Here is a 55,124-nt window from a genome sequence, read left to right on the forward strand (position 1 = left end):
AGCAGCGTCGGGCGATAGAACCAGCCTGCCGTCTCTTCGACGCGTCCGCCGGCCACCACTTCGGCACCTTCTTGCACGCCTGCAGCGACGATTTGGCTCACGCGATCGCGCTGGCGTGGCGAAATCAGGGGGCCGATCTGCGTTGCCGGATCGAAGGGGGACCCCAGTCGCAGGGCTTCGGCGATGCCCGCCACTCCGTCCATGACCCGATCATAGACCGCATCCTCGACCAGCAGGCGCGAACCGGCCGTGCAGATCTGGCCCGAGTTGGAGAAGATTGCCGCGGCCGCGCCGGGAATGGCGCGATCCAGATCCGCATCGGCGAGGATGATCGTGGGCGATTTCCCGCCAAGTTCCAGGGTCACCCGCTTCATGGTCGCAGCCGAGGCCGCCAGGATGCGTTGGCCGGTCGCCGTCGATCCGGTGAAGGCAATCTTGCGCACGCGCGGATGATCGACAAGGGCCGCGCCCGCCTCGGCGCCGTAGCCGGTGACGATGTTGACGGCGCCGGCAGGGAAGCCGGCTTCGACGATCAGTTCGCCCAGCCGCAACGTGGTGAGCGAGCTTTCCTCCGACGGCTTGAGCACTACGGTGCACCCGAAGGCGATCGCAGGCGCAATCTTCTGGATCGCCTGTCCGATCGGGAAGTTCCACGGCGTGATGCCGCCGACCACGCCGATGGGGCGGCGCTGCGTATAGGCGCGATAGACGGCGTCCTCAGGCACCAGCGGGTTGTGGGTCACATACTCGCCGTTGATCTTGGACGCCCACCCGGCGAAATAGCGCAATCCGTCGATGGTGAACTGCAGATCGATCGCATTGGTCACGGCAAGCAGCTTGCCGCTGTCGAGCGATTCCAGCGCCGCCAGTTCCTCGCGATGGCGTTCGACCAGCAGCGCGAGGTTCTCCAGCAACCGACCGCGGTCCAGCGGGCGCATCGCCTGCCATGCGCGGCTTTCGAAGCAGGCGTGCGCGGCATTCACCGCCCGGTCGACATCCTCGGCAGAGCAGGCCGCGAATGACATGATCGTCGCGCCGGTTGCCGGATCTATCGCATCGATCGTCCGTTCGGCACCGCGCGGCTGGACCAACTCGCCGTTCAGGAGGATACGCCCTGATGGGAGCCTGATTTCGGGGCGTTCGAAATGGGCAGTGTTCTGAGAGGACATTGTCGTTTCCATAGGGTTAGGCAGCGAGGCAGCGGTTCGTTGCAGGCTGCAGGATTTGAAGGGCGGACTTTTCGCCGTCGAGGTTGAGGGCGATGCGGGGGCCGAATGCTCCGGCACTGCGAACATGCGTAACCGATCGCTGGCCGCAGATGGCGAACAGCACCATCACGACACAGGCGAACGATTGGATCTCGGGTGGATATGCACCAGGAACGTAGGCCGACATCAGGGGGATAATTCCGGCCACGACGCTCATCGCCGCAGCGTAGGTCAGGATCGCGAGAACTGTCGTCAAGGCACGGGTGGTCCTGCGACAAGGCGCTCCGAAATTGGCCGCGTTGGCCGCGAGTGCTCCTGTTTTCTGCGTCATTCCGCCCCCGTGGCACGGCTGGTTATTCTATCGCGCAATGAATGACGATCCACCCGAAAGGCGGTATTGCGCAGGTGCCATCTTAGTTTGCATGTTCGGCCACGCCCTGCCGGGACAGGTGTCCGTCCCGTATCGAGTGCCGATTTTTTCGATACAATCTCGGCGTGCTGTCTCGCTTGCCAGTGGGGCAGCCTATCCGTTGAGCTCGATCAGGTTTGCCAGCATCCGGTTTAGCACGTCGCGGCACACCTGGCGTTCCGCCTCCGCTATACCCTCGCTCAATGTCGTGAAGTATTCATCCATTGTCGGCCAGTTCTCGAAAAGCTGATCGCGGCCCTTGTCGGTGAGGATGACTTCTCGGCGGCGTTGGTCATGTTGCGGAACTCGACGTTCGACCAGGCCCTGGATAACCATGGCGTCGACTGCACGACTGATAGAGGATTGCTCCGTGAAGGTGCGGGCGGAAATCTCGTTGATTGTCAGTCCGTCCTCGATCTGCAGGATCGACATCGTCCGCAGGGTTACCAGATTGAGGTTGTTCTTCTGCAGCATGCGCCTCTGCGTGGCCTGGCCGAGCATGGCCAGCCGATTGACGAGGTAGGGCAGGGAGCGTTCCAGCTCTTCATAGGTGCAAGGAGGGGTGGATTTGCTCATGCAGGGTCTCCAGTGCCTGCCCGGACGGGAGCTTGCCATGCCAGTTGCGGATCGTCCTCTCGCTGGCCCGTCCGGTCATGGCCGATGGAGCCCGGGGCACGCGCGAACTGGTTATCGGGAAGTCCCCATGTGCACAGATGCACAGCGTCGCCCTGTCCGGGGAACTGTGCGACGAAGGCATTGCGCCCGTCATTGCAGCTGTGGATCTGTCTGGTCGGCGCCATGATCTCCCCTTCGCCAAAGCCGGTAATACGCAGCCGCGCCTTTGCTGCGTAATGCGGACTGTCCGGCGAGGGAGCAAGTGCATTTCAATCGATGAAGTTGATCGGCTCCAGCGCGCGCTCCCGGACGCATCGCTGCGGCGAATGGCCCGCGTGGCGGCCAGCGCGTCCATGGATTGGGAGATCGGTATGCCTCGAACGGCTCTGGTGGATGGGGTGGAACGGTCAGTCGGTTCGAATATCGAAGCGTTGCGCGTTCATGGCAAAGCCCGGCAGGTAGCGGCGCAGGATAGCTGCCTCGATCGTTGTCCGTTCACTGGCGTCGCGCGCCTTGCTCATTTCCGCGTCCACAAGTTCTTCGTCGCGCCCGAACTCCCGGATTCCGGCGAGATCGGGCCAAACCAGCCAGAAGGATTTGCCATCGGCGGAGATCCAGCCCGGCGCGATCTGCGGCGAATAGGCGCGTGCCTTCGGGTCACCACCCGGCGTCCAAGCGGTGTCTTCGTGGATCTGGCGCCACGGGCCCCAGGGATTGTCCGATACCCACAGGCCCAGATAGCTGGGCTTGCCGAATTCGGTTCCATCGGGTGCGCAACCGATCCCGGCGCTGGACATCATGTAGAGCCCCAGCGGTTCATTCCAGACCACGCTGGGCAGCCAGGATTCGACCACGAGATCGCCCGGGAACAGGTTGGTGTAGTTGACCCAGCCGCGCGGGAAGGTGTGTACTGGCCGGCGGTCGGTGATGTCGGCCGACCAGCGTGCCCTGCCGCTGCCCGCGCGGCCGGCGAAAAAGCGATAGGCGGAGCGATCGAGCAGCCGTTCCTTGGGGACGCGGAACAGCATCAACTGGTTCATCAATCCGTCGACGCTGCCGTTGAGGCCATAGACATAGACGTAGCCGTCGCGGTTTGCGCCATAGGCCCGGCCTTGCTGGAGGAAGGCGAGCAGGGAAAAGCAGCCGTCGGGTTCGTTGAAGAAAGGAAACCGCGTTCGCGATTGCTCGTTCCAGTCCTCCCAAACGACCGGGCGGGAACCGTCAAGGTTCTGCCACGTGGCCCCGCCATCGGAAGAATGGATCAACTTGGCGCCGGTCCAGCGCCGTGGCCGGTCTTCGGCCGCATCGAGCGTGGCGAGGAACTGATAGAGGTTCTGGCCAATCGCGATGACGCCATTGCCATAATAGTGCGGGGCGTTTTCGGGATGGGCCGCGCGATCGACGAAAGGATAACCGTCGAGTTGTGCGAAGCGCACTTCGCTCGGCGGCCCTTCTGCAGTCCACAACCGGGTGCTGAAGAAGGTGGCGGGGGGAGGGGCCCAGCCGGGGCCGTCGTTGACGACAACGATCTGCCGGCCATCCGCAGCCACGGTCATCTTGTAGCCATCGCCCTGACCGCCGAGGCGGGTTACCGTGCCGTCAACCGGCACAGCCCCGTTCACGGCCGCTGCGCCGCGTCGCGGGGCAGCGGCAGAAAGCGGGGAAACGAGAGGACCACCAATGCTGGTGGCGAGGCCCAGCGCCAGTGAATGGCGCAAGAAATCGCGTCTGGGGTTCATCGATGGTCTCCCGTGGTGGGCCGTCCCAATCAGGCGACGGCCCTTGTGGCATTTACTGGATTTCGTCGGCGGTTTTCATTTCGATCGTGCCGTCGTCGCCGACCTTGAACAGCGGATCTTCACGCTCGCAGAAGTATTCCTCGATCACGTATTCCGGATTGCGCTTGTATCCGTAAGTGAAAGTGTAAGGTTCCACGAGCCTCGGGTCTTTGATCGTGATGACGTCCTCGAGCAGATCCGGTCCGGTCAGGCGGATGCGCTCCGTGATCTCCATTTCCGAGCTGAACGGAATCTCGAAGAATACGGGGCGTTCCTTGATGCCCTTGGTGGTAATGACCAGGGTGTCCCCTTCCCAGTGGCCGGTCGAGAAGCCGTAGAAGTTGGGGTTGAGCTCATCGGCAGCGGGCATCGGACGATCGAGATAGATGCGGCGGGTCTGGGTCAGGAACTCTGCGAGCACCGTCACCTGGCCCGGCGTCTGGAGGATCTCCAGCGGGAAGATCGCGCCCATGATCGCCGGCATGCCTTCAGGCAGGCACTGGGTGCTGGCATCGACGCGCGGAGTGCCGGCCTTGAGCAGTTCCTCACGTTCTGTGCGCAGCTTCTTCCATTGGGATGCCCAGGGCTCTTTCAGTTTCGGACCGTCGCCCGGTACCGGTAGCTCCAGAAAAGACAGCTCGGATCCGGCGAAGGGATCGGGGTACATTTCCCAGACGCCCGAGATATCCGTCCCCTGGATCTTTACGTCGCGGACCGTTGCGGCCTGGCCTGTTTCGGCGCGGACCGTCTCTGCGTGGCTACTGACCGATGCCAGTGCGACCGTAAGAACAAGTGCGAGTTTCGATTTGAACATTTGATTTCCCCCTCCTGGCCGAACTCGGCCAGGCGTCATTTTTTCTCGAGTTCGGGACGATGGCTTACCAGCTGGAGAGGGTACGTCCGTCGGGAACCTTGATGCTGTTGAGCATCCCGCCCGGCTTGCCGTTGCGGAGCGGATAGTAGGTGATGTCCACCTTGTCGCCCGGCTTGATCGTGTTGAACTTCCAGCCACTCTTGCGCAGCATGTTCACGCTGCTGCATTCGAGGACATAGCGGGTGACCTTCGATCCCTCGGTGACGTTAACGACGACGAACGAGTGAGGATTGGTGAACCTGAATTCTGCAACAGTGACCTGAGCCTTGGCGAGCTTGGTCGTCTGGTCAAACATCGCGAACGAATGGTGAGCCAGAGCCGGAGTGGCGACAGCGGCGCCCAGCGCGCCGACGCCGGCTGCAATGACTGCGATCTTTCCGAATAACTTCATGAGACTTCTCCATCTGAGGCTGACCGGGGGGAAGATGCAGTTGGCAACGAGGGTTGGATGCCCCGAAATTTGCGGACCGACGTTGTCTTTCACGTCGCCCCGTTCATTGGGCCTGAACCTGAGTTGCACTGGCTTTGCTGCGCTTCACCTCTGTCGTCGCACCGTGGTTGCTTGTGGGTTCTACTTGGGGCCATCGCGTCGGCCGGCGAAGGCGATTACAGTTGTGAAACCGTTACATCTTAAATCCAAATCTATGTTATATAAGTGTTTTATTTGTAACCTTGCAAGTCACGATGGGTGTCGAAAATGGGCGCATAAACCGTGTCTGGCATCGAGTGGCATGGGTAGAACAAGATTATGTGTCGTTCAGAAACCGGAAGCTTACAGTGAACGAGCCGGTGATTGGGGGCCGGGCCGATGAAATATGCTACCTGCCATTCTATTGTCGGCGTGACGGCGGATCCTCCGCCTGCGATGAACTGTTGCTATTTGTGCATTGAATGGTGCAATATCGATTCATTGTTGCGCCACGTAAACTATGGACTGGAGCGGTGATCCTGTGAGTTCGGCCCGTTTGAATCAGGACGACGCCCGCTTGCTCGCTGCAGCCGACACGGTGCGCGGGGCTCTCGAAGGAAGCCGTTCTGACCGCCTGCTTCGTCTGTTCGACTATTTGCTGACGAAAACGATGGCTGGCGAAACCCCGTCGGAACAGACAATTGCCTCGGAAGCCTTCGCCGACGAAAATTTCCTGGACACCGGACAGGATGCCAACGTTCGGGTCTATGTGCATCGTTTGAGAAAGGCGCTCGACAGTGCCTTTGCGGAAATTTCCGGACCGAGGCTCTACATTCCCGTGGGGGAGTATCGCATCTGTCTGAGCGATGAGGGCGACGGCGAAGTTACCGGGCAACCTCAGCCGGAATCGGGGGTAACGGTACGCGGCGGGCCTCGCTACAGGCGCGTGGCGGCTATGGTCGCTGCGGCACTTGTCTGCGTGATCGCGGGATGGTGGTGGCTGAATCGGTCGACGCCGCCGCTGGCGCAGACCCAGGTATGGCAGGCCTTCGATCAGAGCGAGCGCCCCCTCGTCGTCGTGGTGGGCGATTACTACCTTTTCGCGCAACTCGACTCTCCGGGCGGGACACCGGATGCCGGGCCGCAGCTGGTGTGGGACAAGGAGGTCCCCACCCGTGAAGACCTGACGATTCTGCAGATGCTCGATCCCGCCCATGCGCACAGCATTGTCGATTACAACCAGCAGTTCGTAAGCGGTGGATCGATTCAGGCGCTTTCGGCAGTTCGCGCCGATATCAATCAGCTGCCTTCGCTCCGGAGGCGGTCGACCAGGCTCGTGGCGGCCTCGCAGCTGACCCCGGAAATGCTCAAGGCTTCAGACATCATTTATGTCGGGCAGTTCAATGGCATGCCGCCACTGCTCAAGGATCCCCTGGGGCAGGCATCCGGTTTTCGGATTGAATCGGGCTTCGAGGGCCTGACCGATGCGGCAAGCTCGAAGCGTTATCAGTCGGACGGAATGGTACTGACCGACGAACGGATCGCGCGCAGGGACTATGCCTATCTTGCGAGCGTACCTGGCCCGGCAGACAATCGCCTTCTGGTGATCGCGGGGGTAGGGGACGCCGGTCTCAAGGAAGCCGCGCAACTGGTCGGGAACCTCGACCAGCTGGAACGTCTGGTGGCCAATCCGGCCAAGTTGCGCAGCGGTTTCGAAGCGCTGTACCGGGTGCGGACGATCGAACACGTCAATGTGGGGGCCACTCCGGTGCTCGACAGGCCGCTGAAATCGGGCGAGATCTGGGACAGTTCCGGCAATGTCGCGCCCTATCGCCCCTTCGACACGAAAGCCGATTCCCCGGCGCCAGAATAAAGCCAATGTTGCAGGGGAATGCAGGCTGGCCGGGACCAGAAACAATCCGGCCGCTTTAGCAATTTCGATGAGCCCGCGTGAAAGGCAAATTTCGCTTATGAATATCGGTAACTCCATGCGCTTCGGTCTTCTTCTTTCCGCGCTTCTTTCCACTGCGGCTCATGCTGACCCGGTCGATGATCTGGTCGCGGCGGAGATGGAGCGCAGCAAGACGCCCGGCGTCGCCATCGCGGTTGTCGACGAAGGTCGTCTGGCGCGGGTGCAGTCCTTCGGACAGGCCGATATAGAGCATGGCGTGCCGGTTCATCCCGATACGATGTTCAAGATCGGCGCCACCGGCATGCAGTTGACCGCGGCAGCCGTCATGCTGTTGGTGGAAGACGGCAAGATCGAACTGGACGCGCCGGTGAAGCGCTACCTGTCGGGAGTGCCCGCCAAGTGGGCCAAGGTAACCGTGCGCCAGTTGCTCGATCACACTTCGGGCCTGCCAGCCACGCCGAATGGCGATTTTCGGGCAGAATATACCAATGCAGAGCTGCTCGACATCATCGGCTCGCAGGACATCAATTCTCCGGCCGGAGCCCGCTGGCGGTTCAGCTATGCCGGATACATCGTGCTTGGCTTCATGATCGAAGAAGTTACCGGCGAACACTGGACGAAGTTCATGGATCGCCGGATCTTCAAACCGCTCGGCATGCAATCGGCGCGGGGCATCGACGAAATGGCGATCATCCCCAACCGGTCGACGGGATACGAACTGCGCGAAAAGGGTTTGCGCAATGCGGAATGGATCTCCCAGACTGCGAATTCCACGGCCGACGGTTCGCTCTACCTCTCGGTACTCGATTATGCGGCGTGGGCGAATGCCGTTTCACAGCGACGCCTGCTGAGCGCGAAATCTTGGGACATTCTGGCGAAGAAGGCGAGCCTTGGCGACGGACAGAGCTGCGCATACGTGCCGGGATGGTCGACCGACCGGCAAGGCAAGCAGGTGACATGGAGCCAGGCAGGCAGCTGGCAGGGTTTCCAGACCTATACCCTGCGGTATCCGGGGCGGGATCTTACCGTTGTGGTCTATGCCAACGGCGAGAAGGCCGACGCCCGCTACCTCGCGCGGAGTATTGCGGGTTTGACCGATCCTGCGCTTGCAGGCGCGCCGGCCAGCCCGCGCAGCGATGCGGACGCAAATGTCACGGCCAAGGCCCGCGCACTGATCGAGGCGATTGTTGCCGGTCGCACGACGCAATCCGATTTCGTCGATTTCACCGAGCTCGATTATAACGAACTCACGGCGCTTTACGCCGGAATGCTGGGTGAGCTTGGGCCGCTTTCCGATTTTGCGCTGTTCGACCGACCGGCGCAATGCGGTGAAACCCTGTATCGCTACCGTGCGCGCTTCGCCAAGGGCGTCGTCGAGATACGCATGGGACTGGCCTCGAACGGTAAGGTCGCCACTCTCGACATCGTTCCGTTGAAGGATTGGAACGAGCCGCTTTAGGCTTTTCCCCCAGGACGCAGGTCCGCTCCGTTCCCTGTGGACGGGGCGGGTGAGCTGGAGATGGTCGGTGCATTCGATGTGCCGACCGGCTTTCGTGAATACGCGTGGATCTGTATTCGGTTTCGGCCGGCGTTACCCTGTAAATATCCTGCGCAGCGAGAGCTTGTTCGTCTTGCGCCTTTAGGGTTCAGACGATCGGCAAGAGGTATTGCGTCATCCGCTTGCGTATATCTTCAGGCCAGGGTTCGGATTTCCGAGTCTCAAGGTTCATGCAGACAAGAGTTCCCGTGGCCCGGAGCCGAACCAGACCCCTTGCGGTGAATACGGCGTCGTAGCAACAACTGCTGCGACCGATCCTGCCGGGCGTGAGCAGTATCGTCAGTTCCTCGCCAAGGGTGCTGGGTGCCTCCAACTCTGCAGATAGCTGTACGGTAGGAACCCCGATGCCGCGATCCAGGTGCATGGAATTGAAGCTTGCCCCGAGGCCCCGGGCGAACCAGTCCTCGACCGCAGCATTGAGCATTTCGAAATAGCGGGGATAGAAGACGATCCCGGTGTCATCGATATGGGCGGAACGGATTTGCCCGGTTGTCCTGAACGTCATAACCCGCGTTCCCTCAATCCAAAGACAGGTTCTGCGGTCGAGATCAGTTCAGGGCGTGAACTGAAACGAGGCGCTTTTGGGACGGGGCACCGCTGCTCCCGGTGACCTCGAACAGAGCCTCGAAGTTGCGCGCACCGCCGATCTTGCGTTTCAACGCAGAAATGACATGTGGTGTCTTCATGAGGTCGACAATGGCATTGGTTCCACTGTCGCCGATGCCGGCCAGCACGATCATGCGACGCCCGGAGGAACCGGTTCGGACGGCAAGATAGCCGTAGTCCTTTGCGGATGCCGAACCTTCGCCTCGATAGACCTGGCCCTGGAATTTCCTGCGCTTCGCGACATCGACCAGACCGTCGTAGCCTTCCGGACGGAAGCGGGACTGGGCAAAGACCCGCGATTCCAGAATTCCAAGCTGTGACAGCCGGCCTACGTAAATGATGTCATGGCTCTCGAGCAGATCGGCACTCAGTGCGGAGACGGGAACGAGTTGGCCGGTTTCGCCAGTGGCCCCGCCGGTCAGGCCAAGCCTGTCCTGAACTGTCCAGGCAGCTTCGACCGAACCGATGGGCGCAAAGTTCAGATCGAAATCGAACAGTTCGTAGAAGGACTCCGGATGGGCTTTCAGATACTCGCTGAAATCGTCGCGCGTCTGGACCTCGGGATTGAGGATCATCCGCCGGATACTGCGCTGGTCGGGAGTTTCGGCCAGCAAGCGGCTGTCGCCTACAGCGATCAGCGGCTTGGACAACTTGGCCGCGTCTCCGAGCAGGGCCTGGCGGCTGCCGCTCTTGCTTGCCGTCGAAATCGAAACCGTCGACCAGAGGCTCCAACCGATGAATGCCACGCAGGCGCAGGCGATGAGGACCAATCCGATGGAGAGGGCCGGGGGCAGCCCGATCAACCGTCTCAGCCATGCCGGCAGATCGGCGTCGCTGTCCGTAGCCTCGCCGTCTTGCAGAACGATCCGGTATACCCCCTTCGGAATGACGAGGCGCGGACCTTCTTTGCCGTGATAATAATCGTCGATTCGCTTGCGCAGGCGATGGACATAGACCCGCACGCCCGATCCTGCGGTGGAATCCAGCATGGCGTCGTTGCCGAAAAGGGCGATGGCAAGCTCGACTTCCTTGGGCGAGCGGTGGTCGCGAGAACGCTCAACCAGGAGATCGAACAGAGCGAGCTGATTGGATGACCGCCCCTTCGCCAGAACTTCGCGAAATCGTGCGGTTTCAATTTCGTAGGCCGTTTGAGTCTCGTCAGCAGCTTCTGGCTTCATTGATCTGTTGGCCTCGATCCCCAATAGTGCCCCACTACCTGCGGGAGAACCCTTGTAACGTCCCGCAGCCGGTCATGCTGTTACCCCCGTATGGCATAACCGCAACGCCTATGTTGCACTGACGCACAGCCTGAGGCCATCGCGTGTGGAGAGTTTAGGCGCAGATCGACATATTTCAATCTTGAAATATGTCGGCGGGGCAGTTGCTTTCGGCGCGAGGCAAGCCGGGATTCCGCGTCGCAACCTGAAGCCGGGTGGCAAACCAAACGCTGCGCCGGTATTCGACCCAAGATGCCAAGAAATTGACCGACCCTGCAATCAGTCCGCATTCCTCTGAGATACTAGACTGACGCTTTGGGGTCTCGGTGATCGGGCACTGACAGGAGTGGGTGAATGAACGGGTTTGGCGGCTTGGCGAAGCGGATGCTCAGCGTAGGGAGGCGTTCCGGCTGGCTGGTTCTGTCAGCGGTCGCATCGACACCAGCCATGGCGTCCGGTGTGCCCGAAGTCGGTTTTCCGGTCGAAGCGCCGGGCCCCGGGCCCTTCACCTTCCCCAGCGCTGAACAGACGTCGGTGAAAGTGGAGATTGTTGCCCGAGGTCTTGTGAATGTCTTCAGTCTCGCTTTCCTGCCCAATGGGGATGCATTGATCGTGGAGCGCGGTCAGCGGCTGCGCCTGCTGCGGCATGCCACGGGTCCCAATCCGGAGTTGGTGCCACAGCCTGTTGCCAACGCACCGGAGTATTCCAAAGCCGAGCATCTGAATCCGCTGGACATGATGGGCATTCAGGATGTGAAGCCCGACCCGGATTTTGCGAAGAACCGGCTGGTGTATTTCACTTACAACCGACCGGACGGCTACGATCCCGTCGAAAAGAGGATCAAGGGCGTCACGGTGCTTGCTCGGGCCAGGCTCGATGACCTGCGGCTGACCGACATCAAGGATCTCATGGTCGGCGAATCGCTGATTGGGCCCGGCAGCTCGCGGATCATGATCGGTAACGATCGGCATATCTACATGTCCGTGGGAGCGCTGAGCGAACGAGATATCGAGAGTTCTCAACGCACCGATAATATTTACGGCAAGGTGCTGCGGGTCGGGTTCGACGGCAGCATCCCGGCGGATAATCCGTTCGTCGGGGTCAAGGGCGCGCGGCCCGAAATCTGGACTTACGGGCACCGCGATGCCCTTGGCTTGGCGATCGATCCGCAAACCGGCCGTATTGTTGCTTCCGAGCATGGACCGCAGGGCGGCGATGAGCTGAACGTTCTGATCCCGGGCAAGAACTATGGTTGGCCGAACTACACTTACGGGACGCAATACGGCGGTTCGCCCTTGCCATCGGCGCCGGTCGGTGCCGGAACGCAAGGCCCCTTCCTGATCTGGGCACCGGGCATCGCCCCCAATGGAATTACCTTCTACACCGGGGCGGCGATGCCCGGCTGGAGCAACAATCTGTTCGTCGCCAGCGCCCGGCGCGGTCAGATCAATGGAACAGGTGCGATTATTCGCGTCGTTTTCAACGATCGGCTGGAGGAGATGCGCCAGGAAGTCCTTCTCGATGGCTTGCACCAGCGCTTCAAGGATGTGCGCCAGGGACCGGATGGCCTGCTCTATGCCGTGACGGACGAAGAAAATGCCATTGTTGTACGTATCGGACCGGGCGCCGACGCGTCGCAGGGTACCGCGGCTGCGCGAGACGCAGTCCATCAGTGACCGGGCTAACCCGGTCGTGAACGACGATACGGGCCAGCCAGCGAGCGTTGCGGCGTTCAACCCGGACGGCGGGTTGTAAAGGCGCCGCACCGCCTTTCGCTGCTGGCCTAAGTCCCGGTCACGCGGCCTGCAGGGCCTGCGTCAGCGCTTGTGCCGTGGCGGCCGAGGAGGCGGGGTTCTGGCCCGTGATCAGCAGGCCGTCGCGCACGACGTGGGGGTGCCAGTCGGGTCCGCTGGAGAACTGACCGCCCTTGGCCTTCAGTTCGTCCTCGACAAGGAAGGGAACGACGTCGGTCAGTTCGACGGCGGCTTCTTCGGAGTTGGTGAATCCGGTCACCTTCCTGCCTTCGACCAGCGGCTGGCCGTCGGGCTTGCGTGCGTGGCGCAGGACGCCGGGGGCATGGCAGACGAGTGCGACAGGCTTTTGCGCGGCGAGGAAGTCTTCGATCAGGGCGATCGAATGGCTGTCCTCGGCCAGGTCCCAGAGCGGGCCGTGGCCGCCGGGGTAGAATACCGCGTCGAAGTCTTCGGCCTTCACATCGGCCAGCCGGACGGTTTGCGCCAGCGCGCCCATTGCTTCGGGGTCCGCTTCGAAGCGGCGAGTCTCGTCGGTCTGGAAGTCGGGCTCGTTGCTCTTGGGGTCGAGCGGGGGGCGGCCGCCCTTGGGCGAGGCCAGGGTGATCTGCGCGCCGGCCTGCTTGAGCGCATAATAGGGCGCGGCGAGTTCCTCGAGCCAGAAGCCGGTCTTGTGGCCGGTATCGCCGAGTCGATCGTGCGAGGTGAGGACGATCAGGACTTTCATGGACAACTCCTTGCTATGCGCGCGGCAGTCGGGCGAGGGCTTCGATAAGGGCGTCCACGTCGCTTTCATCGTGGTATAGCCCAAGGCCGATGCGCAGGACTTCGCCTCGCACATCGACGATCACATCCTCGTGACCGAGCGTTTCCTTCCATAGCTGGGCACTGGGATGCGAGAACGCAAGGAAGCGCGCTTGCGGTCCGGTGCCGGGCGCGTTGAGCAGGGTAGCTGCGGCCAGTGGCGTTTCCCCGATGCGTGCGAGCAGCAGGCGCTTGAGGCTTTCGGTCTTCGCACTGATCGCCGCGGTATCGAGGCCCTCCTGCGCCAGCATCGCGCGTACCGCGTTGAAGCGGTAGATCCCGGAGGGATCGAAAGTCGCGCCGAGAAAACGCCGTGCGTCGCTGGCATATTCGACGCGTCCGGACGGGTCGGACAGGTCGGCGATCTCGGCGTACCATCCGGTGACCTGCGGCCTCTCGCCGAAGCCGGGCGGGGCGTGCATGATCGCCACGCCTTCGCCGGACATGGCATACTTGTATCCCCCTGCGAGGTAGAACAGCCGGTCGGCAACGCGCGACAGGTCGGTCTGCGCCGCCATGAAGCCGTGATAGCCGTCGATCACGACCCACGGCCCTTCGGGCCGGGCGAGCTCGGCAAGCCGCTCGAGCCCCGAGAAGACCTGTCCGGTACCGAACATGACATGGCTGACCCAGACCAGATCGTGCTCGCCTTTTTGCGCGCGGGCGAGGAAACGGTCCTCGAAGTCCGCCCCGGCGAGGGGGACCGTTTCCAGTTCGATCACGCCTGCCTCCAGCCAGCGCGCGGCCTGTCGGCGAAAGCTATGAAACTCGCCATCGCTGGCCAGGACCCGCAAGGGACGGCGCGGGTGGGCCGAGACGATGCGCACGAAGAAATCGTGCGTGTTCTGCGCAAAGACGACGGTGGACGGGGCGGGCAGGTTCAGTTCGGCGGCGACATGACGCTGCGCTTCGGGCCAGACTTGGCCCATGACCAGCTCCCACTTGCGGTCGGCGAGGGAGGCCGCATCCTGCCAGCAGGCAAGGTGGCCGGCATGCGAGGCATCCGGCCACAAGTGGTGCGAATGGGCGGCGAAGTGCAGCCTGCCGGGCGCCGCCCCGAGGGCGCGGCTGAACAGGTGCTTGTGCGAGGTTCCCATGATTACAGGCTGGTCCTGAGCGACCAGAGTTCCGGGAAGGCGCGCTTGGTCACGGTAGAGGCGAGATAGGGCACGCCCGATGTCCCGCCGGTGCCGGGCTTGCCGCCGATGATGCGGCTGACCGTAAGCACGTGCTTGTGGCGCCAGGTGGACAGGGCATCGTCGATGTCGACCAGCTTTTCGGCGAGCTGGTAGAGGTCCCAGTGGCGGTGCGGATCGCGGTAGACTTCCAGCCACGCCGCCTCGACCCGGGGCGAGGGTTCGTAAGTCGCGCTGAAATCGCGCTCCAGCGCTTCGGGCGGCAGCGCGAAGCCGGCGCGGGCGAGCGCGCGGTTGGCCTCGTCCCACAGGCTGGGCTGCCGGAGCGCCTTCTCCATTGCCGCCCGCGCATGGGGGCGGTCGGCCTGGAATTCGAGATGCCCCGCCTGCTTGAGGCCGAGCAGGAACTCCATCGTGCGGAATTGGTCGGACTGGAAGCCCGAACTGCTCCCCAGCACCGGTCGGAAGGTCGAGTAGTCGCTTGGCGTCATTGTCGCGAGGACTTCCCAGGCCAGCGTCATGACCGACTGGATGCGGCTCACCCGGGCAAGGCTCTTGTAGGCTTCGATCAGAGCGTCACGCTGCACCAGGTCGATGGCGAGGTGCAGTTCGGACAGGATCTGCTTGAGCCACAGTTCCTTGGTCTGGTGGATGATGATGAACAACAGCTCGTCGTGCTCATCCGAGACGGGGTGCTGGGCGGCGAGAAGGTCGTCGAGCGCAAGATAGCGCGCGTAAGTCATGTCAGTCATGCTCAGGGTTTGGACCAAGCCCAACCGGTCCGCAAGCGCAGGGGCTATACCTCGTTTCGCTTGCATTGGCCCGGCACTGGGAGGATCCTCGCGACTCCGGCGCACCGCCACAAGAGCGGGCAGGATTTCAGGAGATGCAAGCGCGAGGAGAGCGACATGAAGGCAACCAGCAACGGCGCGAAAGTCATTGCGCTCGTCGGACCGACGGGCGCAGGCAAGACGAGTCTGGCAGAAGCGATGCTGTTCGCGGCAGGGGCGATCACCAGACTGGGCGCAGTCAAGGACGGCAACAGCGTGGGCGATGCCAGTCCGGAAGCGCGATCCCGAGGCGGGTCGACCGAGATGAACCTCATGCGCTTTGGCTGGATGGACGAACCCTTCGTGCTGCTCGACGTGCCCGGCGCGCCCGGCTTTTCCGCCGATGCGGAGCAGGCGCTTGCGGTTGCCGACCTGGCGCTGGTGGTGATCGACCCAGATCCGGTGCGCGCCCCGCAGGCGGAACCGGTCCTGCGCCAGCTCGAGGCGATGGAGATTCCGCGGGCCATCTTCGTCAACAGGATCGATCAGGCGCGCGGCAGCATCGAGGAGCTGCTGGAGACCCTGCAGCCTCTCAGTGCCTCTGCATTGGTGGCGCGGCAGATCCCCATTCGCGATGGCGAGCACATTGACGGCTTCGTCGATCTGGCGCTGGAGCGGGCCTATCACTACCGGCCCGGAAAGCCTTCCGAACAGATCCCGATGCCCGCCGATCTTGAGTCGGTGGAAACGGCGGCGCGCTTTCACATGCTGGAGCAACTGGCCGATCACGACGACGTCCTGCTCGAGCAACTGCTGCTCGACGAAGTTCCCAAGCTCGACGTCATCTTCGGTGACCTGACCCGGGAAACGGCGCAAGGGCAGGCGGTGCCGGTCCTGTTCGGTTCGGCCATCAACGGGTTCGGTGTGCGGCGACTGCTCAAGATGCTGCGTCATGACACACCGCCGATGGAGCAGGCGATGGAACGCCTCGGCCTCGGCAAGAATACCGCACAGGTCTTCAAGATCATGAACGGCAGTTCTGTCGGGCGCCTTGCGCTCATGCGCCTGTTCGGCGGTCAGGTTCGCGAAGGGGCCGACTGGGTGGACGAAAGTGGCGAGGCGGTGCGCGCCGGGGCGATCTTCGCCCTGCAGGGCAGTGCGGCGAACAAGCTGCAGCAGACCGATCCGGGCGATGTCGTCGGGATCGCCAAGCTCGACGATGTCGGTGCCGGGCAGCGGCTCGGCATGGCGGGAAACAGGCCGGAACCGGCAGAGCGGGCGGCCATGGCGCCGAACAATTGCGCGCTGGCGATCGAGGTCAAGGACCACAAGGACGAAGTGCGCCTGTCCGCCGCCATCGGCAAGCTGGTGGAAGAAGATGCCGGGCTCGCATGGGCGCCCGACGAGATGACCCGCGAAATGCTGATCCGCGGCCGTACCGACGAACAGCTCGCCGTCGCGCTCGAACGGCTCAAGCGCCGCTATGGCGTGGACGTATCCGCCAGCGCACCGAAGGTCCCCTATCGCGAGACCATCCGCAAGGCGGTGACGCAGCGCGGACGGCACAAGAAGCAGTCGGGCGGGCATGGCCAGTTCGGCGACGTGGTGATCGAGGTGCGTCCGCTCCAGCGCGGCGAGGGCTTCCGCTTCGACGAGCGCATTACCGGCGGCGCGGTGCCCAAGCAGTGGATACCCTCGGTCGAACATGGCGTGCGCGACGCGATGGAGAGCGGGCCGCTCGGTTTTGAGGTGGTGGACGTTGCCGTGACCCTGGTCGACGGCTCCTTTCATACCGTCGACAGCTCCGAACTGGCGTTCCGGCTGGCCGGGCGTCTGGCGATGGGCGAGGCGCTCGCGGCGGCCGGACCCTACCTGCTGGAACCTTTCGCTCATGTCGCGATCCGCGTCCCCGGTACGGCGACCTCGCGCGTGACTTCGCATCTGGCGAGCCGGCGCGGGCAAATGCTGGGCATCACTCCGCTGGAGGGCTGGTCACGCTGGGACGTCATCGAGATGCTGTTGCCCGGTGCCGAACTGGCAGGGCTCGATGGCGAACTGCGTTCGCTAAGCCAGGGGATGGCGCAGTTCGAGGCGCGCTTCGATCACTTCGCCGAAGTCAACGGCAAGCTGGCCAGCGCGATCATTCAGGGTCGTCTCGAACCGGCCTGACGCCGACGCGGACCATGCGCGAGGGGCGCCGTCATCCCTGTCGGTGCCATGGCGGCAGCCCCAAGCGAAAGTCCGCGCCGATCTCTCTTAATGAATAGTTGTACTGCCGGGGATGCAAAGCATTGTAGTGCCCATGAGCAATGCGCCCTATGACCCGCTCGCCGCCTGGCAGAAGTTCGTTCAGGACTGGGAGCTCGAAATCAACGCCTGGTCCGGCAAGTTCACCGAGAGCGAGCAGTTCAGCGCGATCATGGGGCAGGCGACCAAGATGATGCTGGTCGCGCAGAGGACCGTGACCGACCAGCTGGAGAATGTCCTGCAGTCGCTCAACCTGCCGACCAAGGCCCAGGTGGAAGGTCTGTCCGATCGCCTCGATGCCATCGAGGACTCGATCGCCCAACTGCGGATCGCGCTCGACAAGCTGGCGCAGGACGGCCCCGTTCCTGCAGGCAAGCCGGAGCCTAGCCGAACCCGCAAGCCGGCAGGCAAGGCCGACTGACTTTGGCGGCAGAGCCATCACCGCTCGACAGCGACGCCATCGCCCAGCGCGTCGAACTGGAAATAGAGCGGGCGCTCAAGCGCAACATCAAGGGGCTCGACCTCCTCATCGCCGACCGCGAGCCGGTCGGGACGATGCCCAAGACGGTGATCCACCGCGAAGGCACGGCTGTCCTCTATCGCTACGAACCGGTACTCGACGAGATCTACCGCGTGCCGCTGCTGATCGTCTCGCCGCCGTCGAACAAGGGCTACATCTTCGATCTCGCGGCCGGGCAGAGCTTCGTCGAGTTCATGCTGAACCGCGGTTACGACGTTTACAATCTCGACTGGAACCCGCCCCGGCGCGGGGAAGCCGGGCTTGGCCTTGCCGACTATGTCGACCGCTTCCTGCCCGATAGCTTTGCCGCCATCCAGGAGATTACGCAGGAAACCGAGGTCTCGCTGGCCGGATATTGCATGGGCGGCACGCTGGCGACGATCTACACGGCGCTGCATCCTGCCGCGGTCAGGAACCTGATCGCCTTCGCCACGCCGATCGACTTCACCCATATGAAGCTGTTCCAGGCATGGGCGGACAAGCGCTACTTCGATGTCGACCTGCTGGTACGCGAACTTGGCGTCATCCCCGCCGACGTGATGCTCGGTGCCTTCGACCTCTCGCGCCCGGCCAATCGCACCGCGGGGCGCATGACGCTGTGGAACAACATGTGGAACGACGACTACGTGAAGTCCTACCGCATGTTCGACCGCTGGGCGGCAGAGACCCTCCCGGTTCCCGGTGAATACTTCCGCGAGATCATCACCCGGCTCATGTGGGACAATGCCCTCGCGAAGAACGCGCTCGAAGTGGGCGGTCGCATGGTCGACCTGTCGGGTATCGCATGTCCGCTGCTCAACATCGTGGCGCAGCACGATCACATCGTCAGTCACGAAGCGACGCAGCCGCTCATGCACCTGACGGGATCGAAGGACAGACACGAAATCGTTTCAAAAGGCGGCCACGTCAGCCTCGTCGCGGGACCCGCTGCAGTCCGGCGCCTATGGCCCCATATAGACGAGTGGCTTGGAGTACGATCGACATGACGATCAGCAAGGATATTGCCCCCACCCGGCTGGAGCTGGGCGACACCAGCGTGGACCTGCGCCCGATTGAGCGCGGCGACCGCGACGCGATCCTGGCCTTCGCGCAATCGCTGCCGGTCCACGACCTGCTGTTCCTGCAGCGCGACATCCGCCAGGAGAAAGTCGTTTCCGCCTGGATCGACCAGACCGAGGAGGGCGGCTCGATCGGCAGCCTGCTGGCGGTCGACGCCGAAGGGTGGATCCACGGCTGCACCGCGCTTGTTCGCGACCGCCTCAGCTGGTCCAGCCATGTCGCCGACATTCGCATCCTCGTGGGCGTGAACAGCCGCAGCATGGGACTGGGGCGACTGTTGGCGATGCACTGCGTCGATCAGGCCATGGCCGAGGACGTCGAGAAGCTGACGGTGCAGATGACGCCCGACCAGGAGGGCGCGCTGCGGATGTTCGAGGAGCTGGGCTTTCGCCCTGAAGCGCTGCTGCGCGATCAGGTTCGCGATGCCGCGGGCGCGACCAGCGATATTGTCATCATGGCGCTCAATCTTGAGCGCTATGCGTCCACGCGAACGGTATACAGCCTCTAGAAGCCCCTTGGCGCTGTCGTTCCCCCCGACCGCACATGGCGATGACCCCGCGCGGACAGCTACAGGAGTTCTCATGATCCGTTTCCCTACCCCCGTGCACGCTGGCAGGGCCTGAACGCGCATGGAACACAAGACCGCCGCCATTCGTCCACCATTCCTCGGCCTTGCCCTGCTCGAGCCGGCGCGTTGCATGATGGAAGCCGGTGCGCTCGTCGCGCTCAGCCCGCTGCTGTCGCTGTCTCCGCGCGGGGATGGCCATCCGGTGGTGGTCCTGCCTGGCTTTGCCACCAACGATACGATGACCGTGCTCCTGCGAAGTTTCCTCAAGCAGCTGTCCTATGACGTCTATCCGATGGATCTGGGCTGGAACTTCGATCAGCACACCGTCGGCGAAAACGGTGAACACATCGCCGAGCGCATTCGGGCGATCCGCAGCGATACCGGGCGCAAGGTCAGCCTTGTCGGCTGGAGTCTGGGCGGCGTCATCGCCCGCGAAGCGGCGCGGCGCGATCCGGACGATCTGCGGCAGGTGATCTCGCTGGGCAGTCCGTTCTCCGGCAATCCGCGCGCGACGAACCTGCAGACGGTCTACCAGTTCGCGACCGGCAACGACTTCAACTCGGCCAAGATGGTGGAGCGCTATCGCATCGGTGCCGATGCCCTGCCGATTCCCTCGACCGCCGTATTCAGCAGGACCGACGGCGTCACCGCCTGGGAGAATTGTCTGGGCGACACCGACGAGATCAACGAAAACGTCGAAGTGGTGTCGAGCCATTTCGGCTTCATGACCAATCCGGCGGTCTTTCACGTCATCGCGGACCGCCTCGGGCAGGCCGAAGGGCAATGGCAACCCTTCCAGCCCAGCGTGCCTTTCGCCAGCTTTTACGCCTGATCTTCGGCGCCAGAAACGGTACCCTTCGCCAGCGGCCAAAGCGACCGCGCAGGCAGGCACGACGGCAGCTCCCGCCGGTGCCCCCGGAGGGGATAGTCTAACCGATTTTCAGTGAGTTAATGGCGGAGAGGGTGGGATTCGAACCCACGGTACGGTTGCCCGTACACCGCATTTCGAGTGCGGCGCATTCGACCTCTCTGCCACCTCTCCGCTAGAGATCGCGATGGAGCGGGAAAGTCCCGCCGGGTCGAGCGAAGCGCGCCGTTAGCCCACTTGTTTGAGCTTGCCAACCCCCTGATTGGGAAATTGTGGGTATTCTTGGGGCATCGCTTGTTTCGCACCCGCACAAAACCTATATTTGCGGTCATGAACAGAGCGTCCTTCTTTTCGCCACAGGCCGGACGCGTCATCGACGCGCCGTTCCAGACGCGGGCGCGATTCGCGATTGGCGACGTCGTTCGCCATAAGCAACACGACTTCCGCGGCGTCATTTTCGACATCGATCCGGTCTTCGCCAACAGCGAGGAATGGTACCAGTCGATCCCGCTCGAACTGCGGCCAAGCCGCGAGCAGCCGTACTATCACCTCCTCGCGGAAAACGAGGATTCCAGTTACGTCGCCTACGTCAGCCAGCAGAACCTGCTCGACGATGCCGAAGGTGGGCCGGTGGATCACCCTTCCGTCAGCGAGATCTTCGAGGAATTCCGTAACGGCCGCTACCAGTTGCGCCGCGGTCTGGCTCACTGATCCATCGTTGAAGGTGGCCGCCTCGGCGGCGATCACGCGACGCGTTCGTTCCTGATGCCGCCTGCGTCCAGGATGTCGGCGATCCGGCCTGCGCCGTACTGGCCTTGCAGCAGCTCGGTCACGTCTTTGGCGGCAACCGGCTGGGCCATGTAGTAGCCCTGCACCTCATGACATCCCACGCTGCGCAGGAAGGTGAGCTGCTCGAGCGTCTCCACTCCTTCGGCCGTGAGGTGCAGGCCATTCGCGCTGGCCAGGCTGACGATGGCTTCCACCAGCGCTGCACCGGGCACCGTACCGACGGCATGGACGAAGGACCGGTCGATCTTGATCCGGTCGACGGCGATGTCGCGAATGTGGCTGAGCGAAGAGTAGCCGGTGCCGAAGTCGTCGAGCGCGCAGGCCACGCCGAGGCTTCGCAGGCTACGCAGCGATTCGGCTACATCGGATGATGCCGACATCAGCGCCGTTTCGGTGAGTTCGAGTTCGAGCCGGGTCGGTTCGATCCCGGTTTCCGCAAGAATGCGCTTTACCGTGTGACGGAAAACGCGGCTGCGCACCTGAATCGGCGAGACGTTGACCGAGATTCGCAAGCCCGGCCAGGCCCGTGCGTCGTGCATCGCCTTGCGCAGCACCCAGTCGCCCAGAACCTCGATGTGGCCGGTCTCTTCGGCGGTTCGGATGAAGGCATCGGGGGTTACCAGACCGTTCTGCGGATGCTCCCAGCGCAGCAGCGCTTCGACGGCGACGATCCGACCGCTCTCCAGCGAATAGATCGGCTGGTAATGGAGCCTGAGTTGGCTGTCGCAATCTGCAAGTGCGCTGCGCAGCTCGCGGTTGATCGTCTCGCGCTGGCGCACGTCCTCGTCCATGCTCGGTGCGAAGAAAACATAGCGGCCGCGACCGTCCAGCTTCGCCTGGTACAGCGCGATGTCGGCCTTGCGGGTGAGCTCGGTGCGATCGAGGGTGTCGTGCGGGGCAAGGGCAACGCCGATGCTGCCGCCGATGAAGGCCTGCGTAGAGGTGAGTTCGAAGGGGCGTTCCAGCTCGGCGATGATGCGTGCGCAGGCGCGCTCGATCGCAGCCCGGTTCTCGGGTTCGTCGAGGAGAATGGCGAATTCGTCGCCGCCCAGTCGCGCGACCGTGTCGTAGCTGCGGATCTGCTCGCTCAGGCGGTGGGCGACCTGCCGGATCAGCATGTCGCCTGCGGGGTGGCCCAGGCTGTCGTTGACCTGCTTGAACTGATCGAGGTCTATGTAGAGCAGGGCGAGCAGCGAGTTGTGCCGCCTGCAGCGCGCCAGCGCGGATTCGAGCCGAGCTTCGAACATGGCGCGATTGGCCAGTCCGGTGAGGGCATCGTGCATGGCCTGATGCTGGGCAAGGCTGCGGCTCTGTTCGAGGTCTTGGGTGCGACGGGCGAGCCGGCTGGCGAGCAGGTAGATCGCCGCTCCCGCAAGGATCAGCACCGCAAGCAGGACGGGGCCGACAGAACTGGTGACGTCGTAGCCGGGCTTGAACGGGTGCCACACCATGTAGCCCACGACATTTCCCGTTCGCGACTGCAGTGGAATCGACGTCTCATTCGGGCCGTGTCCGGGCACGATCACGTAGCGCGCTTCGTTGAGGCCATAGTTGGAGCCGATGCGGTTGAAGTAGTCCTTGTCGAGATAGACGATCCCGACATGGATCGCTTCGGTTCCGCTTTTCTGGACGATCTTTCCGCTGTCGCCGATGATCGGCTTGACGCTGACGATGGCCGGCCGCCCGCGCAGGACCGCAAGGTCGCTCACGCCCGGTGAAAGCATCGCGAGGTAGTTGTCGTTCTCGCGGCGGGTCTTATCGTTCTTGCGCAGCTCGGCGACCATCGGCGCCACGATGTCTTCTACTGCGATGAAGTTCTCCGGGATGATCCGCTTGCCGTCACGCATCGCATAGATCGGCCGATCACTGGGCGAGAGAATGTATACCTCGTTCATCCCGGCATACTCGTGGAACCAGGTGCCTAGGTTGATGTCGATCCAGTCCAGGTCGAGTGGGCGCTTGCGGACCTGCTCTACGGCATCGTCCCAGATCGTCGAGGATTCCTGGACGTGACCGAGCCTGTCGATGCTTTCTTCCAGCACCATCTGGGCGAGCGCACGGTCGCGGTCGCTGGCCACGCGATCGACCTCGTGCCCTGACCAGACCAGCAGTCCGACGATCAGGATGACGACCGCGAGGAAGGCAAAGACGATCGACGGCCCAAGGACATGAACCGGACGCTTGGCGGCTAATGGAGTGGAGACCTGACCCGACACAGGAGTCGGCTATCACCGGAGAACTGATTATTGGTTAAGTACGACCAGTGGTACTTCGTGGTGGCCCGACAAGATTCCGGAAATAATTCGCTCTCTGCGTCAGCCTTTCAGCTTCCAGCCCGAACGCAGCACGCGATAGACCACGAACGCCAGTACGGCGTTGACGATGCCGATGCCGATGGCGCTGTGCAGCACGGCCATGTTGGTGTCGCCGATGTCGCTCTGGCCGAGGAACCCGAAGCGGAAGCCCGAGATGACGTAGAAGAAGGGATTGACGCGGCTCACCGCCTGGAAGGCCGGCGCGAGATTGTCGATCACGTAAAAGGTGCCGGAAAGCAGTGAGAGCGGGGCGATGACGAAGTTGGTCACCGCCGCGTTGTGATCGAACTTTTCCGCCCAGATCGAGGACATGAAGCCCAGCAGGGCAAGAAAGACCGAACCCATCAGTCCGAACCAGGCCACGGCCCAGGGGTGGGCTACCGAGAGGTCCACTCCGGGCCACAGCATCATCGCCCCGCACAGCGCCAGGCCGACGAGGAAGGCGCGGGTGACGGCAGCGGCGACCATCGCCAGCATCAGTTCGCCTTCGCTGAGCGGGGGCATCAGGAAATCAATGATCGTGCCCTGGATCTTGCCAGAGAGGAACGAGAAGCTCGCATTGGCAAAGGCGTTCTGCATCATGCCCATGACGATCAGGCCCGGCGCGACGAAGGTCGCGAAGTTCACGCCCAGGATTTCGCGCCCGCCACGCCCCAATGCGACCGTGAAAATCACGAGGAAGAGAAAGGTGGTGATCGCCGGTGCCCAGATGGTCTGGGTCTGCACCTTGAAGAAGCGGCGGACCTCCTTCATATATAGGGTCTTGAGCCCCACCCAGTTCACCTGGTGGATCACTGGCTCGCCCTTCGTCGGAAACTGGCGTGGCTGCGGGATACCGGCAGGAGTCAGCATCTCGGTCGAATTCGTTTGATCGGCCATGAAGCGGCGACTATCGGCTGCGGTCTTCCGAGGCAAGCGGCATGGAACTTTTTCGGGCGATTCTCGGATCGCCCCGCGCGAAAGATGGAATTGGAATGAGCTGGACTGACGAGCGGATCGAAAAGCTGACCAAGATGTGGGAGGGCGGTGCCACTGCCAGTCAGATCGCGGACGAGCTCGGTGGCGTCAGCCGCAATGCCGTGATCGGCAAGGCGCATCGCCTCGGTCTCAAGGCCCGCCCGTCTCCGGTGAAGGCCAATGAAAAGCCCGCCCGTCCGGCGGCTCCCAAGAAGGCGAAGCCAGCCTCCGAAGCGCCTGCCGCACCGGCTCCCAAGGCCGAAGCGCCGGTAGTCAAGCCGGCCCCGCAGGCTCCTGCGGCTCCGGCCCCGCGCGCTGCCGCGCCTGCCGCTGCACCGGCGCCTGCCGCCGACAAGCCCGCTTCGGATCAGCCGCGCATCGTTTCGGTCGGCCCCGGCGGCTTCCTGCGTCAGGGTCCCGGCGACCAGCAGCAGCCGATCCCGCCGGCGCCGCCTCGCCGCCTGGTCCCGGCCAAGCCGAGCCCGGAGATCGCCGACAAGACCAGCCTGCTCGACCTCAACGATCGCATCTGCCGCTGGCCGATGGGCCACCCGGGCGAGCCGGACTTCCACTTCTGCGGAGAAAAGGTGAACCCCGGGTTCCCTTATTGCGTCGATCACTGCGGCCGCGCCTACCAGGCACAGCTGCCGCGCGGCGCGCGCCGTCCTCCTCCGCCGCTGCCGTTCGGTGGGCCGCGGGTTCGCTGATCCGATGAAGGCGAGGGTGCGACCGGGCAAGGTTCTTGCCATCATGGCCGCACCTTTCGCGCTGGCCGCGCTCGGATCGCCTGTCGGTGCGCAGCAGGCCCAGGCGCCGGTCGATGTCGCTGCGCCGCAAGCGCCCGCTGCTCCTGAAAGGGTCGAGCATGTCTATGTCGAGCTGACGACGCCTGCCGGTGCGATCACGCTCGACCTCGACAAGACCCATGCGCCGCTGACCACGGCGAACTTCCTCAAGTACGTCGATGCCAAGCGCCTCGATGGTGCGGTCTTCTATCGCGCCATGCACCTCGGCTACAGCGACGAGCCGGCGGGATTGCTGCAGGGCGGAGTGCGCGACGGCGCCAAGCTGTTCCCGCCCGTGGCCCATGAGCCGACCAACCGGACCGGCATCCTGCACAAGGCCGGCACCGTCTCGATGGCGCGCTTCGCGCCCGGAACGGCCACGGCCGATTTCATGATCCTCATTTCCGACATGCCCGCGCTCGATGCGGAGCAGGGCAACAATGGCGAAGATCCCGGCGCCGGGTTCGCCGCCTTCGGTCATGTCGTCTCCGGCATGGATGTCGTGCGCAGGATCTGGGACATGCCGCGCTCGGCCACGAAGGGCGAGGGCGTGATGAAGGGCGACATCCTCGAGGATGAAGTCAGGATCACGGCGGCACGCCGGGTTGCCGCGCCACCAGCCGCCCCTGCGGAAGGGCCAATGGCTGCCGCGCCGACGGAGCCGGTTGCCGCGGACGGGGGCAACGCGGGCGACGATTGATCGTTACGGTTCGTTTACTTGTGGCTTCCGTGATTCGACTTGGTCGGGCGAACTAAAAGCGCTCACGTCTGGCAGGTTTCGTGCTGCCATTTGCGCGCGGAGAATGCACGACTTGTGCTTTCTGGCCGATTCCAATGCTTGCCAGAAAGTTTTTATCCAGATCCCGGCGATTACTACTTAAATTAACCACGGTTTTGTCGTTAACCGAGCGCATGACGGAACATGACGACAGTCACGCCCGGGGGGGCTTGATGCGCTGGTTCGGCCTTGGCGGGTCACGGCGCGAGGACAGTGATGCGGGAGAGCAGGCCTCTCCGGCAGGCGAATCAAGGCCCCAGGCGACGGATGCGCGCGAGCGCATGCGGCAGAAGACGCTGGAGGAGATCACCAGCTTCCTGCTGACGCATCGCCTGCCGGTCTCGGTGGCGACGCTGGAGATCGCCCATGACATCGTGACCGGGGCCAACCCGATGGTCGGGCGTCTGGTGGCTGAACGCATCAGCAGCCGGGAGCCCATCACGCTGGCCTGGCTCGAAGATGTCGTCATCGCCCAGAGCCGCGACAATTCGGGTGAGCAACTGCACCACCTGGTGATGCGCCTTGAATCCTCGATTGCCGAATTCGCCGCCACCACGACGGCGGCACGCACGGCGACGAACGACTACAACTCGGCGCTCGAGGCACATGTCGGCGACCTGGGGACAGTCGGCAGTGCGAACGAGGTGATTGTCCAGCTGGCCTCGCTGGCCCGCGACATGATTTCACGCACCCGCGACATCGAACGCGAACTGAGCCGTTCGGAGCGCGAAACCCGCGCTCTCCAGAAGAACCTGGCCGACGCGCGGCGCGAAGCGGAGATGGATCACCTGACGGGCCTGCCCAACCGCCGAGCCTTCGAGGCTGTTCTCAAGCAGGAATTCGGAGAATCGCGCGAGGTCGGGGACACCCTGGCCGTCGCCTTCTGCGACATCGACAATTTCAAGCGGATCAACGACGTTCACGGCCACGAGGCGGGCGATCGCATCCTGCGCACGGTAGCGCAGTCGCTGGCCAAGATCTCGAACGACAAGTGTCACGTCGCGCGCCACGGCGGCGAAGAGTTCGTCGTCCTCCTGCGCGGCAAGACCGCGCTAGAGGCGATGGATATTCTCGATAATGCGCGCGAAAAGCTGGCAACCCGCAAGTTCGTCAACCGCGCAACGGACCTCCCGTTCGGGCGTATCAGTTTTTCTGCAGGCGTTGCCGATGCCCATGCCTACGAAACCTCGGGCGAGGCGTTGCGGGCGGCGGACGAGGCACTGTTCCGGGCCAAGAGTGCAGGGCGCAACTGCGTTCACGTGGCCGGTCCCGCCGATGCTGCCGGACAGGCTTTCGAGGGTGACGACGATACCGGCGAGCATGAGTACAGCTAGGCCGGTCCTCGGGCCTGTCTGCGCTGCAACGGACTGATTTTCGTGATCGCTGCAGGGCCGGTTGTGCCGCCCCGCGCCTTCCTCTACCTCTCGCCCCGATAGTTCCAGGGAGAGAGCCGTGTCCGTTTCGCTTGATGATGCCTATGTGAAGACCTGCCTGCAGATCCTGCGGGCGCTGGCCGGACAGCTCGAAAAGGCCGAAGCGCACTGCGAGGCGAGCGGCATCCCGGCCGAGACGCTGACCGAGGCGCGGCTCGCACCCGACATGTGGCCTTTCGCCAAGCAGGTCTTCGAGGCCGGGCACCATTCGGCGCGCGCGATCGAGGGCGTGCGTGAGGGGCTCTTCGGTCCCGAACTCGATCCGGTGCCGAGCGACTTTGCGACATTGCGCGAAGAGGTCGCCCGGTCGATCGCGACGCTCGAAGGCGTGGAGCCGGGCGAACTCGATGCCATCGCGGAGCGCGACATGCGCTTCGAGTTCAAGAGCTACCGGATGGACTTCACCGTCGCCGACTTCCTGCTGAGTTTCTCGCTGCCCAACTTCTTCTTCCATGCCACGACCGCCTATGACCTCCTGCGCAGCCAGGGCGTGGCCATCGGCAAGGGCGACTTCTTAGGCAAGACCCGCAGGAAGGCTTGAGCGAGCCCCCCGTTTGCCTTGACCCGAACGGCGATCTCGCCTAAGGGCGCGCATCCTTTGCGGCTTCGGGTCGCAAGGGGAGATATAGAGCTGAACATTGTCGCTCGCGAGTTTTCGGTGCTTTTCCGGCGGTTTTTCTGCCGGATCGGTCCCATTGCGGATGGTCTTGCCCCGAGTCGGGCAAGGCCGCTTTCGGAAACCCGGCGGCAAAGTAATCCGGTGGTTCGTGCCGGGTGGAGTGTTTTTCGGCTCACGATTGCGGCCAGGGTCCTGGTTCGTCGGCATTCCCATTGCGCGGATGCGGTAACGGCGATCAGAACCGGTCCTTCGTGACTTCCGATCATGCTTCGTCTTTCGAACCCGCCGGGCCTGATGACCCGGGGTGCGACGGGTCCGTCCCGTGGCTTGCGGTTTGCGCCCACGGTACGGGCCGGATCCATCGCACTCCCATTTTGAAAGAAGAGTATAGATGCCGACGATCAACCAGCTGGTCCGCAAGGGCCGCGAACCGCAGAAGGCCAAGTCGAAGGTCCCTGCGATGGAGCAGAACCCGCAGAAGCGTGGCGTCTGCACCCGCGTCTACACCACGACCCCGAAGAAGCCGAACTCGGCTCTTCGCAAGGTCGCCAAGGTGCGCCTGACCAACAGCCGCGAAGTCATTTCGTACATCCCGGGTGAAGGCCACAACCTGCAGGAGCACTCGGTCGTGCTCATCCGCGGCGGCCGCGTTCGCGACCTTCCCGGCGTTCGCTACCACATCCTGCGCGGCGTGCTCGACACGCAGGGCGTCAAGGACCGCAAGCAGAGCCGTTCGAAGTACGGCGCCAAGCGTCCCAAGTGATCCGGCTGCGGCGCTTCAGGGCGCCGCGCGATGAAGATTGACCGGCCGGGAAGGCGCAAGTCCCCGGTCGCAAAAACAAGGAATTCTAAACGATGTCACGTCGTCGTCGTCCCGAGAAGCGGGAAATCCTGCCGGATCCGAAGTTCGGTGATCTGGTCCTGTCGAAGTTCATGAACAACCTCATGCTCGACGGCAAGAAGTCGGTTGCAGAGCGCATCGTCTATGGCGCGCTCGATACCATGGAAACCCGCGCCAAGGCCGATCCGGTCCAGCTGTTCCACGATGCGCTGAACAACGTGAAGCCGCAGATCGAAGTCCGCAGCCGCCGCGTCGGCGGTGCGACCTACCAGGTCCCGGTCGAGGTTCGCCCCGAGCGCGCCCAGGCCCTGGCCATCCGCTGGCTGATCACGGCGGCGCGCAACCGTCCCGAGACCACCATGGCCGCCCGCCTTTCGGGTGAGCTGATGGACGCTGCCAACAACCGCGGCAATGCCGTGAAGAAGCGCGAAGACACGCACCGCATGGCGGACGCGAACCGCGCCTTCTCGCACTACCGCTGGTAAGACGTGGGATTGCCCGCATGATCGACGTCATGCGGGCGTCACACTTTCAATTCAGGGGGCATGGGCTTATCTCTGAGCATCGGCCCGCTCTCTCACACTCCTGCTAAGGAACAGCACCATGGCACGTAGCCATCCGCTCAATATGTACCGTAACATCGGTATTATGGCGCACATCGACGCCGGTAAGACCACCACGACCGAGCGTATCCTCTACTACACCGGCAAGTCCTACAAGATCGGCGAAGTGCACGACGGCGCCGCCACCATGGACTGGATGGAGCAGGAGCAGGAACGCGGCATCACCATCACCTCGGCTGCTACCACCTGCTTCTGGAAGGCAGACAGCGGCAACGGCGATGAGTACCGCATCAACATCATCGACACCCCGGGCCACGTCGACTTCACCATCGAAGTCGAACGCTCGCTGCGTGTGCTCGACGGTGCCGTTGCATGCTTCGACGGCGTTGCCGGCGTTGAGCCGCAGTCGGAAACCGTGTGGCGCCAGGCCGACAAGTACGGCGTGCCGCGCATGTGCTTCATCAACAAGCTCGACCGCACCGGCGCCGACTTCAAGTACTGCGTCCAGTCGATCATCGACCGTCTGGGTGCCACCCCGGCCGTCCTGTACCTGCCGATCGGTCTCGAGTCGGATCTCAAGGGTCTGGTCGACCTGGTGAACAACCGTGCGATCATCTGGAAGGACGAGTCGCTGGGCGCCGAGTTCTTCTACGAAGAGATCCCGGCCGACATGGCTGACGAAGCCGAACTGTATCGCAGCCAGCTCATCGAGCTTGCCGTCGAGCAGGACGACGACGTCATGGAAGCCTATCTCGAAGGCAACGAGCCCGACGTCGCGACGCTCAAGAAGCTGATCCGCAAGGGCACCCTGGGCCACGCGTTCGTTCCGGTCGTTTGCGGCTCGGCGTTCAAGAACAAGGGCGTGCAGCCCCTGCTCGACGCCGTCGTGGACTACCTGCCTTCGCCGCTCGACATCGAAGACGTCCAGGGCGTCAAGGTCGACAGCGACGAGCCCGACAGCCGTCCGCCCAGCGATGACGCGCCGTTCTCGGCTCTCGCGTTCAAGGTCATGAACGACCCGTTCGTCGGCTCGCTTACCTTCTGCCGCATCTATTCGGGCACGCTCTCGAAGGGTTCGTACCTGAACTCGGTGAAGCAGAAGAAGGAAAAGGTTGGCCGCATTCTCGAAATGCACGCCAACGAGCGCAAGGACATCGAAGAAGCCTACGCTGGCGACATCGTCGCGCTGGCCGGCATGAAGGAAACCACCACCGGCGACACGCTCTGTGCCGAAAAGGCGCCGATCGTGCTCGAACGCATGGAATTCCCCGAGCCGGTCATCGAGCTTTCGGTGGAGCCCAAGACCAAGGCCGACCAGGAGAAGATGGGCGTCGCGCTCAACCGTCTCTCGGCCGAGGATCCCAGCTTCCGCGTCTCGACCGATCACGAATCGGGCCAGACCATCATCAAGGGCATGGGCGAACTTCACCTCGACATCATCGTCGACCGCATGCGTCGCGAGTTCAAGGTCGAAGCCAACGTCGGTGCGCCGCAGGTGGCCTATCGTGAATACCTCGCGAAGCCTGTCGATGTGGATTACACCCACAAAAAGCAGTCGGGCGGTACCGGCCAGTTCGGCCGCGTGAAGGTCAAGGTTACGCCGGGTGAGCGCGGTTCGGGCATCACCTTCAAGGACGAAGTCAAGGGCGGTAACATTCCGAAGGAATATATCCCGGCCATCGAGAAGGGCATGCGCGAGACGGCCGAGACCGGTTCGCTGGTGGGCTTCCCGATCATCGACTTCGACATCGTGCTTTACGACGGTGCCTACCACGACGTCGACTCGTCGGCCCTGGCCTTCGAAATCGCCGGTCGCGGTTGTATGCGTGAAGTCGCCCAGAAGGCCGGCATCAAGCTGCTCGAGCCGATCATGAAGGTCGAAGTCGTCACCCCCGAGGAATATCTCGGCGACGTCATCGGCGACATGAACAGCCGTCGCGGCCAGATCCAGGGAACCGACAGCCGCGGCAATGCCCAGGTCGTCGAGGCCCACGTGCCGCTGGCGAACATGTTCGGCTACGTGAACCAGCTCCGCTCGTTCACGCAGGGCCGTGCAAACTACTCGATGTTCTTCTCCCACTACGACGAGGTCCCGGCGAACGTTGCGGCCGAGGTGAAGGAGAAGCTTGCCTGAGGGCAAGAATGGTTCTAGGGGCGGCGCCTGATTCAGCGGGCGCTGCCTTATTTCCCGCAGATTCAATTTCAGGACGAAAGAAGGTTTGAAAGATGGCGAAGGCAAAATTTGAGCGGAACAAGCCGCACTGCAATATCGGCACCATCGGTCACGTCGACCACGGCAAGACCACCCTGACGGCTGCCATCACGAAGGTCATGGCCGAAGTCAACGGTGGTGAAGCGGTCGACTTCGCCAACATCGACAAGGCTCCCGAAGAGCGCGAGCGCGGCATCACCATCTCGACCGCACACGTCGAGTACGAGACCGGTGCCCGTCACTACGCGCACGTCGACTGCCCGGGTCACGCCGACTACGTGAAGAACATGATCACCGGTGCGGCCCAGATGGACGGCGCCATCCTCGTCGTGAACGCTGCTGACGGCCCGATGCCGCAGACCCGCGAGCACATCCTGCTCGCCCGCCAGGTCGGCGTTCCGGCTCTGGTCGTGTACATGAACAAGGTCGACCAGGTCGATGACGAAGAGCTCCTCGAGCTCGTCGAACTCGAAGTTCGCGAACTGCTCTCCTCGTACGACTTCCCGGGCGACGACATTCCGGTCGTCAAGGGTTCGGCCCTGGCCGCTCTCGAAGGCCGCGACGACGAAATCGGCAAGAACTCGATCATCGAGCTCATGAACGCTGTCGACGAGTTCATCCCGCAGCCGCCGCGTCCGACCGACAAGCCGTTCCTGATGCCGGTCGAAGACGTGTTCTCGATCTCGGGTCGTGGTACCGTTGTCACCGGCCGTGTCGAAACCGGCATCATCAAGGTTGGTGAAGAAGTCGAAGTCGTCGGTATCCGCGACACCCAGAAGACCACCGTCACCGGCGTCGAAATGTTCCGCAAGCTGCTCGACCAGGGCGAAGCCGGCGACAACATCGGTGCACTGGTTCGTGGTCTGAAGCGCGACGACGTCGAGCGTGGCCAGGTTCTCGCCAAGCCGGGCACCGTGACCCCGCACACCGAGTTCTCGGCTGAGGTCTACGTTCTGTCGAAGGACGAAGGCGGCCGTCACACGCCGTTCTTCGCGAACTACCGTCCGCAGTTCTACTTCCGCACCACCGACGTGACCGGCGAAGTGATCCTCCCCGAGGGCACCGAGATGGTCATGCCGGGCGACAACGTTGCCCTGTCGGTCAAGCTCATCGCTCCGATCGCCATGGACGAAGGTCTGCGCTTCGCTATCCGCGAAGGCGGCCGCACCGTCGGCTCGGGCGTTGTTTCGAAGATCACGAAGTAAGCTTCGTAATCCTCGGATAACCGAGATAAAGGCCCGGCTTCCGAAAGGAAGCCGGGCTTTTTCTGTGAAAGGCGCAGATAGCGGACAGGGGGCTGGCGTGGCTCACGATCCGCGCTTAGGGCGTCTGCATGGCACGCAAGTATTCAAAGCACGGTCCGCGAGAGGACATCCTGAAGGACGACGATGCGCCCGAGGCGGCGCCACCGCCCGATTGCTGGCTTTGCTCCAGGCCCTGCGGCGAGACGGTGGTCTGGCATCACCCGGTGCCGAAGAGCCGGGGAGGGCGCGACACCGTGCCGATGCACCCGATCTGCCAGAACATGCTGATCACTACCTTCACCAATTCCGAGCTTCAGCGCTACGGACTCGACGTCGATCTCCTGAAGCTCGACCCGCGCATCGAGAAGTTCCTCGGTTGGGTCGCGAACAAGGATCCCGACTTCAACGCGGCGCTCGGCAAGAAGAAGCAGCGCTGACGGGTCCGACCTTCGTTGGCTCAAGATGGACTGGCCGAAAGTTTCGCAAATCCGGTCCGGTGCATCATTTCGTTACGGCCGCAGGATTCAGCGAAAATAAGGGGCTCAAAGGGCTTGCGCGAATCCGGGATGCGTTGTAGGGGCGCGGCTCGAATTTGTTCGGGGCTACGGTCCCTAGGCTCTTTCTCATCGGTAGTAGGTAATGGAAGCTCAGAACATCCGCATTCGCCTCAAGGCGTTTGACCACCGCGTACTCGACCAGGCCACTGGCGAGATCGCTGACACCGCCCGCCGTACCGGCGCGCTCATTCGGGGCCCCATTCCGCTTCCGACGAAGATCGAAAAGTTCACCGTGAACCGCGGTCCTCACATCGACAAGAAGTCGCGTGAGCAGTTCGAGGTTCGCACCTACAAGCGTCTGCTCGACATCGTGCAGCCGAATGCCGCCACCGTCGACGCGCTGATGAAGCTCGACCTGGCCGCTGGCGTGAACGTTGAGATCAAGCTGGCCTAAGCCGGCTTCAGGGGCTGCCTTTGGCGGCCCCATGGTCCTTTCCGGTCGGACCTTAAACTGCCGGAACGACATTCGGGTCCTCGGATCCAACTGACCTTGTCGGCCCTCGAGGCCGGCTTTGCGGGGAGAAACCCGCAGAGACAGAGCCCCCAAGGGAAACCGGCGGGGACACAAGGGATACCTCCGGTGCCGCCTTCGGGCCAAGCGCCGGGAATGCGTCCCCCGTCTCGCTTCCGGCAGGTGCCAAGGGCACCGGCAAGGGAGCACCCAGCCCGGACGGGGCATGCATCACAATTTGGGCTGGACACGCCTGTGCGGGATGGGCTCGCGCAGGCCTCTGTAAGGAGTAAAGGTCATGCGTACAGGCGTGATCGCCAAGAAGGTCGGGATGACCCGACTGTTCCAGGAGGACGGACGGCACGTGCCGGTTACCGTCCTGGCGCTGGAAGATTGCCAGGTGGTTTCGGTTCGCACTGCCGATCGTGACGGATACGTCGCGGTTCAGCTCGGTGCCGGCGAAGCCAAGCAGAAGAACGTTGCCAAGCCGCAGCGCGAGCACTTCGCCAAGGCTGAAGTGCCGCTCAAGATGCGCGTTGCCGAGTTCCGCGTCGCCGACGACGCGCTGCTCGACGTCGGTTCGACCATCGCTGCCTCGCACTTCGTGCCCGGCCAGCTCGTCGACGTTGCCGGCCACACCCAGGGTAAGGGCTTTGCGGGCGCCATGAAGCGTTGGGGCTTCGGCGGTCTTCGCGCCACCCACGGTGTTTCGCTCTCGCACCGTTCGCACGGTTCGACGGGTAACCGCCAGGATCCGGGCAAGGTCTTCAAGAACAAGAAGATGGCCGGCCACATGGGCGACCGTCAGCGCACCCAGCAGAACCTCGAGATCGTCCGCGTGGACGACGAACGCGGCCTGATCTTCGTCAAGGGCTCGGTCCCGGGCGCGAAGAACAGCTGGCTGACCGTTTCGGACGCCGTCAAGGTCGCCCGTCACGCCGAGGCTCCGTACCCCGCCGGCCTGAAGCAGGCCGCCAACAGCAATGACACGGCCGCTGCCGACACGCCTGCGGAAGACACCGCGGCGCCGGAAGCGACCGAAGGCCAGGAGGGCTAAGTCGTGAAGGTCAAGGTCCTCAACCTCGATGGCAGCGCCGGCAAGGGCGACATCGAACTGTCGGATGACGTGTTCGGTCTCGAGCCGCGCGCAGACATCCTGCACCGTGTCGTCACCTGGCAGCTCGAGAACCGTCGCGGCATCGCCCGCGCAACCCGCGAGCGCTCGGACGTTGCCCGCACCGGCAAGAAGTTCGGTCGCCAGAAGGGCGGCGGTACGGCTCGTCACGGTGACCGTGCAGCCCCGGTCTTCATCGGCGGTGGTAAGGCTCACGGTGCACGTCGCCGCGAGTTCAACATCTCGCTGAACAAGAAGATCCGCGCTCTCGGCCTCAAGATGGCTCTGTCTTCGAAGGCCCAGAACGGTCTCGTCATCGTCGACACGCTCGACGGTGAAGCCAAGACCAAGGCGCTCGCCGGTCAGCTCGCCAAGGCTGGCTTCGGCAAGAAGGTGCTCGTGATCGACGGCGAAGCGGTGAACGACAATTTCGCTCGTGCAGCCCGCAACATCGTCGGCGTCAACGTGCTCCCGGCCATGGGCGCCAACGTCTATGACATCCTGAAGCATGATACGCTGGTGCTGACGCGCGCCGCGGTCGAGAAGCTGGAGGCCCGTTTCAATGGCTAAGAGCAACGTGGACATCCGTCACTACGACGTGATCCTCGCTCCCCACATCACCGAGAAGTCGACCCTCCTTTCGGAGAACAACGCGGTCGTCTTCAAGGTGGCCGGCGGCGCGAGCAAGCCCGAGATCAAGGCTGCTGTCGAAGCTCTGTTCGACGTCAAGGTCACCGGCGTGAACACGCTGGTCGTCAAGGGCAAGACCAAGCGCTGGCGCGGTAAGGCTTACCGCCGCAGCGACGTGAAGAAGGCGATCGTCACGCTGGCCGAAGGTCAGTCGATTGACGTGACCGAAGGCGTACGGGGCTGATTCGATGGCACTGAAGAAATACAACCCGACCAGCCCCGCCCGTCGCGGCCTGGTCCTCGTCGACAAGTCGTCGCTGTGGAAGGGCAAGCCTGTCAAGGCTCTGACCGAAGGCAAGCACAAGACCGGCGGTCGCAACAACAAGGGCCATGTCACCTCGCGCGGCATCGCTGGCGGCCACAAGCAGAAGTACCGCTACATCGACTTCAAGCGTCGCAAGTGGGACATGGAAGCCACCGTCGAGCGGATCGAGTACGACCCGAACCGCACGGCCTTCATCGCACTGGTGAAGTACACCGACGGCGAGCTCGCCTACATCCTCGCGCCGCAGCGTCTGGCCATCGGTGACGTCGTCGTCGCCGGCGAAAAGACCGACGTGAAGCCGGGCAACGCGATGCTGCTGTCGCAGATGCCGGTCGGCACGATCTGCCACAACGTCGAGATGAAGCCGGGCAAGGGTGGCCAGATCGCCCGTTCGGCAGGCACCTACGTCCAGGTCGTCGGTCGTGACCGCGGCATGGTCATCGTCCGCCTCAACTCGGGCGAGCAGCGCTACCTGCGTGGCGACTGCATGGGCACCGTTGGCGCCGTGTCGAACCCCGACAACGCCAACCAGACCCTTGCCAAGGCCGGCCGCAAGCGCTGGCTGGGCCGTCGCCCGCTGACCCGTGGTGTTGCCAAGAACCCGGTCGACCACCCGCACGGCGGTGGTGAAGGCCGTACCTCGGGCGGCCGTCACCCGGTCACTCCGTGGGGCAAGCCGACCAAGGGCGCCCGCACTCGCAACAACAAGCAGACGGACAAGATGATCATCCGTTCGCGCCACGCCAAGAAGAAGAGGTAAGACACGATGGCACGTTCCGTCTGGAAAGGCCCCTTCGTCGACCTGTACCTTCTCAAGAAGGCCGAGGTCGCGCAGGATGCAGGAGCCAAGGCCGGCCCGATCAAGACCTGGTCGCGTCGTTCCACTATCCTTCCGCAGTTCGTTGGTTTGACCTTCCAGGTCTATAACGGACACAAGTTCATCCCGGTCTCGGTCAACGAGGACATGGTCGGCCACAAGCTCGGTGAATTCGCGCCCACGCGCACGTTCCCCGGCCACGCCGCCGACAAGAAGGGCAAGCGCTAATGAGCAAGCAGGCAGCACCCCGCCGCGTTGGCGAGAAGGAAGCTCTTGCGGTCGGCACCACCATCCGTGGTTCCGCCCAGAAGCTCAACCTCGTCGCCGGCCTGATCCGCGGCAAGAAGGCCGAGGAAGCCATGAACATCCTCGCTTTCTCGAAGAAGGCGATGGCCGTGGATGCCCGTAAGGTTCTCGCTTCGGCGATCGCCAATGCGGAAAACAACCACAACCTCGACGTCGACGCTCTCGTCGTTGCCGAGGCGTCGGTCGGCAAGTCGATCACCATGAAGCGTTTCCACGCTCGTGGTCGCGGCAAGTCCACCCGGATCCTCAAGCCGTTCTCACGCCTGCGGATCGTCGTTCGCGAAGTCGAGGAGGCCTGATCCATGGGTCACAAGAGCAATCCGATCGGTCTGCGTCTGCAGATCAACCGTACCTGGGACAGCCGCTGGTTCGCGGAAGGCCGGGACTACGGCAAGCTGCTTGAGGAAGACCTCAAGATCCGCAAGTTCATCCTTGAGAGCGTGCCGCAGGCGGCAATCTCGAAGGTGGTGATCGAGCGTCCCGCCAAGCTGTGCCGCGTGTCGATCTATGCCGCCCGTCCGGGTGTCATCATCGGCAAGAAGGGCGCCGACATCGAGAAGCTGCGCAAGAAGCTCTCGGTCATGACCTCCAGCGAAGTGAAGCTGAACATCGTCGAGATCCGCAAGCCGGAAATCGACGCCAAGCTCGTCGCTCAGGGCATTGCCGACCAGCTCGTGCGTCGCGTCGCTTTCCGTCGCGCCATGAAGCGTGCGATGCAGTCCGCGATGCGTCTGGGCGCCGAAGGCGTCAAGATCATGTGCGGTGGCCGTCTCGGCGGCGCTGAAATCGCCCGTGTCGAGCAGTATCGCGAAGGCCGCGTTCCGCTCCACACGCTGCGTGCGAACATCGACTATGCCGAAGCCGAGGCGCTGACCGCCTATGGCATCATCGGCATCAAGGTGTGGGTCTTCAAGGGCGAGATTCTCGGCCACGACCCGACGGCGCAGGATCGTTTGATGATGGAGGCTCAGACCTCCGGCGTCCGTCCGGCGCGCTGAGGCTTGAGGTAGAGAAGCACCATGCTGCAACCGAAGAAAACCAAGTTCCGCAAGGCGTTCAAGGGTAAGATCCATGGCAATGCCAAGGGTGGTACCGACCTGAACTTCGGCTCGTACGGCCTCAAGGCCCTCGAGCCCGAGCGGATCACCGCACGCCAGATCGAAGCGGCTCGCCGCGCGATCACCCGCCACATCAAGCGCCAGGGCCGTCTCTGGATCCGCGTCTTCCCGGACGTGCCGGTTTCGAAGAAGCCTGCCGAAGTCCGTCAGGGTAAGGGCAAGGGTTCGGTCGAATACTGGGCAGCCCGCGTCAAGCCGGGTCGCATCCTGTTCGAACTGGACGGCGTTGCCGGCCCGCTCGCAGCGGAGGCTTTCAGCCGCGCCGCGATGAAGCTGCCGATCAAGACCAAGGTCGTTGCCCGTCTCGGCGACACCTCGCACTTGGGTGGAGAAGACTGATGGCGAACCGCACTGAAGACCTGCGCGCCAAGACCGACGACCAGCTGACCTCTGAACTCGTCGACCTCAAGCGTGAACAGTTCAACCTGCGTTTCCAGGCCGCCACGAGCCAGCTCGAGCGCCCGGCACGCATCAAGGAAGTCCGTCGCGACATCGCCCGCATCAAAACGCTCCAGGCTGAGCGCGCGGCGAAGGCGTAAGGAGGAAACACGATGCCAAAGCGTATTCTGATCGGTACCGTCGTTTCCGACAAGACCGACAAGACCGTTACCGTGCTCGTCGAGCGTAAGGTGAAGCACCCGCTGTACGGGAAGATCATCCGCCGTTCGAAGAAGTACCACGCCCACGACGAGGACAACGCCTACCGCACCGGTGAGCGCGTCCGCATCGAGGAAACCAAGCCGATCTCCAAGACCAAGTCCTGGAAGGTGCTGGATCGCCTCGCTGCCAGCAAGGGCACTGCTGTCGAGGCCAACCTCGACGTCGAAGCAGCGAACTAAGACGTTTTTTTGGAACTGCCGGACTGGTTCCGGCAAGCCAGTTGAGAAGGAACCGGATCGATGATCCAGATGCAATCCAATCTCGACGTCGCGGACAACAGCGGCGCAAAGCGCGTCCAGTGCATCAAGGTACTGGGCGGGTCCAAGCGTCGTTTCGCAGGCGTCGGCGACATCATCGTGGTGTCGGTGAAGGAGGCGCAGCCCCGCGCTCGCGTCAAGAAGGGCGACGTTCACCGTGCGGTGATCGTGCGCACCAAGAAGGACGTGCGCCGCGCTGACGGCAGCGTTATCCGCTTCGACAGCAACGCGGCTGTCCTCGTCAACAAGAACGAGGAGCCGATCGGCACCCGTATCTTCGGCCCCGTCGTGCGTGAACTGCGCGGCCGCGGCTTCATGAAGATCATCTCGCTCGCTCCGGAGGTGCTGTAATGGCTGCCGCGAAGATCAAGAAGGGTGACAGCGTCGTCGTCCTGTCCGGCAAGGACAAGGGCCGCACCGGCACCGTGCTTCAGGTTCTCCCGAAGGACGGCAAGGTCGTGGTCGAAGGCGTCAACGTCGCCACCAAGCACCGCAAGCCGACGCAGGTGAACCCGCAGGGTGGCATCGAGCGCACGCCGGCTCCGATGGCGATCAGCAAGGTCGCGGTTGCCGACAAGGACGGCAAGCCGACCCGCGTTCGCTTCGAAACCAAGGACGGCAAGAAGGTCCGTGTGGCCGTGAAGTCCGGGGAGATCATCGATGGCTGAGAAGTACACTCCGCGCATGCGTTCGCGCTACGACGACGAGATCGTCAAGGCGATGACCGAGAAGTTCGGTTACAAGAACGCGATGGAAGTGCCCAAGATCGAAAAGATCACGCTCAACATGGGCGTGGGCGAAGCGAGCCAGGACAAGAAGAAAGTCCAGACGGCCGCTGCCGAGATGGAGGCGATCGCCGGCCAGAAGCCCGTGATCACCAAGGCTCGCAAGTCGATCGCGCAGTTCAAGCTGCGTGAAGGCATGCCGATCGGTTGCAAGGTTACCCTGCGCCGCGAACGCATGTACGAGTTCCTCGATCGTCTGATCACCATCGCGATGCCCCGCATCCGTGACTTCCGTGGCCTCAACCCGAAGTCGTTCGACGGCCGTGGCAACTACGCGATGGGTCTCAAGGAGCAGATCATCTTCCCGGAGATCAGCTACGACAAGATCGAGAAGGTGCGTGGCATGGACATCATCGTCACCACCACCGCCAAGACCGACGACGAAGCGCGCGAGCTGCTCCGTCTGTTTGGTTTCCCGTTCCCGGCAGAAGCCGAGGAACAGAAGGAGGCGGCGTGAGCCGCCGCTGAGGAAGAGAGCTTAAGTCCATGGCGAAACTGAGTTCCGTGAACAAGAACGAGCGTCGCAAGAAGCTCGTGAAGAAGTACGCAGGCAAGTACGCGCGCCTCAAGGCGATCGCTGACGATGAAGCGCTCGATGAAACCGAGCGCCTCATCGCCCGCCTGAAGCTGGCCGAGATCCCGCGCAACGGCAACCCGACCCGGGTTCGCAACCGTTGCGCCACGACCGGTCGTCCGCGCGGTTACTACCGCAAGTTCGGCCTTTGCCGCATCGAGCTGCGTGATCTTGCCAACAAGGGCATGATCCCCGGTGTGACGAAGTCGAGCTGGTAAGGGGCATATAGAAAATGGCTATGACCGATCCCCTGGGTGATATGCTCACCCGCATCCGCAACGGCCAGCGCGCAAAGAAGGACTCCGTCCTGTCGCCGGCCTCGAAGCTTCGTGCACGTGTGCTCGAAGTGCTCCAGCGCGAAGGCTACATCCGTGGCTACAGCGAAGATGCCACCGGCGCTCACCCGCAGCTGCGCATCGAACTGAAGTACTTTGAAGGCGAGCCCGCCATCAAGCACGTTCAACGCGTTTCCAAGCCTGGTCGCCGCGTCTATTCGGGTTCCAAGGAACTCCCGATCGTACGCAACGGCCTTGGCATCACCATCGTCTCGACGCCCAAGGGCGTGCTTTCCGACGCGGAAGCCCGTTCGCAGAACGTCGGCGGCGAAGTGCTGGCGGAGGTGTTCTGATGAGCCGCATCGGTAAGAAGGCGGTTGCGATCCCCGGCGGTGTCACCGCCGCGATCGACAACGGCATCCTCTCGGTCAAGGGTCCCAAGGGTACCCTGACCATGGGTCTTTCTGACCAGGTGACCTACACGGTTGAAGACGGCACCATCGCGGTGAAGCCGATCAACCAGTCGAAGCAGGCCCGCAGCCACTGGGGCATGCAGCGCACGCTCGTCGCCAACCTGATCGAAGGCGTGACCGAAGGTTTCTCCAAGGTCCTCGAGATCAAGGGCGTCGGTTACCGCGCGCAGGCCCAGGGCGCGAAGCTCAAGCTTCAGCTCGGCTTCTCGCACGACGTTGACATCGACGTGCCCGAAGGCATCGAGATCAAGACCCCGGACAACACCACGGTCGAAATCTCCGGTATTGACAAGCAGAAGGTCGGCCAGGTTGCTGCCGAAATTCGTCGCTGGCGCAAGCCCGAACCCTACAAGGGCAAGGGCATCAAGTACCGCGGCGAGTTCATCTTCCGCAAGGAAGGGAAGAAGAAGTAATGGCAAAGCTTTCCCTCTTCGAACGCCGTCGTCGGCGTGTTCGTACCGCTCTGCGTGCCCGTGGCGGCGATCGTCCGCGTCTTTCGGTTCACCGCACCGGCCGTCACATCTATGCGCAGATCATCGATGATGCGCAGGGTCGCACCGTGGCTGCTGCCAACACCCTTGGCGGCAAGGGCACCGACGTTGATGCGGCTACCCGCGTCGGCAAGGAGCTCGCCGAGGCCGCCAAGAAGGCGGGCGTGACCGCTGTTGTCTTCGACCGTGGCGGTTTCCTGTTCCATGGCCGCGTCAAGGCGCTGGCCGAAGCCGCCCGTGAAGGCGGGCTGGAGTTCTGATCATGGCTGACGAAAACACCAACCCCGAACAGCCGATCGCGGCTGAGCACCCGCAGGGCGGTGAGCCGCAGGAGGCCCGCGAGGGTCGCGGTCGTGGCGGCCGTGGTCGCGGTGAACGTGGCGAGCGTGGCGGCCGTGGCCGTCGCGACGACCGTCGCGGCAATCGCAACGAGGAAGATGGCGGTGAGGAGCTGATCGAAAAGCTCGTCCACATCAACCGCGTTTCGAAGACCGTGAAGGGCGGCAAGCGCTTCGGTTTCGCAGCTCTCGTCGTCGTTGGCGACGGCAAGGGCCGCGTCGGCTTCGGCCACGCCAAGGCGCGCGAAGTTCCCGAGGCGATCACCAAGGCCACTGCTTCTGCCAAGAAGAAGATGGTCCGCGTGCCGCTCAAGGAAGGCCGCACCCTGCACCACGACGGCAAGGGCCGTTTCGGTGCCGGCAAGGTCAACGTGCGTACCGCCCCGGCCGGTACCGGCATCATCGCCGGCGGTCCGATGCGTGCCGTGTTCGAGAGCCTGGGCATTTCCGACGTCGTGACCAAGTCGGTCGGTACGTCGAACCCGTACAACATGATCCGCGCCACCTTCGACGCGCTGACCAACCAGACTTCGCCGAAGTCGGTTGCCCAGCGTCGTGGCAAGAAGGTTGCAGACCTTCTCGGTCGTGGCGGTGCCAGCGAGGTAGAGGCCGAGGCCGCTGCCGAAGCCATCGTGGAGTAATCAACCATGGCCAAGATCAAGATCAAGCAGATCGGTTCGCCGATCCGTCGCCCCGAGAGCCAGAAGAAGATCCTCATCGGTCTTGGCCTCGGCAAGATGCACAGGGTCGTCGAAGTCGAGGACACCGCCGAAGTGCGCGGTGCGATCGCCAAGCTGCCGCACATGGTGGCCGTGGTCGACTGACCTGCTCGAAGAACGCCCTTAGGGGAACACTTCGAGAGACATTCGAAAAGGGCTCCGGCGGCAACGTCGGGGCCTTTTTCTATGGCTGATGGTGAAGCATGGCGGAACGGTCTTTGATTGTGCAGGCTGGCCGGTTAGGACTGCGCCTTGGGTTTGCCCCCGTCCGTCGGGGGGCAGCGGGCGCTGAGGGCAGGGGGCAATTGCCGAGATGAAGCAAGCACGGTTCCCGGCGTGGTACGGGATCATCCTCCTGCTCGTTGCCCTGGCCTTGCGGGCCAGCACCTTCGGTGATCCCAACGTCCACGTCGACGAGACCTTCTACCAGACCGTCGGCATCGCCATGCACGAACAGCATGCGGTGCCTTACGTCGACGTCTGGGACCGCAAGCCCTGGGGTCTGTTCTTCCTCTATTACCTGATCGCCTTCATGTCCTATGCTCCGCTGGCCTACCAGTTGGTGGCAACGGTGTTCGCCGCGGCGACCGCCTGGGTGATCGGTGCAATCGCCAGCTTCTGGAACAGGGCGCAGGGCGGCCTGCTGGCCGGTATCGTCTATCTGCTGTGGCTTGAGCAGGAACAGGGCTTCGGCGGCCAGTCCCCGATCTTCTACAATCTCTTCGTGGCAATTGCCGCGCTGCTGGTGCTGCAGGGTCTGCCCGACCTGCGGGAAGGAAAGCCGGGTTGGCGCCCCTATGCGGCGATGCTGCTGGGCGGTTGTGCGATTACCGTCAAGCAGACCAGCTTCTTCGAGAGTGCCTTCCTGGGCCTCTACTGTGCCTATACCCTCTGGCAGGCGCCCCTGTCGCGTTGGCGGGTCTGCACCGTCATCGCTTCGTGGGCACTTCTGGGCGCAGCGCCGATGCTGGCGATTTCCGCGTGGTACTGGCTGGAGGGTTACTGGGCGATCTACTGGCACGCGATGGTGACGTCGAACCTCGCCAAGCCGAAAGTCTGGTTATCGTCCGGAATCCGCACGATCCTCATGTTCATCAGGCTTGCGCCATTCCTCGTCATGGGGGTGCTCGGAATTCCCAAGATGGTTTCGCAGCAGCGCCGGTTCATGGGGTTCTGGTTGCTGGCGGCGAGCCTGGGGCTGCTTTCCGTGCCCAATTTCTACGTCCATTATGCGCTGCCGATCCTCGTACCGCTGACCATCGTGAGCGCGGGCCTGCTGCAGGGACGCATTGCCGGGCCGATCGCGATGGTGGTGCTCGCGTTCCTCGCCTTTCGCGAGACGTCGGTGCTGGACTTCGAACACGCCCGGCGCTCGCGCGCGGCGATGACCGAACTGGTCGAAGCGGTTCGCAGGCATGACGATGGCGGGCCGCTGTTCGTCTATGACGGCCCGTTCCAGCTCTATCACCTGACCGGGCATCGCTTCGTATCGCCGCTGGTCTTCCCCCATCATCTTGCGCAAACGATAGAGAAGGACGTCAGTCACCTGTCGACTGCAGGCGAGGTGCGACGGGTTCTGGCCGAGCGTCCCAGCACCGTCGTGCTCGCGCCCCAGCCGCGGCAGGACCCGGTCAACTGGGAGACTCTGCGGCCGGTTCGCGCCTATATCCACGCCAACTGCCGGCTTGTCGCCCGAGTGGAGACGCCCGAGTGGCTTCTTTCCAGCAAGATGGATGTCTGGGCCGACTGCAACCGGCATGGCGGGGCGAAATAGCGCCCGTTCGCGCCGGGCCGCCGCTCGTGACATCTTCCTCTGTCCGCGCGCTGTGCTAAGGGCGCACGCAGGCCCCGGGCGCCGCGCCGGGCCGGATCTCCAGACGAGGATTACCTTGGCCAGTCGTACTCTTGCCGTTTCGCTTCTTTGCCTGACGTTGCTGGGCACGGCGGCCTGCGATCCGCGCCCTGTCAGCGAAGAGAACCAGGACGTCAACGCGCTGGAAGAGATCGGCAGCGAGAGCGCCTGCATCGACGAACTGTCCGATCCCGAGCTGCTGCGCTCGCAGCGCAGGGTGGACGATGCCCTGCGCAAGGCGCTGCTGGAGGGCAAGGCGCTCGATCCGGCGGCACAGGCAGCCGAGGCGCTGGAGCGCGGTGATTTTCGCCTGGCCGGGGCCCTGACGGCGAAAGGCGTGTCGACCTCGGTCTATGGGGCGCAGTGCCGGATCATGGGCGGGTTGAGCGCCCGGGCGATCCGCGCCGTGTCCTTCCTCGACCCGGTGCCGGCCGAGAAGCCCGGGCCGGATTATCTGATGCGGGCCGAGACCTTTGCGCGGGCCTACAACGCGGCAATCCTGTCCGATGAGCGCTATCCCTATGGCGACATCTGCCGGAAGTTCGACGGCAAGGTCGCGTTCGGCGAGGACGGCACCCTGCAGGTGCAGGACGCGAGGCCTTCCGATCATGCTTTCGGCTTTGCCGATCTCGGTTCGGTCCGTTCCGCGCCGACTCTGGCCGAGCTGGCGCGGCGCGGCTCGGTCAGCCGACTCGACGGCTTGCTGCGGTCCGGTCAGTATGACGTGAACACGCCCGACCTGTTCGGGATGACGCCATTGGCCTGGGCGATCGCCTATCGTCGCCGCGGCGCATCGGACCTGCTGCTGCGCGCCGAGTCGAGCCCGGGGGGCTCTCGCTGTCAGACGATCTACGACCGTCGCTCGCCGATGCAGGTGGCACGCGTGCAGCAATGGGTCGGCATGCTGCGACGCATGCAGCCGCTGGTCACCGAGGATGACTTCAACGCGCTGCAGGAACTGCCGCGTCTCTCAGATGGCGACATCGACCGGTTCAATCACGGGCTCACGCAGCTCAACGACAGCTTCGCCGCGCAGTTCAGCAAGAACCGGTATCTGACCAAGCACCGGATCTATTTCACCGTGAACAGCGAAGGCGAATCGACCGGCTGCCGCATCGAGCCTGCGACGACCTATACCGACTATGACGAGAAGATCTGCGCGCTGGGCCTCGATGTCCTGCACTGGAAGCCGGCCCGTGGCGTCTTCGGCAACGTGATCGACGGAGAGGCATCGCTGATCGTCGGGGTTCGTTCGAAGTAGGCGTCGGACGAGGCGTCGCACGAGGCGGGGGCGAAAGGGGGGTGACATTCCCCGCCCGATCCCCTAAGGGGCCGCCTTCCCATCAAGCGCGACCTAAAGCGAAAGCGAGTGCAGACTATGAAACTGAATGATATCCGCGACAACTCGGGTGCCCGTCATCGCCGTATGCGTATCGGCCGTGGCATCGGCTCGGGTAAGGGCAAGACCGGTGGCCGTGGCCAGAAGGGTGCGAAGGCACGTTCGGGTGTTTCGATCAACGGCTTCGAGGGCGGCCAGATGCCGCTCCACATGCGTCTTCCGAAGCGCGGCTTCACCAACGCCAAGTTCCGCAAGGACTACGCCGAAGTGAACCTGGGCATGATCCAGAAGGCGATCGACGCCGGCAAGCTCGACATCTCGGGCACCGTCGATCACGCCGCTCTGAAGACTGCCGGCCTGGCCCGTGGCGGCAAGGACGGCGTCCGTCTGCTCGGCAAGGGCGAACTGACCGCCAAGGTCGCCTTCAACGTCGCCGGTGCCTCGAAGGGCGCCGTCGCCGCGGTCGAGAAGGCCGGTGGTTCGGTCGTACTTCCTGCCAAGGAAGCCGCCGAAGCCTGAGGCAAGGCGATAAAGTGATCTGATGATCCGGAGAGGGCGGGCGCCAGGCGCTTCGCCCTCTCATGCTGTTCCGTCCACGGTTTTTCGAGACAGGGGTTTTCGCTCCCGCCTCGAGAACTATATGACGAGTTCCTGTCCCGGGGTTCGACAAGCCGGCATGCAGCCGCTAAGGGCGACTCCGATAAGATTCATCGAGGCATCCCTAACGTCATGGCATCTCGCGCCGACAACATCGCAAGTTCGCTCAGTCTTGCCAATTTTTCCAAGGCAACCGAACTCAAGAACCGCATCTGGTTCACGATCGGTGCGCTGATCGTCTTCCGCTTTTTGAGCTTCGTGCCGCTGCCGGGTGTGAACCCGCTGATTCTCGAATCGCTCTACAGCCAGACGCAGGGCGGCATTCTCGACCTGTTCAACACCTTTTCGGGCGGTTCGCTTTCGCGCATGAGCCTGATCGCGCTCGGCGTGATGCCCTACATCACCGCCTCGATCGTGGTGCAGCTGGCCGCTTCGCTTCACCCGGCGCTGGTCGCGCTGAAGAAGGAAGGCGAGGCCGGTCGCAAGAAGCTCAACCAGTACACCCGTTTCGGCACCGTCGGCCTTTGCGCCATCCAGGGCTACTTCCTGGCGGTCAGCCTCGAAGCCTATGGCGCGTCGAGCGGCCTGCAGGCGGTCGTCGATCCGGGCTACATGTTCCGCATCGGCGCGGTGATCTCGCTGGTGGGCGGGACGATGTTTCTGCTGTGGCTGGGTGAGCAGATCACCTCGCGCGGCATCGGCAACGGCGTTTCGCTGATCATCATGGCCGGCATTGTCGCGCAGATGCCGACTTTCGCCAGCAACCTGGGCCAGGCCTACAGCGCCGGCGACACCGGTTCGTTCCTGATCATGGCCCTGATCGTCCTGATCGTCGCGATGATCCTGATGATCTGCTTCATGGAGCGCGCGCAGCGCCGCCTGCTGATCCAGTATCCCAAGCGCGCCACGCAGCGCGGCATGATGCAGGCCGACCGCAGCCACCTGCCGCTCAAGATCAACACCGCGGGCGTGATCCCGCCGATCTTCGCCAGCTCGCTGCTGCTGCTGCCGCTCACGATCACCCAGTTCGCCGGCAATTCGCTTTCGCCGGAATCGACGATGGGCCAGGTCGTGGTGACGCTGAACCAGTACCTGGGGCACGGCAAGCCGCTCTACATGCTGCTCTACGCAGCCGGCATCGTGTTCTTCTCGTTCTTCTACACCGCTGTCGTCTTCAATCCGGAAGAGACTGCCGAGAACCTGAAGAAGAACGGCGGCTTCATCCCGGGTATCCGTCCGGGCAAGAATACCGCTACCTATCTCGACTACGTGCTGACGCGCGTGACCGTGATCGGCGCGATCTATCTGACGATCGTCTGCACGGTTCCGGAATACTTCCTGTCGATGACCGGCTTGCCGCTGCTCTTCATGGGTGGCACGAGTCTGCTGATCGTCGTCAACGTGACGGTCGATACGATCACCCAGATCCAGTCGCACCTGCTGGCGCACCAGTATGGCGACCTGATCAAGAAGGCGAAACTGAAAGGCCGCATCCGCTAAGGGGCGAGCGCCGGACAAATAATTGAGGGGTAAGGCGTGAATATCATCCTGCTGGGTCCGCCGGGAGCGGGTAAGGGCACCCAAGCACAGCGTCTCGTCGAGCGGCATGGCATGCGCCAGCTTTCGACCGGGGACATGCTGCGTGCGGCAGTCAAGGCGGAAACGCCGACCGGGCTTGAGGCCAAGGCTGTCATGGAACGTGGCGAACTGGTTTCGGACGCCATCGTCTCGGCGCTGATCGGCGACGAACTCGACGCGATGGGCCCCGATGCGGGCGCCATCTTCGACGGCTATCCCCGCACTGCCGCCCAGGCCGAATCGCTCGATGCGATCCTGTCCCAGCGCGGTCGCAAGCTCGACCGCGTGATCGAGCTGGTGGTGGACGAGGACGCGCTGGTCGAGCGCATCACGGGTCGCTTCACCTGCGCCACCTGCGGCAAGGGCTACCACGACAAGTTCGAACAGCCCAAGGTTCCCGGCACCTGCGACAAGTGCGGCGGAACCGAGTTCAAGCGCCGTCCCGACGACAACGCCGAGACCGTGCGTACCCGCATGGCCGAGTATCGTGCCAAGACCGCGCCGATCCTGCCGATCTACGAATCGCGGGGCATCGTCGCGAAGATCGATGGCATGGCGGACATGGACGACGTGACCGCGGCGATCGAAGCCGTCCTCGGCTCCTGATTGTGAGCACGGGCGAGGGGCGCCGCGCCTTGCGGTTCTGCCTCTCGCCCGTGACGCCTCTGCCGTGCGTGCGGAGGACTGCCGGAAACCTTCCAGGAGAAACGCTCCGATGAAATCCGCTGCATTCGCCCTTGGCCTGGCCCTTTTCGGAAGTGCCGTACCGGCTTCGGCGAAAGTGGCGGACGTTTCTGAGCGTGGTTTCGTGGTGCGCCACCTTGTCGAGGTCGCGGCCAGTCCGGCCAAGACCTGGGACATGATCCTCGAACCTGCCAAGTGGTGGGAATCTTCGCATACCTGGTCGGGCGACGCGGCCAACCTCTCGATCGAGGCGAAGGCGGGCGGGTGCTTCTGTGAAGTGCTGCGCAATCCCAAGTCGCCCAATGCGGCGCCGCGCGGCAGCGTCGAGCACATGCGGGTGGTCTACATCGAGAACGGCCGCGCGCTACGCATGGTCGGAGCGCTGGGGCCGCTGCAGGCCGATGCCGCCAATGGCACCCTGACGATCGAGATCAAGCCCGCCAAAGACGGGACGCAGGTCCTGCTCGAATATGTCGTGGGCGGTTTCCTGCGCACGCCGATGGACAAACTGGCCCCGGCAGTGGACGGCATGCTCGGCGCCCAGTTGGCGAGCCTCGCCGGAAAGCTGGGCGGTTCTTTTTCGGCCGCATTCCCGCTGCCGGAAGACAGGCCCGTCGAGAAGCCGCAAGCGGAAAAGGCCGGTCCGCCGGAGCCGCCTGCTACCGCCGGCGCGGAAATAATCGGTCGCTGAAGGAGGGCGCGCGTTTTGGCATATTTTGACTGCGCGCCATGGATACGGTAGGAAGTGAACACTGGTTGAGCGCTGGCCGCCATACAATGGCGGACACGGCACCGTTTCTCGTCCGCTGGACGTTGACAGGTGCTGCGAATCGTTTTAAGCGCGCCCTTCACTCGAAAACCACGGTAGTCCGGATGGCTCACACCACGCGTGTTAAAGGCATCGTGTGGCACGCCCTCTGGGCTTTTGCCGTTTCATCGGAATTCGGGTGGCAAGCGTTGAGATGGAAGGCGTCCAAGCGTCTTCTGTGGAGCATGGAGATTTAAGTGGCTCGTATTGCCGGGGTAAACATCCCCACCAACAAGCGCGTTATCATCGCGCTCACGTATATCCACGGTATCGGTCGTACCAAGGCCGTTGAGATCGCCGACAAGCTCGGCATCGATCACACCCGTCGTGTTCAGGACCTCTCGGACGCCGAAGTGCTCCAGATCCGTGAAACCATCGACGCCGACCACCTGGTCGAGGGTGACCTTCGTCGCGAAACCGCGATGAACATCAAGCGCCTCATGGACCTCGCCTGCTATCGCGGCCTGCGTCACCGTAAGGGTCTGCCCGTTCGCGGCCAGCGCACCCACACGAACGCCCGTACCCGCAAGGGTAAGGCAAAGCCGATCGCCGGCAAGAAGAAGTAAGCCTGACGGGCCGCCTCGGCCCTCGGTTTCCGCAGCGATTTATCGACAGGATACACGGACATGGCACGCGAACCCCAGCGCATTAAGCGCCGCGAACGCAAGAACATCACGAGCGGCATTGCGCACGTCAATGCGAGCTTCAACAACACCATGGTGACCATCACCGACGCCCAGGGCAACGCGATTTCGTGGTCCTCGGCCGGCATGATGGGCTTCAAGGGCAGCCGCAAGTCGACTCCCTACGCCGCGCAGGTCGCCGCTGACGACGCCGGTAAGAAGGCCGCCGAACACGGCGTGCGCACCCTCGAGGTCGAGGTCAAGGGCCCCGGTTCGGGCCGCGAGAGCGCGCTGCGCGCCCTGCAGGCCGTCGGCTTCACGATTACCTCGATCCGCGACGTGACACCGATCCCGCACAACGGTGTCCGCCCCTCGAAGCGCCGCCGCGTCTGATCGAGTTATTCCGGGCGACGAACCGGTCGTCGCCCGGCTTTCGGATCGTCCCAGGCCTTTCCAACCGGCCTGCGGGCGTAACCGCCATCGAAATCCCAGGGGAAGTCCATGACTGTCAACATCAAGAACTGGCAGGAACTCAAGAAGCCGAACAGCCTTGAGATCAAGCCGGGACCAGACCCCAAGCTTAAGGCGACTTTCGTTGCCGAACCTCTCGAGCGCGGCTTCGGCCTGACTCTCGGAAACGCGCTGCGTCGCGTGCTGCTCTCCTCGCTTCAGGGCGCAGCGATCACCTCGATCAAGATCGAGAACGTGCTTCACGAGTTCTCGTCGCTTGCCGGCGTGCGTGAAGACGTCACGGACATCGTCCTGAACGTCAAGCAGATCGCGCTCAAGATGCAGGGCGAAGGCCCGAAGCGTCTTCAGCTTTCGGCTACCGGCCCGGCCGAGGTCAAGGCTGGCGACATCGCCGTCTCGGGTGACATCGAGGTCATGAACAAGGACCTCGTGATCTGTCACCTCGACGAAGGTGCGACGCTGAACATGGAACTGACCGCCGACACCGGCAAGGGCTACGTCCCCGCCGTCGGCAACCGTCCCGTCGATGCGCCGATCGGCCTGATCCCGGTTGACTCGCTCTATTCGCCGGTTCGCCAGGTCAGCTACAAGGTCGAGAACGCCCGCATCGGGCAGGAACTCGACTTCGACAAGCTGAGCCTGAGCGTCGAGACCGACGGCACGGTGACCCCGGAAGATGCGGTGGCCTATGCCGGTCGCATTCTTCAGGACCAGCTCGCGCTGTTCGTCCACTTCGAGGACATCGCACCGGTTGGTGCTCCGCAGATGATCGGCATGGCCGCTGCGCAGCCCGAGGAAAGCGACACCAACCAGCTCAACCGTTACCTTCTCAAGAAGGTCGACGAGCTCGAGCTGTCGGTGCGTTCGGCGAACTGCCTCAAGAACGACAACATCATCTACATCGGCGATCTCGTGCAGAAGACCGAGGCCGAGATGCTCCGTACGCCGAACTTTGGTCGCAAGTCGCTCAACGAGATCAAGGAAGTCCTTTCCTCGATGGGCCTGCGCCTCGGCATGGACATCCCGGGCTGGCCGCCCGAGAACATCGAAGAGATGGCCAAGAAGCTCGAACAGGAGCTCCTTGGATAAGGAACCAGTCGACCCGGCGAGAGCCGGGTCGATGCTTTGGGCGAAAGGTGGCGGCCCTGACGGCCACCTGGATCGGGCTACCTCACACGGGCCCCCTACGAACGGAGAAAGAATATGCGTCACAAGCACGGTCAGCGTAAGCTGCAGCGCACCTCGGGCCACCGCGCCGCCCTTCTGCGCAACATGGCTGCAGCGCTCATCAAGCACGAGCAGATCCAGACCACCACGCCCAAGGCGAAGGAACTGCGTCCCTACATCGAAAAGCTCATCACGCTCGCGAAGCGCGGTGGCCTTTCGAACCGTCGTCTGGCCCACTCGCGCCTGCTCGACGAGACCCAGGAAAAGAAGCTCTTTGAAGTTCTGGCCGAGCGTTACGCCGGTCGCAACGGTGGCTACACCCGCATCATCAAGGCCGGCATCCGCGCTTCGGACGCCGCCCCGATCGCGATCATCGAGCTCGTCGACCGCGACGTCGACGCCAAGGGCCAGGATTCGGGTCCGGTGATGAACGAAGCCGAGGAATACGCCGAGGCCTGAGCCCGGTCGCATTCATCGACAAGATTGCGTGAGCGGTCGCGGGTGCTAGACTCGCGGCCGCTCTTGCGTTTGGGATTGGGAGAGAACGATGCGGCGCCTCAAGGCAGTCGCACTGGGTTGCTTGCCTCCTCTGAGAGGGGCGTTGTCGCTGGCGTTGCCCTTGTCGCTGGCGCTGTCGACGCCCATCTGGGCCGGGACCATGCCTGACCAGACCTATCCGGAAACCCGCCGCGACGAGATCGTCGAAGCCCACTTCGGCGAGAAGATCGCCGATCCCTACCGCTGGCTGGAGGCCGATGTCCGCCAGTCGCCCGAGGTGGCCGATTGGGTGGCGCGTGAGAACGCGGTGACCGAGGACTACCTCTCCGGCCTGCCGCAACGCGCACGCTTCGCGCAGCGCATCCGCGAGATCATGGACTACGAGCGCTACGGCCTGCCGGACAAGGCGGGGCAGCGCTATTTCTATACCCGCAATTCCGGCCTGCAGGCGCAATCGCAGCTCTTCGTGCGCAAGGGGCTGCACGGCAAGCCGAAGCTCCTGCTCGACCCCAATACCTGGGCTGCTGACGGCGCCACGGCGCTGGATGCCTGGGAGCCATCCGAAAAGGGGCATTACCTGCTCTACAGCGTGCAGGACGGCGGCAGCGACTGGCGCATCCTGCGCGTACTCGACGTGCGCAGCGGTCAGTTGCTGGACGACGAAGTGCGCTGGGCCAAGTTTACCGGCCTGTCCTGGGTCGGTGAGGAGGGCTTCCTCTATTCGCGCTTTCCCGAGCCGGACGAAGGGGCGGCATTCCAGGGTCTGAACTACAACCACACGGTCTACTTCCATCGCCTGGGAACGGCGCAGTCCGAGGATGAGCTGGTCTACGCGACACCCGATCATCCGGAGTACAATCACTTCGCGCGGGTCACGCAAGACGGCAGGCTGGCGGTCATCACCACGTCTGTGGGCACCGATGCGCGCTACGAAGTCTCGGTGATCGATCTCGCCAAGCGGGATAGGCAGGGCTGGAAGGCGCGCAAGATCGTTTCCGGCTTTACCGACGACTGGCGTCTCGTTGAAGGTTCCGGGCTGCACCTTTGGTACGTCACCAACAAGGACGCGCCGCGCTACCGGCTTGTCGGCATCGACCTGTCGGAGGACGATCCGAAATGGACCGAACTGGTTGCGGAGCGTTCGGACATCCTGGAGCGTGCAGGCATCGTCGGCGACCGGCTCGTGCTCAACTACATGCGCAACGCGGCCAGCCATGCCGAGATCATCGGTCTCGACGGGCGCCCGGGACGCACGATCACGCTGAACGGATATGGCACGGCCTCCGGCTTTCGTGGCCGGCCGGGCGATCCCGAGACGTTCTACGCCTTCTCCAGTTTCAACTGCCCTGCGGCGATCTACCGCATGAACATCGCGTCGGGCGAGACCGAGCCTTTTGCCGAGCCCAAGCTGTGCTTCGATCCGCAGGACTATTCGGTGGAGCAGCGCTTCTTCAAGTCGAAGGACGGCACGAGGGTGCCGATGTTCGTTGTACGCGGCAAGAAAGTGGCGCGGCTGAACCGGCCGGTGCCGACGCTGCTTTATGGCTACGGCGGTTTCGATGTCTCCTTGACCCCGGGCTTTTCGGCCGTTCGCCTGGCATGGCTGGAGGCGGGCGGGGCCTTTGCGCTCGCGAACCTGCGCGGTGGGGGCGAGTACGGGCGCGAGTGGCACGATGCCGGGCGGCGCGCGAACAAGCAGAACGTGTTCGACGACTTCATCGCCGCCAGCGAGTACCTGATCGACGAGGGCATCGCGAAGAAGGACGGGCTTGCCATCCAGGGCGGCTCCAACGGCGGCCTCCTGGTCGGCGCGGTGGTCAACCAGCGGCCCGATCTCTACGCCGCGGCAGTGGCGCAGGTGGGCGTGATGGACATGCTGCGCTTCGACCGCTTCACCGCCGGGCGCTATTGGGTGGACGACTACGGCTATCCCGACAGGGAAGCGGATTTTCGCGTCCTGCGTTCCTATTCGCCTTACCACAACATCCGCAGCGGGGTGGACTACCCGGCGATCCTCGTGACCACGGCCGACACCGACGACCGCGTCGTGCCCGGGCACTCGTTCAAGTATACGGCGGCGCTGCAGGCGGCCGATATCGGCGACAAACCGCACCTGATCCGCATCGAGACGCGGGCCGGGCACGGTTCGGGCAAGCCCACCGACAAGGCGATAGAGGAGGGCGCGGACATTCTGGCCTTCATAGCCCGCTGGACCGGGCTGGCGCTTCCGTTGCAACGTTGATGTTCAGGAATCTGCCATTTTGGCTGAACGTTGGCTGTAGCCAAGGTTCAGCGTCACCTCATGGCCGAATGGCTAGAACCTTCTCATGCCCGGACATGGCGTCCGGTCGAGAAAGGAAACGAAGCCATGGAAATGTTCACCAGGAAAATGGTCGGCACCGTGGCCGCCGGTGCCATGGCGGTTGCGACGGCCACCCCGGCATTGGCCCGGGATCACGGCGGCGGGATCGACACCGGGGATGTGATCGCCGGCGCGCTCGTTATCGGCGGGATCGCTGCGGTGGCAGCGGCTGCAAGCAGTGGGAACGACCGCTACGACTATCGCTACGACCGCGATCGCAGGGGGCGCTACGACTACGGCCGTTATGGCTATGGCCGTGGCCTGAGCGCGCGCGATGCCGTGCAGCAGTGCGTGCGCACCGCCGAACGCGCGGCCAACCGTTACAGCTATGGCGGCCGCGCCAAGGTTACCGACGTGCGCAATGTCGATCGCAAGAGCTACGGCTACAAGGTCAAGGGCCGCATCGCGG

At 63.4% G+C, this 55,124-nt stretch carries 64 protein-coding genes and 1 tRNA gene (2 of these 65 cut by a window edge); 50 read left to right on the forward strand and 15 right to left on the reverse strand.

The genetic code is table 11. From position 1 onward, the window contains the following. The 7 genes from B5483_RS00300 to B5483_RS00325 form a co-directional block, all read right to left on the reverse strand. Positions 1–1,169, reverse strand: partial view of an aldehyde dehydrogenase family protein gene (locus B5483_RS00300; protein ID WP_079729817.1) — the 5' portion only. 352 nt of this gene lie to the left of the window's left edge; only the first 1,169 of its 1,521 coding nucleotides appear in the window; the start codon lies at positions 1,167–1,169; the stop codon falls past the left edge of the window. A gap of 16 nt (positions 1,170–1,185) precedes the next feature. Next, on the reverse strand, positions 1,186–1,464 hold the full coding sequence (locus B5483_RS00305; RefSeq protein WP_054945264.1) for a hypothetical protein: 279 nt from the start codon (positions 1,462–1,464) through the stop codon (positions 1,186–1,188). A 267-nt stretch (positions 1,465–1,731) separates the two neighbouring features. Beyond that, positions 1,732–2,193, reverse strand: coding sequence for a MarR family winged helix-turn-helix transcriptional regulator (locus B5483_RS00310; protein ID WP_176167921.1), 462 nt, complete (start codon positions 2,191–2,193; stop codon positions 1,732–1,734). Continuing rightward, a complete protein-coding gene (locus B5483_RS23060) occupies positions 2,190–2,417 on the reverse strand; it encodes a hypothetical protein (protein WP_176167922.1) in 228 nt (75 codons plus the stop codon). Before B5483_RS23060 ends, B5483_RS00310 begins: the two co-directional genes overlap by 4 nt. Before the next feature lie 222 nt (positions 2,418–2,639). Continuing rightward, on the reverse strand, positions 2,640–3,971 hold the full coding sequence (locus B5483_RS00315) for a DUF4185 domain-containing protein (RefSeq protein WP_217698184.1): 1,332 nt from the start codon (positions 3,969–3,971) through the stop codon (positions 2,640–2,642). Positions 3,972–4,023: 52 nt separating this feature from the next. Beyond that, positions 4,024–4,824 carry a hypothetical protein gene (locus B5483_RS00320; RefSeq protein WP_176167923.1) on the reverse strand — a complete coding sequence of 267 codons (801 nt, stop codon included), beginning with the start codon at positions 4,822–4,824 and terminating at the stop codon, positions 4,024–4,026. Positions 4,825–4,888: 64 nt separating this feature from the next. Then, entirely contained in the window at positions 4,889–5,275 is a 387-nt protein-coding gene (locus tag B5483_RS00325) for a DUF6152 family protein (protein ID WP_054945262.1), read from the reverse strand. Positions 5,276–5,870: 595 nt separating this feature from the next. On the opposite strand from B5483_RS00325, the gene B5483_RS00330 reads away from it, so the two are divergent. Together B5483_RS00330 and B5483_RS00335 are read left to right on the forward strand one after the other, a co-directional pair. Further along, positions 5,871–7,166 carry a hypothetical protein gene (locus B5483_RS00330; RefSeq protein WP_139383875.1) on the forward strand — a complete coding sequence of 432 codons (1,296 nt, stop codon included), beginning with the start codon at positions 5,871–5,873 and terminating at the stop codon, positions 7,164–7,166. 97 nt (positions 7,167–7,263) lie between these two features. Beyond that, a complete protein-coding gene (locus B5483_RS00335) occupies positions 7,264–8,664 on the forward strand; it encodes a serine hydrolase domain-containing protein (RefSeq protein ID WP_079729154.1) in 1,401 nt (466 codons plus the stop codon). Positions 8,665–8,851: 187 nt separating this feature from the next. Here B5483_RS00335 and B5483_RS00340 read toward each other — a convergent pair whose 3' ends face one another. Together B5483_RS00340 and B5483_RS00345 are read right to left on the reverse strand one after the other, a co-directional pair. After that, positions 8,852–9,268 (reverse strand): acyl-CoA thioesterase, encoded by a 417-nt coding sequence (locus B5483_RS00340; RefSeq protein ID WP_079729155.1) that lies wholly within the window; start codon positions 9,266–9,268, stop codon positions 8,852–8,854. A 43-nt stretch (positions 9,269–9,311) separates the two neighbouring features. Then, a complete protein-coding gene (locus tag B5483_RS00345; protein WP_079729156.1) occupies positions 9,312–10,547 on the reverse strand; it encodes a hypothetical protein in 1,236 nt (411 codons plus the stop codon). 393 nt (positions 10,548–10,940) lie between these two features. Between B5483_RS00345 and B5483_RS00350 the strand changes: the two genes are divergently transcribed. Further along, entirely contained in the window at positions 10,941–12,263 is a 1,323-nt protein-coding gene (locus B5483_RS00350; protein ID WP_079729157.1) for a PQQ-dependent sugar dehydrogenase, read from the forward strand. A gap of 118 nt (positions 12,264–12,381) precedes the next feature. Here B5483_RS00350 and B5483_RS00355 read toward each other — a convergent pair whose 3' ends face one another. From B5483_RS00355 to B5483_RS00365, 3 genes are read right to left on the reverse strand one after another with little or no spacing between them, the layout of a single operon-like run. After that, positions 12,382–13,065: a type 1 glutamine amidotransferase domain-containing protein gene (locus tag B5483_RS00355; RefSeq protein WP_054945256.1), complete on the reverse strand. Its 684-nt coding sequence runs from the start codon at positions 13,063–13,065 to the stop codon at positions 12,382–12,384. Positions 13,066–13,078: 13 nt separating this feature from the next. After that, positions 13,079–14,239 carry an aminotransferase class V-fold PLP-dependent enzyme gene (locus B5483_RS00360; protein WP_079729158.1) on the reverse strand — a complete coding sequence of 387 codons (1,161 nt, stop codon included), beginning with the start codon at positions 14,237–14,239 and terminating at the stop codon, positions 13,079–13,081. Between the two features lie 2 nt (positions 14,240–14,241). Then, entirely contained in the window at positions 14,242–15,030 is a 789-nt protein-coding gene (locus tag B5483_RS00365; protein WP_054945254.1) for a tryptophan 2,3-dioxygenase, read from the reverse strand. Positions 15,031–15,186: 156 nt separating this feature from the next. Between B5483_RS00365 and B5483_RS00370 the strand changes: the two genes are divergently transcribed. From B5483_RS00370 to B5483_RS00390, 5 genes are all read left to right on the forward strand, one after another. After that, positions 15,187–17,217, forward strand: coding sequence for an elongation factor G (locus B5483_RS00370; RefSeq protein ID WP_079729159.1), 2,031 nt, complete (start codon positions 15,187–15,189; stop codon positions 17,215–17,217). A 133-nt stretch (positions 17,218–17,350) separates the two neighbouring features. Next, positions 17,351–17,716 carry a hypothetical protein gene (locus tag B5483_RS00375; RefSeq protein WP_054945252.1) on the forward strand — a complete coding sequence of 122 codons (366 nt, stop codon included), beginning with the start codon at positions 17,351–17,353 and terminating at the stop codon, positions 17,714–17,716. A gap of 2 nt (positions 17,717–17,718) precedes the next feature. Further along, positions 17,719–18,801, forward strand: coding sequence for an alpha/beta fold hydrolase (locus B5483_RS00380; RefSeq protein ID WP_054945251.1), 1,083 nt, complete (start codon positions 17,719–17,721; stop codon positions 18,799–18,801). Next, a complete protein-coding gene (locus tag B5483_RS00385) occupies positions 18,798–19,382 on the forward strand; it encodes a GNAT family N-acetyltransferase (protein ID WP_079729160.1) in 585 nt (194 codons plus the stop codon). Before B5483_RS00380 ends, B5483_RS00385 begins: the two co-directional genes overlap by 4 nt. Before the next feature lie 121 nt (positions 19,383–19,503). Next, entirely contained in the window at positions 19,504–20,274 is a 771-nt protein-coding gene (locus B5483_RS00390; protein WP_079729161.1) for an esterase/lipase family protein, read from the forward strand. Positions 20,275–20,394: 120 nt separating this feature from the next. Here the strand turns inward: B5483_RS00390 and B5483_RS00395 are convergent. Further along, positions 20,395–20,484 (reverse strand) — tRNA-Ser (locus B5483_RS00395). 156 nt (positions 20,485–20,640) lie between these two features. Here B5483_RS00395 and hspQ point away from each other — a divergent pair. Continuing rightward, a complete protein-coding gene (hspQ, locus tag B5483_RS00400) occupies positions 20,641–21,021 on the forward strand; it encodes a heat shock protein HspQ (RefSeq protein ID WP_054945248.1) in 381 nt (126 codons plus the stop codon). A gap of 32 nt (positions 21,022–21,053) precedes the next feature. Here hspQ and B5483_RS00405 read toward each other — a convergent pair whose 3' ends face one another. Both B5483_RS00405 and B5483_RS00410 read right to left on the reverse strand, forming a co-directional pair. After that, a complete protein-coding gene (locus B5483_RS00405; RefSeq protein ID WP_079729162.1) occupies positions 21,054–23,315 on the reverse strand; it encodes a bifunctional diguanylate cyclase/phosphodiesterase in 2,262 nt (753 codons plus the stop codon). A 99-nt stretch (positions 23,316–23,414) separates the two neighbouring features. Next, positions 23,415–24,293: an ABC transporter permease gene (locus tag B5483_RS00410; protein ID WP_079729163.1), complete on the reverse strand. Its 879-nt coding sequence runs from the start codon at positions 24,291–24,293 to the stop codon at positions 23,415–23,417. Between the two features lie 95 nt (positions 24,294–24,388). Between B5483_RS00410 and B5483_RS00415 the strand changes: the two genes are divergently transcribed. The 41 genes from B5483_RS00415 to B5483_RS00620 form a co-directional block, all read left to right on the forward strand. After that, entirely contained in the window at positions 24,389–25,078 is a 690-nt protein-coding gene (locus tag B5483_RS00415; protein WP_079729164.1) for a GcrA family cell cycle regulator, read from the forward strand. 4 nt (positions 25,079–25,082) lie between these two features. Further along, positions 25,083–25,856, forward strand: coding sequence for a peptidylprolyl isomerase (locus tag B5483_RS00420; protein WP_079729819.1), 774 nt, complete (start codon positions 25,083–25,085; stop codon positions 25,854–25,856). Positions 25,857–26,068: 212 nt separating this feature from the next. Further along, positions 26,069–27,268, forward strand: coding sequence for a GGDEF domain-containing protein (locus B5483_RS00425; protein ID WP_176167924.1), 1,200 nt, complete (start codon positions 26,069–26,071; stop codon positions 27,266–27,268). Between the two features lie 118 nt (positions 27,269–27,386). Further along, the gene (locus B5483_RS00430) at positions 27,387–27,908 is read left to right on the forward strand and encodes a DUF1993 domain-containing protein (protein ID WP_054945243.1); all 522 of its coding nucleotides are present in this window, start codon (positions 27,387–27,389) and stop codon (positions 27,906–27,908) included. A gap of 469 nt (positions 27,909–28,377) precedes the next feature. Then, on the forward strand, positions 28,378–28,749 hold the full coding sequence (gene rpsL, locus B5483_RS00435) for a 30S ribosomal protein S12 (RefSeq protein WP_007011879.1): 372 nt from the start codon (positions 28,378–28,380) through the stop codon (positions 28,747–28,749). A gap of 92 nt (positions 28,750–28,841) precedes the next feature. Continuing rightward, positions 28,842–29,312: a 30S ribosomal protein S7 gene (rpsG, locus tag B5483_RS00440; protein WP_054945242.1), complete on the forward strand. Its 471-nt coding sequence runs from the start codon at positions 28,842–28,844 to the stop codon at positions 29,310–29,312. A 118-nt stretch (positions 29,313–29,430) separates the two neighbouring features. Beyond that, positions 29,431–31,524 (forward strand): elongation factor G, encoded by a 2,094-nt coding sequence (fusA, locus tag B5483_RS00445; protein WP_054945241.1) that lies wholly within the window; start codon positions 29,431–29,433, stop codon positions 31,522–31,524. A 92-nt stretch (positions 31,525–31,616) separates the two neighbouring features. Further along, positions 31,617–32,807 carry an elongation factor Tu gene (gene tuf / locus B5483_RS00450; RefSeq protein WP_054945240.1) on the forward strand — a complete coding sequence of 397 codons (1,191 nt, stop codon included), beginning with the start codon at positions 31,617–31,619 and terminating at the stop codon, positions 32,805–32,807. A 128-nt stretch (positions 32,808–32,935) separates the two neighbouring features. Further along, positions 32,936–33,283 (forward strand): hypothetical protein, encoded by a 348-nt coding sequence (locus tag B5483_RS00455; RefSeq protein ID WP_054945239.1) that lies wholly within the window; start codon positions 32,936–32,938, stop codon positions 33,281–33,283. 202 nt (positions 33,284–33,485) lie between these two features. Continuing rightward, entirely contained in the window at positions 33,486–33,797 is a 312-nt protein-coding gene (rpsJ, locus tag B5483_RS00460; protein WP_007011873.1) for a 30S ribosomal protein S10, read from the forward strand. Positions 33,798–34,152: 355 nt separating this feature from the next. After that, a complete protein-coding gene (rplC, locus tag B5483_RS00465) occupies positions 34,153–34,911 on the forward strand; it encodes a 50S ribosomal protein L3 (RefSeq protein WP_054945238.1) in 759 nt (252 codons plus the stop codon). A gap of 3 nt (positions 34,912–34,914) precedes the next feature. Next, positions 34,915–35,538 (forward strand): 50S ribosomal protein L4, encoded by a 624-nt coding sequence (gene rplD / locus B5483_RS00470; protein ID WP_054945237.1) that lies wholly within the window; start codon positions 34,915–34,917, stop codon positions 35,536–35,538. Continuing rightward, on the forward strand, positions 35,531–35,842 hold the full coding sequence (locus B5483_RS00475; RefSeq protein ID WP_054945236.1) for a 50S ribosomal protein L23: 312 nt from the start codon (positions 35,531–35,533) through the stop codon (positions 35,840–35,842). The genes rplD and B5483_RS00475 overlap by 8 nt, the downstream gene beginning before the upstream one ends. Before the next feature lie 4 nt (positions 35,843–35,846). Continuing rightward, positions 35,847–36,683 (forward strand): 50S ribosomal protein L2, encoded by an 837-nt coding sequence (gene rplB / locus B5483_RS00480; RefSeq protein WP_054945235.1) that lies wholly within the window; start codon positions 35,847–35,849, stop codon positions 36,681–36,683. A 6-nt stretch (positions 36,684–36,689) separates the two neighbouring features. Then, positions 36,690–36,968 carry a 30S ribosomal protein S19 gene (rpsS, locus tag B5483_RS00485; protein ID WP_007011868.1) on the forward strand — a complete coding sequence of 93 codons (279 nt, stop codon included), beginning with the start codon at positions 36,690–36,692 and terminating at the stop codon, positions 36,966–36,968. Further along, positions 36,968–37,345 carry a 50S ribosomal protein L22 gene (rplV, locus tag B5483_RS00490; protein ID WP_007011867.1) on the forward strand — a complete coding sequence of 126 codons (378 nt, stop codon included), beginning with the start codon at positions 36,968–36,970 and terminating at the stop codon, positions 37,343–37,345. Before rpsS ends, rplV begins: the two co-directional genes overlap by 1 nt. Positions 37,346–37,348: 3 nt before the next feature. Then, positions 37,349–38,044, forward strand: coding sequence for a 30S ribosomal protein S3 (gene rpsC, locus B5483_RS00495; protein ID WP_054945234.1), 696 nt, complete (start codon positions 37,349–37,351; stop codon positions 38,042–38,044). Positions 38,045–38,065: 21 nt separating this feature from the next. After that, on the forward strand, positions 38,066–38,503 hold the full coding sequence (rplP, locus tag B5483_RS00500; protein WP_054945233.1) for a 50S ribosomal protein L16: 438 nt from the start codon (positions 38,066–38,068) through the stop codon (positions 38,501–38,503). Then, positions 38,503–38,703, forward strand: coding sequence for a 50S ribosomal protein L29 (gene rpmC / locus B5483_RS00505; RefSeq protein ID WP_054945232.1), 201 nt, complete (start codon positions 38,503–38,505; stop codon positions 38,701–38,703). The genes rplP and rpmC overlap by 1 nt, the downstream gene beginning before the upstream one ends. Positions 38,704–38,715: 12 nt before the next feature. After that, positions 38,716–39,003, forward strand: a complete 288-nt coding sequence (rpsQ, locus tag B5483_RS00510) for a 30S ribosomal protein S17 (protein WP_007011863.1) — start codon at positions 38,716–38,718, stop codon at positions 39,001–39,003. A gap of 60 nt (positions 39,004–39,063) precedes the next feature. Next, positions 39,064–39,432, forward strand: coding sequence for a 50S ribosomal protein L14 (gene rplN, locus B5483_RS00515; protein WP_007011862.1), 369 nt, complete (start codon positions 39,064–39,066; stop codon positions 39,430–39,432). Next, a complete protein-coding gene (gene rplX, locus B5483_RS00520) occupies positions 39,432–39,749 on the forward strand; it encodes a 50S ribosomal protein L24 (protein WP_079729166.1) in 318 nt (105 codons plus the stop codon). Before rplN ends, rplX begins: the two co-directional genes overlap by 1 nt. After that, positions 39,742–40,323 (forward strand): 50S ribosomal protein L5, encoded by a 582-nt coding sequence (gene rplE / locus B5483_RS00525; protein WP_054945230.1) that lies wholly within the window; start codon positions 39,742–39,744, stop codon positions 40,321–40,323. The genes rplX and rplE overlap by 8 nt, the downstream gene beginning before the upstream one ends. Before the next feature lie 29 nt (positions 40,324–40,352). Next, a complete protein-coding gene (rpsN, locus tag B5483_RS00530; protein ID WP_054945229.1) occupies positions 40,353–40,658 on the forward strand; it encodes a 30S ribosomal protein S14 in 306 nt (101 codons plus the stop codon). 14 nt (positions 40,659–40,672) lie between these two features. Beyond that, the gene (gene rpsH / locus B5483_RS00535) at positions 40,673–41,068 is read left to right on the forward strand and encodes a 30S ribosomal protein S8 (RefSeq protein ID WP_013832934.1); all 396 of its coding nucleotides are present in this window, start codon (positions 40,673–40,675) and stop codon (positions 41,066–41,068) included. Next, entirely contained in the window at positions 41,068–41,601 is a 534-nt protein-coding gene (gene rplF, locus B5483_RS00540; protein ID WP_054945228.1) for a 50S ribosomal protein L6, read from the forward strand. Before rpsH ends, rplF begins: the two co-directional genes overlap by 1 nt. Further along, complete coding sequence (gene rplR / locus B5483_RS00545) at positions 41,601–41,939, forward strand: 50S ribosomal protein L18 (RefSeq protein WP_054945227.1); 339 nt, start codon at positions 41,601–41,603, stop codon at positions 41,937–41,939. The genes rplF and rplR overlap by 1 nt, the downstream gene beginning before the upstream one ends. Before the next feature lie 2 nt (positions 41,940–41,941). Further along, on the forward strand, positions 41,942–42,658 hold the full coding sequence (rpsE, locus tag B5483_RS00550; RefSeq protein WP_079729167.1) for a 30S ribosomal protein S5: 717 nt from the start codon (positions 41,942–41,944) through the stop codon (positions 42,656–42,658). Between the two features lie 6 nt (positions 42,659–42,664). Further along, on the forward strand, positions 42,665–42,841 hold the full coding sequence (gene rpmD, locus B5483_RS00555) for a 50S ribosomal protein L30 (RefSeq protein WP_054945226.1): 177 nt from the start codon (positions 42,665–42,667) through the stop codon (positions 42,839–42,841). Positions 42,842–43,049: 208 nt separating this feature from the next. Then, positions 43,050–44,510, forward strand: coding sequence for a hypothetical protein (locus B5483_RS00560; RefSeq protein WP_079729168.1), 1,461 nt, complete (start codon positions 43,050–43,052; stop codon positions 44,508–44,510). A gap of 115 nt (positions 44,511–44,625) precedes the next feature. Further along, the gene (locus tag B5483_RS00565) at positions 44,626–45,849 is read left to right on the forward strand and encodes an ankyrin repeat domain-containing protein (RefSeq protein WP_139383877.1); all 1,224 of its coding nucleotides are present in this window, start codon (positions 44,626–44,628) and stop codon (positions 45,847–45,849) included. A 117-nt stretch (positions 45,850–45,966) separates the two neighbouring features. Then, a complete protein-coding gene (gene rplO / locus B5483_RS00570; protein WP_054945223.1) occupies positions 45,967–46,446 on the forward strand; it encodes a 50S ribosomal protein L15 in 480 nt (159 codons plus the stop codon). A 210-nt stretch (positions 46,447–46,656) separates the two neighbouring features. Next, positions 46,657–48,024, forward strand: a complete 1,368-nt coding sequence (gene secY, locus B5483_RS00575) for a preprotein translocase subunit SecY (protein WP_054945222.1) — start codon at positions 46,657–46,659, stop codon at positions 48,022–48,024. A 36-nt stretch (positions 48,025–48,060) separates the two neighbouring features. Next, positions 48,061–48,708: an adenylate kinase gene (locus tag B5483_RS00580; protein ID WP_054945221.1), complete on the forward strand. Its 648-nt coding sequence runs from the start codon at positions 48,061–48,063 to the stop codon at positions 48,706–48,708. 109 nt (positions 48,709–48,817) lie between these two features. Continuing rightward, positions 48,818–49,477, forward strand: coding sequence for an SRPBCC family protein (locus B5483_RS00585; protein ID WP_054945220.1), 660 nt, complete (start codon positions 48,818–48,820; stop codon positions 49,475–49,477). 314 nt (positions 49,478–49,791) lie between these two features. Next, complete coding sequence (gene rpsM / locus B5483_RS00595) at positions 49,792–50,160, forward strand: 30S ribosomal protein S13 (protein WP_007011847.1); 369 nt, start codon at positions 49,792–49,794, stop codon at positions 50,158–50,160. Positions 50,161–50,220: 60 nt separating this feature from the next. Beyond that, on the forward strand, positions 50,221–50,610 hold the full coding sequence (rpsK, locus tag B5483_RS00600; protein WP_007011846.1) for a 30S ribosomal protein S11: 390 nt from the start codon (positions 50,221–50,223) through the stop codon (positions 50,608–50,610). A gap of 108 nt (positions 50,611–50,718) precedes the next feature. Then, on the forward strand, positions 50,719–51,777 hold the full coding sequence (locus B5483_RS00605) for a DNA-directed RNA polymerase subunit alpha (protein ID WP_054945218.1): 1,059 nt from the start codon (positions 50,719–50,721) through the stop codon (positions 51,775–51,777). Positions 51,778–51,891: 114 nt separating this feature from the next. After that, positions 51,892–52,314: a 50S ribosomal protein L17 gene (gene rplQ / locus B5483_RS00610; RefSeq protein ID WP_079729170.1), complete on the forward strand. Its 423-nt coding sequence runs from the start codon at positions 51,892–51,894 to the stop codon at positions 52,312–52,314. A gap of 199 nt (positions 52,315–52,513) precedes the next feature. Next, on the forward strand, positions 52,514–54,595 hold the full coding sequence (locus B5483_RS00615) for a prolyl oligopeptidase family serine peptidase (RefSeq protein WP_245828769.1): 2,082 nt from the start codon (positions 52,514–52,516) through the stop codon (positions 54,593–54,595). 30 nt (positions 54,596–54,625) lie between these two features. Continuing rightward, positions 54,626–55,124, forward strand: partial view of a hypothetical protein gene (locus tag B5483_RS00620; RefSeq protein ID WP_342743627.1) — the 5' portion only. 179 nt of this gene lie beyond the right edge of the window; only the first 499 of its 678 coding nucleotides appear in the window; the start codon lies at positions 54,626–54,628; its stop codon lies beyond the right edge, outside the window.

Source organism: Novosphingobium mathurense (assembly GCF_900168325.1).
GTDB classification, from domain to species: Bacteria; Pseudomonadota; Alphaproteobacteria; order Sphingomonadales; family Sphingomonadaceae; genus Novosphingobium; species Novosphingobium mathurense.

Coding starts and splice junctions, on each gene's coding strand:
- B5483_RS00310 (WP_176167921.1), bottom strand. CDS start 2,193: ATGAGCAAATCCACCCCTCCTTGCACCTATGAAGAGCTGGAACGCTCC.
- B5483_RS23060 (WP_176167922.1), bottom strand. CDS start 2,417: ATGGCGCCGACCAGACAGATCCACAGCTGCAATGACGGGCGCAATGCC.
- B5483_RS00315 (WP_217698184.1), bottom strand. CDS start 3,971: ATGAACCCCAGACGCGATTTCTTGCGCCATTCACTGGCGCTGGGCCTC.
- B5483_RS00320 (WP_176167923.1), bottom strand. CDS start 4,824: ATGTTCAAATCGAAACTCGCACTTGTTCTTACGGTCGCACTGGCATCG.
- B5483_RS00325 (WP_054945262.1), bottom strand. CDS start 5,275: ATGAAGTTATTCGGAAAGATCGCAGTCATTGCAGCCGGCGTCGGCGCG.
- B5483_RS00335 (WP_079729154.1), top strand. CDS start 7,264: ATGAATATCGGTAACTCCATGCGCTTCGGTCTTCTTCTTTCCGCGCTT.
- B5483_RS00340 (WP_079729155.1), bottom strand. CDS start 9,268: ATGACGTTCAGGACAACCGGGCAAATCCGTTCCGCCCATATCGATGAC.
- B5483_RS00345 (WP_079729156.1), bottom strand. CDS start 10,547: ATGAAGCCAGAAGCTGCTGACGAGACTCAAACGGCCTACGAAATTGAA.
- B5483_RS00350 (WP_079729157.1), top strand. CDS start 10,941: ATGAACGGGTTTGGCGGCTTGGCGAAGCGGATGCTCAGCGTAGGGAGG.
- B5483_RS00355 (WP_054945256.1), bottom strand. CDS start 13,065: ATGAAAGTCCTGATCGTCCTCACCTCGCACGATCGACTCGGCGATACC.
- B5483_RS00360 (WP_079729158.1), bottom strand. CDS start 14,239: ATGGGAACCTCGCACAAGCACCTGTTCAGCCGCGCCCTCGGGGCGGCG.
- B5483_RS00365 (WP_054945254.1), bottom strand. CDS start 15,030: ATGACTGACATGACTTACGCGCGCTATCTTGCGCTCGACGACCTTCTC.
- B5483_RS00370 (WP_079729159.1), top strand. CDS start 15,187: ATGAAGGCAACCAGCAACGGCGCGAAAGTCATTGCGCTCGTCGGACCG.
- B5483_RS00375 (WP_054945252.1), top strand. CDS start 17,351: ATGAGCAATGCGCCCTATGACCCGCTCGCCGCCTGGCAGAAGTTCGTT.
- B5483_RS00385 (WP_079729160.1), top strand. CDS start 18,798: ATGACGATCAGCAAGGATATTGCCCCCACCCGGCTGGAGCTGGGCGAC.
- B5483_RS00390 (WP_079729161.1), top strand. CDS start 19,504: ATGGAACACAAGACCGCCGCCATTCGTCCACCATTCCTCGGCCTTGCC.
- hspQ (WP_054945248.1), top strand. CDS start 20,641: ATGAACAGAGCGTCCTTCTTTTCGCCACAGGCCGGACGCGTCATCGAC.
- B5483_RS00410 (WP_079729163.1), bottom strand. CDS start 24,293: ATGGCCGATCAAACGAATTCGACCGAGATGCTGACTCCTGCCGGTATC.
- B5483_RS00415 (WP_079729164.1), top strand. CDS start 24,389: ATGAGCTGGACTGACGAGCGGATCGAAAAGCTGACCAAGATGTGGGAG.
- B5483_RS00420 (WP_079729819.1), top strand. CDS start 25,083: ATGAAGGCGAGGGTGCGACCGGGCAAGGTTCTTGCCATCATGGCCGCA.
- B5483_RS00425 (WP_176167924.1), top strand. CDS start 26,069: ATGACGGAACATGACGACAGTCACGCCCGGGGGGGCTTGATGCGCTGG.
- rpsL (WP_007011879.1), top strand. CDS start 28,378: ATGCCGACGATCAACCAGCTGGTCCGCAAGGGCCGCGAACCGCAGAAG.
- rpsG (WP_054945242.1), top strand. CDS start 28,842: ATGTCACGTCGTCGTCGTCCCGAGAAGCGGGAAATCCTGCCGGATCCG.
- fusA (WP_054945241.1), top strand. CDS start 29,431: ATGGCACGTAGCCATCCGCTCAATATGTACCGTAACATCGGTATTATG.
- tuf (WP_054945240.1), top strand. CDS start 31,617: ATGGCGAAGGCAAAATTTGAGCGGAACAAGCCGCACTGCAATATCGGC.
- B5483_RS00455 (WP_054945239.1), top strand. CDS start 32,936: ATGGCACGCAAGTATTCAAAGCACGGTCCGCGAGAGGACATCCTGAAG.
- rpsJ (WP_007011873.1), top strand. CDS start 33,486: ATGGAAGCTCAGAACATCCGCATTCGCCTCAAGGCGTTTGACCACCGC.
- rplC (WP_054945238.1), top strand. CDS start 34,153: ATGCGTACAGGCGTGATCGCCAAGAAGGTCGGGATGACCCGACTGTTC.
- B5483_RS00475 (WP_054945236.1), top strand. CDS start 35,531: ATGGCTAAGAGCAACGTGGACATCCGTCACTACGACGTGATCCTCGCT.
- rplB (WP_054945235.1), top strand. CDS start 35,847: ATGGCACTGAAGAAATACAACCCGACCAGCCCCGCCCGTCGCGGCCTG.
- rpsS (WP_007011868.1), top strand. CDS start 36,690: ATGGCACGTTCCGTCTGGAAAGGCCCCTTCGTCGACCTGTACCTTCTC.
- rplV (WP_007011867.1), top strand. CDS start 36,968: ATGAGCAAGCAGGCAGCACCCCGCCGCGTTGGCGAGAAGGAAGCTCTT.
- rpsC (WP_054945234.1), top strand. CDS start 37,349: ATGGGTCACAAGAGCAATCCGATCGGTCTGCGTCTGCAGATCAACCGT.
- rplP (WP_054945233.1), top strand. CDS start 38,066: ATGCTGCAACCGAAGAAAACCAAGTTCCGCAAGGCGTTCAAGGGTAAG.
- rpmC (WP_054945232.1), top strand. CDS start 38,503: ATGGCGAACCGCACTGAAGACCTGCGCGCCAAGACCGACGACCAGCTG.
- rpsQ (WP_007011863.1), top strand. CDS start 38,716: ATGCCAAAGCGTATTCTGATCGGTACCGTCGTTTCCGACAAGACCGAC.
- rplN (WP_007011862.1), top strand. CDS start 39,064: ATGATCCAGATGCAATCCAATCTCGACGTCGCGGACAACAGCGGCGCA.
- rplX (WP_079729166.1), top strand. CDS start 39,432: ATGGCTGCCGCGAAGATCAAGAAGGGTGACAGCGTCGTCGTCCTGTCC.
- rplE (WP_054945230.1), top strand. CDS start 39,742: ATGGCTGAGAAGTACACTCCGCGCATGCGTTCGCGCTACGACGACGAG.
- rpsN (WP_054945229.1), top strand. CDS start 40,353: ATGGCGAAACTGAGTTCCGTGAACAAGAACGAGCGTCGCAAGAAGCTC.
- rpsH (WP_013832934.1), top strand. CDS start 40,673: ATGGCTATGACCGATCCCCTGGGTGATATGCTCACCCGCATCCGCAAC.
- rplF (WP_054945228.1), top strand. CDS start 41,068: ATGAGCCGCATCGGTAAGAAGGCGGTTGCGATCCCCGGCGGTGTCACC.
- rplR (WP_054945227.1), top strand. CDS start 41,601: ATGGCAAAGCTTTCCCTCTTCGAACGCCGTCGTCGGCGTGTTCGTACC.
- rpsE (WP_079729167.1), top strand. CDS start 41,942: ATGGCTGACGAAAACACCAACCCCGAACAGCCGATCGCGGCTGAGCAC.
- rpmD (WP_054945226.1), top strand. CDS start 42,665: ATGGCCAAGATCAAGATCAAGCAGATCGGTTCGCCGATCCGTCGCCCC.
- B5483_RS00560 (WP_079729168.1), top strand. CDS start 43,050: ATGAAGCAAGCACGGTTCCCGGCGTGGTACGGGATCATCCTCCTGCTC.
- rplO (WP_054945223.1), top strand. CDS start 45,967: ATGAAACTGAATGATATCCGCGACAACTCGGGTGCCCGTCATCGCCGT.
- secY (WP_054945222.1), top strand. CDS start 46,657: ATGGCATCTCGCGCCGACAACATCGCAAGTTCGCTCAGTCTTGCCAAT.
- B5483_RS00585 (WP_054945220.1), top strand. CDS start 48,818: ATGAAATCCGCTGCATTCGCCCTTGGCCTGGCCCTTTTCGGAAGTGCC.
- rpsK (WP_007011846.1), top strand. CDS start 50,221: ATGGCACGCGAACCCCAGCGCATTAAGCGCCGCGAACGCAAGAACATC.
- B5483_RS00605 (WP_054945218.1), top strand. CDS start 50,719: ATGACTGTCAACATCAAGAACTGGCAGGAACTCAAGAAGCCGAACAGC.
- rplQ (WP_079729170.1), top strand. CDS start 51,892: ATGCGTCACAAGCACGGTCAGCGTAAGCTGCAGCGCACCTCGGGCCAC.
- B5483_RS00615 (WP_245828769.1), top strand. CDS start 52,514: ATGCCTGACCAGACCTATCCGGAAACCCGCCGCGACGAGATCGTCGAA.